Origin of the sequence: Cupriavidus pauculus (assembly GCF_008801835.1) — a bacterium.
Classification (GTDB): domain Bacteria; phylum Pseudomonadota; class Gammaproteobacteria; order Burkholderiales; family Burkholderiaceae; genus Cupriavidus; species Cupriavidus pauculus.
The window spans coordinates 1-47,844 of record NZ_VZOW01000041.1 but is presented as its reverse complement, the minus strand read 5'-3'; the positions used below and the strand labels follow the sequence as shown (position 1 = coordinate 47,844).

General features: G+C 63.8%; 39 protein-coding genes and 1 pseudogene. 34 read left to right on the top strand and 6 right to left on the bottom strand.

Annotated elements, in window-relative coordinates; translation table 11 throughout:
- The 18 genes and pseudogenes from F7R19_RS26205 to cheZ form a co-directional block, all read left to right on the top strand.
- A pseudogene (locus F7R19_RS26205) lies at positions 1-228 on the top strand (methyl-accepting chemotaxis protein); the annotation flags it as partial.
- Between the two features lie 145 nt (positions 229-373).
- Complete coding sequence (locus tag F7R19_RS26200; RefSeq protein WP_150982512.1) at positions 374-2,353, top strand: putative bifunctional diguanylate cyclase/phosphodiesterase; 1,980 nt, start codon at positions 374-376, stop codon at positions 2,351-2,353.
- Positions 2,354-2,556: 203 nt separating this feature from the next.
- Positions 2,557-2,940, top strand: coding sequence for a response regulator (locus F7R19_RS26195; RefSeq protein ID WP_150982511.1), 384 nt, complete (start codon positions 2,557-2,559; stop codon positions 2,938-2,940).
- Between the two features lie 186 nt (positions 2,941-3,126).
- The gene (locus tag F7R19_RS26190) at positions 3,127-3,615 is read left to right on the top strand and encodes a chemotaxis protein CheW (protein ID WP_061960076.1); all 489 of its coding nucleotides are present in this window, start codon (positions 3,127-3,129) and stop codon (positions 3,613-3,615) included.
- A gap of 74 nt (positions 3,616-3,689) precedes the next feature.
- Positions 3,690-5,327 (top strand): methyl-accepting chemotaxis protein, encoded by a 1,638-nt coding sequence (locus tag F7R19_RS26185; RefSeq protein WP_150982510.1) that lies wholly within the window; start codon positions 3,690-3,692, stop codon positions 5,325-5,327.
- Positions 5,328-5,499: 172 nt separating this feature from the next.
- Positions 5,500-7,350 carry a methyl-accepting chemotaxis protein gene (locus F7R19_RS26180; protein WP_150982509.1) on the top strand — a complete coding sequence of 617 codons (1,851 nt, stop codon included), beginning with the start codon at positions 5,500-5,502 and terminating at the stop codon, positions 7,348-7,350.
- Between the two features lie 125 nt (positions 7,351-7,475).
- The gene (locus F7R19_RS26175; protein ID WP_061960079.1) at positions 7,476-8,228 is read left to right on the top strand and encodes a DUF4088 domain-containing protein; all 753 of its coding nucleotides are present in this window, start codon (positions 7,476-7,478) and stop codon (positions 8,226-8,228) included.
- Positions 8,229-8,624: 396 nt separating this feature from the next.
- Entirely contained in the window at positions 8,625-8,942 is a 318-nt protein-coding gene (flhD, locus tag F7R19_RS26170) for a flagellar transcriptional regulator FlhD (RefSeq protein ID WP_008647543.1), read from the top strand.
- Positions 8,939-9,544, top strand: coding sequence for a flagellar transcriptional regulator FlhC (flhC, locus tag F7R19_RS26165; RefSeq protein ID WP_150982508.1), 606 nt, complete (start codon positions 8,939-8,941; stop codon positions 9,542-9,544). Before flhD ends, flhC begins: the two co-directional genes overlap by 4 nt.
- Positions 9,545-9,669: 125 nt before the next feature.
- Positions 9,670-10,533 (top strand): flagellar motor stator protein MotA, encoded by an 864-nt coding sequence (motA, locus tag F7R19_RS26160; protein ID WP_049815961.1) that lies wholly within the window; start codon positions 9,670-9,672, stop codon positions 10,531-10,533.
- Between the two features lie 15 nt (positions 10,534-10,548).
- On the top strand, positions 10,549-11,526 hold the full coding sequence (gene motB, locus F7R19_RS26155; protein ID WP_150982507.1) for a flagellar motor protein MotB: 978 nt from the start codon (positions 10,549-10,551) through the stop codon (positions 11,524-11,526).
- A 60-nt stretch (positions 11,527-11,586) separates the two neighbouring features.
- Positions 11,587-13,623, top strand: coding sequence for a chemotaxis protein CheA (gene cheA, locus F7R19_RS26150; RefSeq protein ID WP_150982506.1), 2,037 nt, complete (start codon positions 11,587-11,589; stop codon positions 13,621-13,623).
- Positions 13,624-13,644: 21 nt separating this feature from the next.
- Complete coding sequence (locus tag F7R19_RS26145) at positions 13,645-14,139, top strand: chemotaxis protein CheW (RefSeq protein ID WP_061958680.1); 495 nt, start codon at positions 13,645-13,647, stop codon at positions 14,137-14,139.
- A 63-nt stretch (positions 14,140-14,202) separates the two neighbouring features.
- Positions 14,203-15,111 (top strand): CheR family methyltransferase, encoded by a 909-nt coding sequence (locus F7R19_RS26140; RefSeq protein WP_061958681.1) that lies wholly within the window; start codon positions 14,203-14,205, stop codon positions 15,109-15,111.
- Complete coding sequence (gene cheD, locus F7R19_RS26135) at positions 15,111-15,770, top strand: chemoreceptor glutamine deamidase CheD (RefSeq protein ID WP_061958682.1); 660 nt, start codon at positions 15,111-15,113, stop codon at positions 15,768-15,770. Before F7R19_RS26140 ends, cheD begins: the two co-directional genes overlap by 1 nt.
- Positions 15,771-15,794: 24 nt before the next feature.
- On the top strand, positions 15,795-16,868 hold the full coding sequence (locus F7R19_RS26130) for a protein-glutamate methylesterase/protein-glutamine glutaminase (protein WP_150982505.1): 1,074 nt from the start codon (positions 15,795-15,797) through the stop codon (positions 16,866-16,868).
- 81 nt (positions 16,869-16,949) lie between these two features.
- On the top strand, positions 16,950-17,336 hold the full coding sequence (cheY, locus tag F7R19_RS26125; RefSeq protein ID WP_200899064.1) for a chemotaxis response regulator CheY: 387 nt from the start codon (positions 16,950-16,952) through the stop codon (positions 17,334-17,336).
- A gap of 15 nt (positions 17,337-17,351) precedes the next feature.
- Positions 17,352-17,990, top strand: coding sequence for a protein phosphatase CheZ (cheZ, locus tag F7R19_RS26120; protein ID WP_150982504.1), 639 nt, complete (start codon positions 17,352-17,354; stop codon positions 17,988-17,990).
- A 176-nt stretch (positions 17,991-18,166) separates the two neighbouring features.
- Here the strand turns inward: cheZ and tssA are convergent, their stop codons facing one another.
- The 5 genes from tssA to F7R19_RS26095 are packed head-to-tail and all read right to left on the bottom strand — an operon-like array spanning position 18,167 to position 23,425.
- Positions 18,167-19,249, bottom strand: coding sequence for a type VI secretion system protein TssA (gene tssA, locus F7R19_RS26115; protein WP_150982503.1), 1,083 nt, complete (start codon positions 19,247-19,249; stop codon positions 18,167-18,169).
- 28 nt (positions 19,250-19,277) lie between these two features.
- A complete protein-coding gene (tssG, locus tag F7R19_RS26110; RefSeq protein WP_084004144.1) occupies positions 19,278-20,273 on the bottom strand; it encodes a type VI secretion system baseplate subunit TssG in 996 nt (331 codons plus the stop codon).
- A 2-nt stretch (positions 20,274-20,275) separates the two neighbouring features.
- Complete coding sequence (gene tssF, locus F7R19_RS26105; RefSeq protein ID WP_150982502.1) at positions 20,276-22,156, bottom strand: type VI secretion system baseplate subunit TssF; 1,881 nt, start codon at positions 22,154-22,156, stop codon at positions 20,276-20,278.
- Positions 22,157-22,160: 4 nt separating this feature from the next.
- Positions 22,161-22,682 (bottom strand): type VI secretion system baseplate subunit TssE, encoded by a 522-nt coding sequence (gene tssE / locus F7R19_RS26100; protein WP_150982501.1) that lies wholly within the window; start codon positions 22,680-22,682, stop codon positions 22,161-22,163.
- Entirely contained in the window at positions 22,679-23,425 is a 747-nt protein-coding gene (locus F7R19_RS26095) for a TagK domain-containing protein (RefSeq protein ID WP_150982500.1), read from the bottom strand. Before F7R19_RS26095 ends, tssE begins: the two co-directional genes overlap by 4 nt.
- Before the next feature lie 293 nt (positions 23,426-23,718).
- On the opposite strand from F7R19_RS26095, the gene tssH reads away from it, so the two are divergent.
- From tssH to F7R19_RS26045, 10 genes are all read left to right on the top strand, one after another.
- Positions 23,719-26,436 (top strand): type VI secretion system ATPase TssH, encoded by a 2,718-nt coding sequence (gene tssH / locus F7R19_RS26090; protein WP_150982499.1) that lies wholly within the window; start codon positions 23,719-23,721, stop codon positions 26,434-26,436.
- A gap of 39 nt (positions 26,437-26,475) precedes the next feature.
- Positions 26,476-27,030, top strand: coding sequence for a type VI secretion system contractile sheath small subunit (gene tssB / locus F7R19_RS26085; RefSeq protein WP_061958691.1), 555 nt, complete (start codon positions 26,476-26,478; stop codon positions 27,028-27,030).
- A 43-nt stretch (positions 27,031-27,073) separates the two neighbouring features.
- Complete coding sequence (tssC, locus tag F7R19_RS26080; protein ID WP_061958692.1) at positions 27,074-28,564, top strand: type VI secretion system contractile sheath large subunit; 1,491 nt, start codon at positions 27,074-27,076, stop codon at positions 28,562-28,564.
- Between the two features lie 211 nt (positions 28,565-28,775).
- Positions 28,776-29,258, top strand: a complete 483-nt coding sequence (locus tag F7R19_RS26075; RefSeq protein WP_061958693.1) for an Hcp family type VI secretion system effector — start codon at positions 28,776-28,778, stop codon at positions 29,256-29,258.
- A 228-nt stretch (positions 29,259-29,486) separates the two neighbouring features.
- On the top strand, positions 29,487-29,768 hold the full coding sequence (locus F7R19_RS26070) for a PAAR domain-containing protein (protein ID WP_061958694.1): 282 nt from the start codon (positions 29,487-29,489) through the stop codon (positions 29,766-29,768).
- A 4-nt stretch (positions 29,769-29,772) separates the two neighbouring features.
- Entirely contained in the window at positions 29,773-30,294 is a 522-nt protein-coding gene (gene tssJ / locus F7R19_RS26065) for a type VI secretion system lipoprotein TssJ (protein WP_150982498.1), read from the top strand.
- Between the two features lie 4 nt (positions 30,295-30,298).
- Entirely contained in the window at positions 30,299-31,642 is a 1,344-nt protein-coding gene (gene tssK, locus F7R19_RS26060) for a type VI secretion system baseplate subunit TssK (RefSeq protein ID WP_061958695.1), read from the top strand.
- Positions 31,642-33,015, top strand: coding sequence for a type VI secretion system protein TssL, long form (gene tssL / locus F7R19_RS26055; RefSeq protein WP_150982497.1), 1,374 nt, complete (start codon positions 31,642-31,644; stop codon positions 33,013-33,015). The genes tssK and tssL overlap by 1 nt, the downstream gene beginning before the upstream one ends.
- A gap of 10 nt (positions 33,016-33,025) precedes the next feature.
- Positions 33,026-36,889, top strand: coding sequence for a type VI secretion system membrane subunit TssM (gene tssM / locus F7R19_RS26050; protein WP_150982496.1), 3,864 nt, complete (start codon positions 33,026-33,028; stop codon positions 36,887-36,889).
- A 137-nt stretch (positions 36,890-37,026) separates the two neighbouring features.
- Positions 37,027-38,397: a M20/M25/M40 family metallo-hydrolase gene (locus F7R19_RS26045; protein WP_084004146.1), complete on the top strand. Its 1,371-nt coding sequence runs from the start codon at positions 37,027-37,029 to the stop codon at positions 38,395-38,397.
- On the opposite strand, the gene F7R19_RS26040 is transcribed toward F7R19_RS26045, so the two are convergent.
- Positions 38,387-39,334 (bottom strand): ABC transporter substrate-binding protein, encoded by a 948-nt coding sequence (locus F7R19_RS26040; RefSeq protein WP_150982495.1) that lies wholly within the window; start codon positions 39,332-39,334, stop codon positions 38,387-38,389. The genes F7R19_RS26045 and F7R19_RS26040 overlap by 11 nt on opposite strands.
- A gap of 259 nt (positions 39,335-39,593) precedes the next feature.
- On the opposite strand from F7R19_RS26040, the gene F7R19_RS26035 reads away from it, so the two are divergent.
- The 6 genes from F7R19_RS26035 to F7R19_RS26010 form a co-directional block, all read left to right on the top strand.
- Entirely contained in the window at positions 39,594-40,403 is an 810-nt protein-coding gene (locus F7R19_RS26035; protein WP_061958699.1) for a CsgG/HfaB family protein, read from the top strand.
- Positions 40,404-40,601: 198 nt separating this feature from the next.
- The gene (locus F7R19_RS26030; protein ID WP_061958720.1) at positions 40,602-41,324 is read left to right on the top strand and encodes a YceH family protein; all 723 of its coding nucleotides are present in this window, start codon (positions 40,602-40,604) and stop codon (positions 41,322-41,324) included.
- A 383-nt stretch (positions 41,325-41,707) separates the two neighbouring features.
- Positions 41,708-42,853 carry a flagellar biosynthesis protein FlhB gene (flhB, locus tag F7R19_RS26025; protein WP_061958700.1) on the top strand — a complete coding sequence of 382 codons (1,146 nt, stop codon included), beginning with the start codon at positions 41,708-41,710 and terminating at the stop codon, positions 42,851-42,853.
- Positions 42,850-44,937 (top strand): flagellar biosynthesis protein FlhA, encoded by a 2,088-nt coding sequence (gene flhA, locus F7R19_RS26020; protein ID WP_061958701.1) that lies wholly within the window; start codon positions 42,850-42,852, stop codon positions 44,935-44,937. Before flhB ends, flhA begins: the two co-directional genes overlap by 4 nt.
- Before the next feature lie 10 nt (positions 44,938-44,947).
- Positions 44,948-47,512 (top strand): flagellar biosynthesis protein FlhF, encoded by a 2,565-nt coding sequence (gene flhF / locus F7R19_RS26015; protein ID WP_150982494.1) that lies wholly within the window; start codon positions 44,948-44,950, stop codon positions 47,510-47,512.
- Positions 47,513-47,524: 12 nt separating this feature from the next.
- On the top strand, positions 47,525-47,844 hold a 320-nt coding region (locus F7R19_RS26010; protein WP_150982513.1), incomplete at its 3' end, for an AAA family ATPase.

Sequence of the window (47,844 nt, the reverse complement as noted above, 5' to 3'; positions counted from 1 at the left end):
CGTCACGCCGGCACGCCGACGCGCCCGGCGCATACGCTGCCCGCGGCGCCGGCCAACACCGCGACGTCGGGCGCAGTCGCCGCCCCGGCGCTGGCGCGCACGGCGCAGCCCACCGCCAAGCGTCCGCCGATCGTGCGCAAGGTACGCGATACGCAGTTGCTGCGTCCGGCCCCGAAACAAGCGGCTGTGGCTGCTGCCGCATCGGACGACAACTGGGCCGCCTTCTGAGACCGCGGGCCCGATACCCGTTAGGAACGAGAGTCACGAAGTCACGAGGTTCACACGGCGACCGCAAGATGCCATGATGCGGGCTTTTGTCTGCCACGCATTACGGTATTCGCGCGCTATCGCCGTCTTCCTACGCGCAGCCCCAATGATTGCCACGAATTTCAGCCTATTGCTGCTTGCGGCCTTGCTCGGCTTTGTTGCCGCGGGCGGGCTGCGCACAGCCAGACGGGGCGGCGACCAGGGGCGCAAGACTGTCCGGTCGCTGACCTGGAAGACAGCTCTGATGTCCCAGGTCATGCTGGGCATGCCGGTCTGGGTGGCGCTGGCGTCCGGCACCCTGACCGCCGCCAACGACGGCTTGCAGATGGCCACGGCTTTCGCCGCGTCGCTGGCCGCCGGCGTTGCCGCGTCCCATTTGTTTGCACCGGTCTGGCAGTGGTTGCGTCAAGGCGGGCGGGGCTGGCATCTGCTGATGGCTACGGCGATGCTGGCTGGCGCCGGGCTTGTCGCCATGGCCGGCGCGCGCCTCGGCCGCGTCTGCGGCGGCACGTCGATGTCGCCGCGCGACTGCATCGATGCCGCCGGCATGCATGGTCCCGCCTGGCTGGCCGGCGGCCTTGCGCTGCTGTGCTCCGCGCTGTACGCGATGCATCGGCTGCAATCGCGTAAGTGGGCGATCGCGCCAGCCGACGCGCTGCTTGCCGAAGACGTGGTCGATGAGCCTGCGGTCGGCGCACCCGCGCGCGTGTCGCGCCTGATCCGTCGTGCCAACGGGCGTGTGGCCAGGCTGACCGTGCGCACCGCGGCGGGGCGCGAGCCGTCGACGGTGGGGGAATACAGCGTCAGCACCGACCTGCCCGATCGCACGGGATTTGCGCGCTGGCTGGACCAGACCATTGCGCATGCGCGCCTGGCGGAAACCAGCTGCGCGGTGCTGCTGATCCATATCGCCGATTTCCGCGAGGTCGACGAAGTCTTCGAGGTGCGTGCCGACGACATTCTGGCGCAGGACGCCGGCGCGCTCGCGCAGGCCGCGCTGGAGCCGCATCATTTCCTGGCGCGGCTGGCGCGCGACGAATTCGCGGTGGGCGTGCCGGAGCTGGTCCAGCACGGGCGCGCCAACGAACTCGGATCGCGCGTGCTGGGATCGCTGGCGGAGTTCGTGTCGGCGCGCGGGCTGCAGATGCAGATCGGCGTGAACATCGGCATCGCGATCTATCCGCGCGACGCCACCACGTCCGAGGCGCTGATGCAGGCCGCCCGCGTCAGCCTGAGCGAGGCGCGCCAAAGCGGCTCGAACCAGATGCGCGTGTTCAATTCCGCCGCCGGCGAACGCGCGCGCCGCGTGCGCGTGATTCGCCGCGATCTGTGGCCCGCCATCCAGGACGATGCGCTGTCGCTGGTGTACCAGCCCAAGTACGACGTCAGGACGCGCAGCGTGGTGGGCGCCGAGGCGCTGTGCCGCTGGCGGCATCCGGCGCTGGGCCAGGTCAATCCGGCCGAGTTCATCACGGTGGCCGAGCAGTCCGGCCAGATCGACAAGCTCGACGACTGGGTCATCTCGCAGGTTTGCGCGCAGGTGCGCGCGTGGCAGGATGCCGGGCTGCGGACCGTGCCGGTGGCGATCAACGTGTCGGGTCTGCGTTTTGCCAGCCGCAATTTTCCGCAATACCTGCTCGAACAGGTCCACCTGCACGATATTCCGCCCTCCGCCATCACGCTGGAAATCACCGAAACCGCCGCGATGAAGGACATCGGCAAGTCGCTGGAGACGCTCACGGAGCTGCAGTCGCTGGGCATCCAGGCGGCGCTTGACGACTTCGGCAGCGGCTATTCCAGCCTGGGCTACCTGAAGCGGCTGCGTGTGGGTACGCTCAAGATCGACCGCACGCTGATCGGCGGACTCGATGCCGATCCGCAAGGCCGCGCGATCGTGGGATCGATGGTGGCGCTGGCGCACGAGCTGCGCATGAAGGTGGTGGCCGAGGGTGTGGAATCGACCTCGCAGCTGGACATCCTGGACGCCATGGGCTGCGACGAGGTGCAGGGCTACCTGATGTCGGTACCGCTGGACGCGCCGACCTTCGCCGAGCTCTTGCCCGGTCCGCAGGCGCTGCGCGCGTAAGCCCGCGCGCCCGCGCGGGGTTTGCCGCACCGCACCGCATCGCGCAATTTTGTGCGCGGCAACGCTAAAGGGCGGGCGTTCCGTGTCGATATGACCAAGGCAGGGCGGTGGCTTCGGCCGCATCGGCCCCTGCGTGCCGCTGGCCTGTCCGTCGCCGGCTGGCTGCCTTGCCGCTGGCGGACGCAACCCATCCGGAGTCCCCGATGTCCCTTCCGCACATCCTCGTCGTCGACGATTCTCCTTCCCTGCGCCGCATGACGGTCGCGTGCCTGCGCGCGGGCGGCTATACGGTGACGGAAGCCGCCGACGGCAAGGAGGCGCACGAAGTTGCGCTGGAGGGGCAATTCGGCATGCTGGTGACCGACCAGGTCATGCCGGGCATGGACGGCCTGTCGCTGATCCGGGCGCTGCGCGCCACGGCGCCGTATGCGTCGATCCCGATCCTGATGCTGTCGACCGAGCACGACGACCATATCGTCGACCAGGCGCGCGAGGCCGGTGCGTCGGGCTTCCTGGCCAAGCCGTTCGACCCGGAGGCGCTGCTGGCGTCGGTGCAGGCGCTGTTGCCCCCTCCCACGGTGGGGTAAATCCGGGCCCAAGTCGCCCTTAATTCACCCCGCGCAATGCCGTAATCACTGGAGGGCCATAGCAGGTGGTCCGGCCGATTGGCGCGGCATCGCCGCGTCGGTCATTGCGCCGGCCGCCGCTTCGGGTCGCCAGCAGCCAGGGGCACGCTACCCCGGCCACGACCAACCATGCCAGCGGGGGCAACCATGAACACCAGCAACAGTCGCGCGGACGGCGCCGGGGAAGAATTCCTGGCCTTCCGGCTCGGCCGCGAAGAGTACGGCATCGACATTCTCAAGGTCCAGGAGATCCGCGGCTACGAGTCGGTCACGCAGATCGCCAATGCGCCCGACTACCTGAAGGGTGTGATCAACCTGCGCGGCATCATCGTCCCGATCATCGACCTGCGCATCAAGTTCAGGCAGGCCCAGATCAGCTACGACCAGTACACGGTGGTGATCATCGTCGACATCAACGACCGTACCACCGGCCTCGTGGTCGACGGCGTGTCGGACGTGCTGACGCTGGCGCCCGCACAGATCAAGCCGGCGCCGACGCTTTCGGGCGGCGTGGAGACCGACTACATCCGCGGGCTCGGATCGCTCGAGGGACGCATGCTGATTCTGGCCGATATCGAGAAGCTGATGAATGTCGACGATCTCGCGGCGCTCGACGCCGCGGCCGGCGCCACCTGAAGTCCTTCACAAGCGGCTCGCGGCGCCGGACACATGCGGCGCGCGGGCCGACGCATTCAACGCAGTCAACGTCCATGCGCAACAACCAGCCTGTCACACAGCGCGAGCACATGCTCTCGCCGAACGATTACCTGATATCGCGAACCGACCTCAAGGGCCGGATCACGTTCGCGAACCGGGCGTTCATCGAGATCAGCGGGTTTTCCGCGCAAGAGCTGCTCGGCGCGCCCCATAACCTCGTGCGGCATCCCGACATGCCGCCGGAGGCGTTCGCCGATCTCTGGACGTCGATCCAGGCCGGCAAGTCGTGGGTGGGCATCGTGAAGAACCGCCGCAAGGACGGCGACCACTACTGGGTGCAGGCCACCGTCACGCCGACGCGTGTCGATGGGCGCATCGCCGGCTTCACGTCGGTGCGCTCGATGGCCACGCGCGAGCAGATCGAGGCCGCACAGGCCGCCTACCAGCGCTTTCAGGAGAATCGCGCGGCCGGGCTGGCGATCCGCGAGGGCGCGGTGGTGCGCACCGGCATCGCCGGATTCATCGGACGGCTGGCGCGCGTCAACCTGAAACGGCGCATCCAGTGGGCGCAGATGGCGGGCCTGTCGTGGTTCCTGCTGGCGCTGATCGGTGTGCACTGGATGGCGCCCGAGGCGGCCGCGCAACTGTGGCCGTGGCTGTGGGGCGCATTCGCGCTGGCCGTGGTGTCGTCGTTTGCGGCAGGGGCGATGCTGGTGGCGCGCGTGGAGCGCCCGATCGCCGAAATGCTCGACTTCGCGCTGCGCATGGGCGCTGGCGACCTGAGCACCACCTTCGACCACAAGGCTGCCGACGAGGTAGGCGCGCTGGCGCGCGCGATGCGCACCATGCAGCGCAGCCTGCTTTCCGTGGTGCACGACATCCAGCAAGGCATGGTCAGCATTTCCACGGCCACGCATGAAGTGGCCGCGGGCAACAACGATCTGTCGCAACGCACCGAGCAGCAGGCCGCGTCGCTCGAGGAAACCGCTTCGAGCATGGAACAGTTGACCGGCACCGTGCGCCAGAACGCCGATAACGCGCGTCAGGCCAGCGGGCTGGCCGCCAATGCGTCCGAAACCGCGCTGCGCGGCGGCGAATCGGTGGGCCGTGTGGTGCAGACGATGAACGACATCAACGACGCCTCGCGCAAGATCGTCGACATCATCGGCGTGATCGAGGGCATCGCGTTCCAGACCAATATCCTGGCGCTCAACGCGGCCGTGGAAGCGGCACGCGCGGGCGAGCAGGGCCGTGGGTTCGCGGTGGTGGCGGGCGAGGTGCGCAGCCTGGCGCAGCGCAGCGCCAATGCCGCCAAGGAAATCAAGGGTTTGATCGGCAATACCGTGGCGCGCGTGGAAAACGGCACGGCACAGGTCAGCGAGGCCGGCGCGACGATGGACGAGATCGTGCAGGCCGTGAAGCGCGTGACGGACATCATGGGCGAGATCAGTTCCGCCTCGGCCGAGCAGAGCGCCGGCATCGAACAGGTCAACGAGGCGGTTGCGCAGATGGATGAAGTGACGCAGCAGAACGCTGCGCTGGTGGAGCAGGCTGCTGCCGCGGCCGGTTCACTGGAAGAACAGGCCGACCGCTTGCGCGAGTCGATTTCCACGTTCCGCGTCAGCGCGCAGGCCGAAGTGCGGCCCACGCGCGTGCGCGACGGGATGGCGGACGCGCGGGCGGCGGCTTGAAGTGGGGAGCGGGCGGCATCCGCATGGGCGCCGCTGCAGACGCGCCGCGCCAAATGGCGCGGCATCAGGAACGGGGTACAGCCGCCGCTCATGCAAGCGGCAGCGACATCAACCCGGGGCGTTGCCTTGCTGGCCGTCCCGGACTTTCTGACAGAAGAAGGGGGTAGTTCTTATGCAGTGGTTCAACCAACTACGCGTTACGACCAGGCTGATTGCCGGCTTTCTGGTGGTATCCGTGATCGGCGCCATCATTGGCCTGCTGGGCGTCGTCAACATGGGGCGCATGGCCGAATGGACCGGCAAGATCTACAACTCGGACCTGCAGGCGCTCAAGGCCGTGCAGGACGGCAACATCAACCTCGTGTACGCCAGCCGCGCGCAGATCGCGCTGCTGTCGGCGTCGACCATGGGCGAGCGCGCCACCGAGAAGGATGAGATCCAGAAGTCGCTGGCCGCGATGGAGGCGCGTGTGAAGACCGCGAAGGATTCATTCAGCCAGCCCGAAGGCCAGGCGCTGTTCAAGCAATATGAGGCGCTGGTGCCGCCGTTCCGCGATCGCATGCTCAAGTATGTGGAACTGGTAAGCAAGCAGCCGCTGGATACGTCGCAATTCGAAAGCACGGTCTTCACGGAAAGCGCCGACCTGCTCAAGGAAAGCCGCGCGCTCGAGGAAGTGCTGTTCAAGATGGTGAAGCGCCGCGACGACCGCGCGCGCGCCAACATGGACGAGTCCACCAGCGTCTACAACAGCTCGCGCGTGCTGATGCTGGTGCTGGTGCTGGGCGGGCTTGCGGTATCGGTGCTGCTGGGATGGTTCCTGGCCCGACAACTGTCGCGCCAGCTCGGTGGCGAACCCGGTTATGCCGCATCGATCGCCGCACGCATCGCCGACGGCGATTTCTCGGGCAAGGTGACGCTGCGCCGTGGCGACCAGAGCAGCCTGCTGCACGCAATGAGCCAGATGCAGCAGCAGTTGTCGCACATGGTGCGCGACTTCAAGGAATCGGCGGAATCGATCGGCACCGCGTCGCGCGAGATCGCGGCGGGCAACAACGACCTGTCGCAACGCACGGAGCAACAGGCGGCGTCGCTCGAGGAAACCGCTTCCAGCATGGAAGAGCTGACCAGCACGGTGCGCCAGAACGCCGACAACGCGCGCCAGGCCAGCGGGCTGGCCGCCAATGCGTCGGACACCGCGGTACGCGGCGGCGAAGTGGTGGGTCGCGTGGTGCTGACGATGGGCGAGATCAACGACGCATCGCGCAAGATCGTCGACATCATCGGCGTGATCGAGGGCATCGCGTTCCAGACCAACATCCTGGCGCTCAACGCTGCCGTGGAAGCGGCGCGCGCCGGCGAGCAGGGCCGCGGTTTCGCGGTGGTGGCCGGCGAGGTGCGCAGCCTGGCGCAACGCAGCGCCAACGCCGCCAAGGAAATCAAGACGCTGATCGACAACTCGGTGGCGCAGGTTGACACCGGTGCGGCACTGGTCAGCCAGGCCGGCACCACGATGGACGAAATCGTGCAGGCCGTGAAGCGCGTGACCGACATCATGGGCGAAATCAGCGCGGCGTCCGCCGAGCAGAGTTCGGGCATCGAACAGGTCAATCAGGCCGTCGCGCAGATGGACGAGGTGACGCAGCAGAACGCCGCGCTGGTCGAGCAGGCCGCTGCAGCCGCCGGATCGTTGCAGGATCAGGCGGCGCGCCTGATGGAGTCGGTGTCGGGCTTCCGCCTGTCGCAGGAAGACGCCGCGGTGCCGGCGCTGGCTGCGCCTGCTGCTTCCGCTGCGCGTTCGGTGGTGCGGCCGACGGCCACGGCAGCGGGCGCCCGCGCAGCCAAGACACGCAAGACGGCGCGTGCCGCGGGCACGGCGCTGGTTGCCGCGGCCACGGCCGCGCCGGTCATGGCTGAAGTTGGCGACGACGATGCCGATAGTGATGGTCAGTACAAGCGTCCCGCGCTTGCCGCTTCGTCGGCAAGTCACGGTGCTTCCGACAACGGTGACTGGAGCGCGTTCTGAGCGCGTACGCGCGTATCCGAACGTGGCTTGAATGCACCGTGATCGCCATCGCTTGACGATGGCACGCGCCCCGGCAGCGGTCTTGTAAAAGATTCGCCGGGGCGCTTACCCGTTTCAAGAACATCATGAACACCGACATCAGCCTGTCCCTGTCGGCCGAAGCCACGGCAAGGCTGCGCGCGGACTTCGATGCCTTTGTAAAAGTTTCCACCGGGCTGGATGCGCAGTTCATCCCACCCGCGTTCGACGACTTCCTGCGTGCGCGCCTGATGCAGCAGGACGGCCCGCTGACTGAGCGTGCGGTGATGCGGCTCTTGGCCAGCGGCGAGTACGGCTGGGCCAGGAAGGTCTTCGACAAGCAGTTGCCGAACGCGCTGGCCGCGCTGATGCGCGACGCCGAACGCTTTGGCTTTGGGCTGGCGGTACAGCCCGAATGGACCACGCAGCAACGTGTGGAACACGCGCGCGAATGGGCCAGCAACATCCTTTCCGAAGCGGGCGCAGATGCCGCGTTCACCGAGGCGCTGGCTGCGCAGATTGCCTCGTCCGCCGTCGATATCCGCACGCTGGAAGAGCGCATGCGCACGCCGGCATGGCGCATCGCCGATAGCCTGCGCCAGCGCGCTTATGACGTCATGTACGCGCTGCAGACCGAACAGAGCGAAGCGCTGGGACGCAGCAAGGTGGGCGAGTTGCGCGCGCTGCTGGGACTGGCGCTTGAGTACGGCTCAGTGAGCGCCGAAGAGGCCGCGCGCGTGCTCGAACAGGTGGAGCGCGCGCGTCCGCATCTGTTCCGCGAAGCCCCCGACGACGTCTTCGCACGGCTTGCCGCATGGCTGCGGCGCGTCTTTAGCCAAGGCGCGCTCGTTCGTCAATAGTGGAAAGCGGCAACCCTCTTTCGTAGGTGACGTGTGCACCGCGGCGGTCCCGTGTCCGTTCAGTACAAAATCGTTACGGTCTTGATGTAAATCACAAGCTGACGGCCGAGGCTGTTACAAAATTCGCGGCCCATGTCTTTTCCGTACGACATTTGCTTCCCCCCAACGTAAGTAGGGATTGGCATTTCGGGCCGATTGCCGATATAAACGTAACAGTTTCACTTACACTCTGTACCATCTGTAACGTTTCAGAGTTAAGGTGTAACCGGGCGAAGTTCCTTTCGTAGTACGTCGTACCCACTCGAACACGCACCCAAACGATCTGGTCGCCGGCAAGCAGTTCTGCCGGTAAGCGCCGGACAAGCGGTCGAGGGGTTTTTTGGTAGCGGGGAAAAATTGGAAAGCAGTGAAGTTCTCCAGGAGATCAGGGAGGTCAATCTTGCCTATCTCCTACTGGCGCAACGACTGGTGCGCGAAAACCAGGTGGAAGCCATGTTCAGGCTTGGCGTCAGCAAGGAAATTGCTGAGATCCTTGCCAAGCTGACCTCGGCGCAACTCGTCAAGCTGGCAGCATCGAACATGGTGCTGTGCCGTTTCCGCTTCGACGATCACGCGCTGCTCTCCACGCTCACCCACACGGCCAAGAGCCATGATATGCAGCAGATCCACGCTGCTATCCTGCTGGCCCGGCAACCTGTGGAGTCGCTCAATTGACCGCGCTCCTCCAGGCCCAGCCGGCCCGCAGCTTCACGGCCACTCCCGTTCCCAACCGCAAGAGCGTCCTGCAGGATGCCAACCAGACCCAGCTCGCCATCGAGCTGATCGGCCTGGGTGCGCGCCTGCAGGTGCTTGAAGCCGAGACCACGCTCTCGCGCGACCGGTTGATCCGTCTCTACAAGGAGCTGCGGGGCGCGTCGCCGCCCAAGGGCATGCTCCCGTTCTCGACAGACTGGTTCACCACCTGGCTGCCGAATATCCATTCGTCGCTGTTCTTCTCCGCCTACCAGTTCATGGTGCAGGAAGGCGAGACGTCGGGTATTCGTGCCGTGGTAGCCGCTTATCGTCTGTACCTCGAGCACGTTTCGCTGCTTGGCGGCGAAATCGTCTTAAGTTTCACCCGTGCCTGGACGTTAGTACGGTTTTTCGAGAGCAACATGCTGCAGCTTTCCACGTGCACCTGTTGCGGCGGTAAGTTCGTGACGCATGCCTATGAGCCGCACACGAACTTCGTCTGCAGCCTGTGCCGTCCGCCGTCGCGGGCCGGAAAGGTGAAGAAGCTCTCGAAAGACGCCGCAGCCGCGCAGACCGACGCCTGATTCCATCCAGCCTGACGTCCGCGCGGCAGGCGGGCCCCGGCAGCGCCGGGCGGCGTTAAGCCGCTCGCGCAATGCCGCATGGCCTGTGCGTGCCTGACGCGTGTTTTTCAGACGGGGATCCGATCGTGCTAGTAGTTATTGGCTATGTCGTCGTAGTCGTGGCGGTGCTGGGTGGTTACGCCCTCACCGGCGGCCACATGGGCGCGCTTTATCAACCGGCGGAGCTCATCATCATCGGCGGGGCCGCGGTTGGCGCATTCATCAGCTCCAACAGCGGCAAGGCCATCAAGGCCACGATGAAAGCCATGCCCTCGTTGCTGCAGGGCTCCAAGTACAAGAAGGAACTGTACCTGGACGTGATGGCGTTGCTTTACGTCTTGCTCTCCAAGGCGCGCCGCGAGGGCATTCTGTTCCTCGAAAAGGAAATTGCCGATCCCGCATCGAGCAGCGTCTTCAGTCAGTACCCGCGCATCCTGGCCGACGCCAAGATGATGGAGTTCCTGACCGACTACCTGCGCATGATGGTCAACGGCAACATGAACGCCTTCGAGATCGAGGCGCTCATGGACCACGAAATCGAAACGTTCCGCCACGAAGCAGAGATTCCTGCCCATGCGCTGTCGCGCGTTGGCGATGGCCTGCCGGCGTTCGGCATCGTTGCCGCGGTGATGGGCGTGGTGCACGCGCTGGCCTCGGCCGATCTGCCGCCAGCCGAGCTGGGCGCGCTGATCGCCCACGCCATGGTCGGAACGTTCCTGGGCATTCTGCTGGCTTACGGATTCGTGTCGCCGCTGGCGTCGCGCGTCGAGCACCAGGTGTCCGAGAGCATCAAGATGTACGAGTGCATCAAGGTGACGCTGCTGGCATCGCTCAACGGTTACGCGCCCCTGGTGGCCGTGGAATTCGGTCGCAAGGTGCTGTACTCCACGGTACGTCCGTCGTTCCTCGAGCTCGACGATCACGTCCGTGAAGTCAAGAGCCTGACCTGACCGGGAGAGCAAGCCATGAGCAGTGCCCAGGATCTGCGCCCGATCGTCATCAAGAAGGCGAAGTCGCACGCCAAGCCGCACGGCAACCATAGCTGGAAGATCGCCTACGCCGACTTCATGACGGCCATGATGGCGCTGTTCCTGGTGCTGTGGCTGTTGAGCACGTCGTCGCCCAAGACGCTGGTCGGCGTGGCCGAGTATTTCAAGATGCCGCTCAAGGTGGCGGTGGTCGGTGGCGACAAGAGCAGCCTGTCGAAGAGCGTGATTCCGGGCGGCGGCAAGGACCCGATGGCCAAGGACGGCGAGGTGATGAAGGCCCTCACCAACGATCCGGCCGATGCGCAGCGCCGGCGCGACCAGCTCGACAGCGAACGCCTGCGCGCGCTGAAGGGCCGTCTGGAACAGATCATCGATAACAACCCGACGTTGCGGCAGTTCCGTCCGCAACTGCTGCTGGACATCACCAGCGAAGGGCTGCGCATCCAGATCCTGGATACCAAGAATCGTCCGATGTTCCGCACCGGCAGCGCGGCGGTGGAGCCCTACATGCGCACCATCCTGCGCGAAATCGGCCCGGTGCTCAACGAAATGCCCAACAAGGTGAGCCTGTCCGGTCATACCGATTCGGCCACGTACATGATGGGCGAGCGCGCCTACAGCAACTGGGAGCTGTCGGCCGACCGCGCCAACGCGTCGCGCCAGGAACTGATCGCCGGCGGCATGCAGGAAGGCAAGGTGCTGCGCGTGCTGGGACTGGCCGACACCATGCCGCTCGAGAAAGGCGATCCGCTGGCGCCAGTGAACCGGCGTATCAGCATCGTGGTGCTCAACAAGCGCGCGCAGGCCCAGTTCGAAACGGAAAACGCCAGCGCGGCGGAGGTCTCCGTGCAGGCGCAGAAGGGAGCAATGGCGCAGGAGTTGCAGGAGCAGATGGGCGCGGCATCGGCGCCAGCGGCCAGACCGGCAACCGCGCCCAAGGGCAGGATCGAGTGAGGCGCGCCGCCTGGGGAGGGCGGCGCATCTTCCAGTGCAATCTAGCGAGTCAGGACGATCATGTCTGTCGATATCGATATCACGCAGTTTTATCAGACCTTCTTCGAGGAGGCAGAGGAACTGCTCGTAGAAATGGAGCAGCTGCTGCTCGAGGTGGACATCGAGTCCCCCGACGCGGAAGCGCTCAACGCGATTTTTCGTGCCGCGCATTCGATCAAGGGCGGAGCCGCGACGTTCGGCTTCACGGCCCTGACCGAGACCACGCACATCTTTGAGAACCTGCTCGATCGCACCCGTCGGCGGGAACTGGCCCTTACGCGGGTCATCATCGACACCTTTCTGGAAACCAAGGACGTGTTGCAAGACCAGCTCAACGCCTATCGCAACGGCACCGAACCCGATCCGGAAACGTTTGCGCGCATCTGCGCCGTGCTGCAGCAGCTGGCGCAGGAAGCCGGCGGCGCAACCGCGCACGCTCCCGCGCCGGCCCCCGCACCTGTGGCGGCGCCTGCGCCGGCTCCCGTGGCGGCATCCGCGGGCGGCAACCTGAAAGTTCGCCTGATCAAGGTGTCCGCGGGCGACCAGGCGCTGCTGCGCGAAGAGCTGGCCAATCTGGGCGAAATCACAGGCCAGGAAGAAGCCGACGGCGACCTGACCATCTGGCTGAACAGCCAGTGCAGCACCGACGACATCATTGCGGTCTGCTGTTTCGTCATCGACGAGAAACAGATTGCGGTGGAAGCCGTTGCAGCGGGCCAGGCGCCTGCCGCACCGCAGGCGGCACCGGCTCCGGTGGCCGCGCCGGCTCCGGCACCGGCACCGGTTGCCGCCGCCCCGGCGGCGACGCCGGCTGCCAAGGAAAAGGCGGCTGCCAAGCCCGCCGCCGCGGCCGCCGCGCAGGCGCCCGATTCCGGATCGATCCGCGTGCCGACCGAAAAGGTGGACCAGATCATCAACCTGGTGGGCGAACTCGTAATCACCCAGTCGATGCTGGCGCAGACCGCGTCGTCGCTCGATCCGGTGCTGTTCGACCGCCTGTTCTCGGGCATGGGCCAGCTTGAACGCAATGCGCGCGATCTGCAGGAAGCGGTGATGTCGATCCGCATGATGCCGATGGACTACGTGTTCTCGCGCTTTCCGCGCCTGGTGCGCGATCTGGCCAGCAAGCTCAACAAGCAGATCGACCTGGTCACCTTCGGCAAGGCCACCGAGCTGGACAAGAGCCTGATCGAACGCATCATCGATCCGCTGACGCACCTGGTGCGCAACAGCCTGGACCACGGTATCGAAACGCCCGAGAAACGCGTGGCGGCCGGCAAGGAGCCGACCGGCCAGCTGATCCTGTCGGCGCAGCATGCGGGCGGCAACATCGTCATCGAAGTCAGCGACGACGGCGGCGGCCTGAACCGCGAGCGCATCCTGGCCAAGGCCATGCAGAACGGCCTGCCCGGTGCGTCCGAGAGCATGACCGATGACGAAGTCTGGCAACTGATTTTCGCGCCGGGCTTCTCCACTGCGGAAGTGGTGACCGATGTGTCGGGCCGTGGCGTGGGCATGGACGTGGTCAAGCGGAACATCCAGGAAATGGGCGGTCACGTCGAGATCAGCTCGCGGCCGGGCCTGGGCACCACCACGCGCATCGTGCTGCCGCTGACGCTGGCCATTCTCGATGGCATGTCGGTGCGCACCGGCGAGGAAACCTTCATCCTGCCGCTGAATTGCGTGATGGAATCGCTGCAGCCGAAATCGGAGGACGTGCATACGGCCGCCAACGGCGAGCGCGTGATGAACGTGCGCGGCGAATACCTGCCGCTGCTGGAACTGCACAAGGTCTTCAATGTGGCCAACGCGGTGCAGGAGCCCACGCAGGGCATCGCCGTGATCCTGGCCGCCGAAGGCAAGCGCTTCGCGCTGCTGGTGGACCAACTGATCGGCCAGCACCAGGTGGTGCTGAAGAATCTCGAAACCAACTATCGCAAGGTGCCATGCATCTCGGCCGCGACGATCCTGGGCGACGGCAGCGTCGCGCTGATCGTGGACGTGGGCGCGCTGCAGCGCACCGGCGTGCGCCGCCAGGACCCGGTGGCCGTACAGTAATTGACAGCAAGGAGAACGGACATGGCCGGCATCGGACACATCGATACCCAGGGCAGCGAAGCCTCTGGCCAGGAATACCTGGTCTTCACGCTGGGCACCGAGGAATATGGCATCGACATCCTCAAGGTGCAGGAGATCCGCAGCTACGAAACGGTGACACGCATCGCCAACGCGCCCAACTTCATCAAGGGCGTGACGAACCTGCGCGGCGTGATCGTGCCGATCGTCGACCTGCGGCTGAAATTCGATCTTGGCAACGTGCGCTATGACCACCAGACCGTGGTGATCATCCTGAACGTGGCCGGCCGCGTGGTCGGTATCGTGGTGGACGGCGTGTCGGACGTGCTGACGCTGACTGGCGACGATATCAAGCCGGCGCCCGAGTTTGGCGTGTCGGTCTCGAACGAGCACCTGACCGGTCTGGGCTCGGTGGAAGGCCGGATGCTGATCCTGATCGACATCGAACGCATGATGACCAGCCCCGAAATGGCGCTGATCGAAACCGAGTTCGCCTGATCCCGCGTGCGGACCGCCCCAACGCCTTATCGCCGCTTGCCGGCACACTGACGAAACACACTCATGACGCCGCTCCGTTCTTCCTCCAGCGCGATCGGGAAGCCAGGCGCGGCCGCCAACCAGGCCGCGCCCGTGTTGGCGCCGCTGCGCGACGACATGCGTGACTTCCTGCTGACCGAGCGCGATTTCGAGAAGGTCCGCGCGCTGATTCACAAGCGCGCGGGGATTTCGCTGGGCAGTCACAAGCGCGAGATGGTTTACAGCCGTCTTGCGCGACGCCTGCGCGCGCTTGGAATCAGCGATTTCGGCACGTATCTGTCGCTGCTCGAGGCCGACGACCACTCCGACGAGTGGGAGTACTTCACCAATGCGCTGACCACCAATCTCACCTCGTTCTTCCGTGAGGCGCATCACTTTCCGTTGCTGGCCGAGCACGCCAAGAAGGTGGGGCGTCCGTACAGCGTCTGGTGCGCGGCGGCGTCGACCGGCGAGGAGCCGTATTCGATTGCCATCACCCTGGCCGAGGCCCTGGGCGAGCGCGCGGCAACGGTGCTGGCCACCGATATCGACACGCAGGTGCTGGCCAAGGCCCGCGCCGGCGTCTACAGCGCCGAACAGGTGTCGCGGCTGTCGCAGGAACGGCTCAAGCGCTTCTTCCTGAAAGGGACCGGGGCGCGCGCGGGGTCGGTCAAGGTCAAGCCGGAACTGGCCGCGACGATCAGCTTCGAGACCCTGAACCTGTTGGCGCCCGACTGGGGCATCCGCGAGAAGTTCGACGCGATCTTCTGCCGCAACGTGATGATCTATTTCGACAAGCCGACCCAGGGACGCATCCTGGAGCGGTTTGCGCCGTTGCTCAAGCCGAACGGGCTGTTGTTCGCGGGCCATTCCGAGAATTTCTCGTATGTCACGCGCGCCTTCCAGCTGCGCGGACAGACTGTGTACGAGCTGGCCGGCAAGGGAGGTGCGTGATGCGCGGCACACCCCACTTGCCCGAAGCGATCGCCACGCGCAAGTACTTCGATCGCGAGTTCGACAAGCAGGCCATCAAGCTGCTTCCCAACGAGTATTTCGTTACCGGCGACGACGTGGTGCTGACCACGGTGCTCGGTTCTTGCGTGGCGGCATGCATTCGCGATGAGGTGGCCGGTGTCGGCGGCATGAATCATTTCATGCTGCCCGACGACGAGAATGCGGGCGCCGACCGCATGCTGTCCGCTTCGATGCGCTACGGGTGCTATGCGCTGGAAGTGCTCATCAATGAACTGCTGAAGATGGGTGCGCGTCGCGAGCGTCTGGAAGCGAAGGTTTTTGGCGGCGGCGCAGTGCTGGCAAACATGACGACCCTCAATATTGGGGACCGAAATGCCGATTTTGTACTGAAGTATCTGGGCACCGAAGAGATCCGCGTGGCCGCACAGGATCTGCGTGGTCCGCATGCGCGACGTGTCAGCTATTTCCCGCGTACCGGTCTGGCGCTGGTGCGCCGGCTGACACGCCAGGACGATACGGTAGGCGTGGAACGGGACGAACGCGCGCTGGCGCGTGCCCTTTCCACTTCCACGAAAGCGCCCGCACGTGGCGCCGTGGCATTGTTCACGCGGCAGGCAGCGGCCAAGGTGCCGACCTGAAAACTTGAAGACGTAAAGACAAACATGACCGCCGCGAAGATCAAGGTGTTGTGCGTGGACGATTCCGCACTGATCCGCAGCCTGATGACTGAGATCATCAACAGCCAGCCCGACATGGAGGTGGTAGGCACCGCCCCCGATCCGCTGGTGGCGCGCGACATGATCAAGCGCCTGAATCCCGATGTGCTGACGCTCGACGTGGAAATGCCCCGCATGGACGGGCTCGATTTCCTGGAGCGCCTGATGCGGCTGCGGCCGATGCCGGTGCTGATGGTGTCGTCCCTGACCGAGCGGGGATCCGAAATCACGATGCGCGCGCTGGAACTGGGCGCGGTGGACTTCGTGACCAAGCCGAAGCTCGGCATTCGCGAAGGACTGATCGAATACACCGATACGATCGCCGACAAGCTGCGCGCCGCATCGCGTGCACGCGTGCGGGCGCGCGATGCGGCGCCGGCCGGCACGGTGTCCTCCGTGCCGATCCTGCGCGCGCCATTGCTGTCGACGGAAAAGCTGATCATCGTCGGGGCATCGACGGGCGGCACCGAGGCGATCAAGGAATTCCTGATGCCGCTGCCGCCGGATTCGCCGGCCGTCATGATCGTGCAGCACATGCCGGCCGGTTTCACCAAATCGTTCGCGCAACGCCTGAACGGACTTTGCCGCATCACGGTGAAGGAAGCGGAACACGGCGAGCGGGTGCTGCCCGGCTACGCATACATCGCGCCGGGCGATTCGCATCTGCTGCTGGCGCGCAGTGGCGCGAACTACGTGGCGCACCTGTCGCAGGAAGCGCCCGTCAATCGTCATCGGCCTTCGGTCGACGTGCTGTTCGATTCGGCCGCGATTCACGGCGGGAAGAACGTGACGGGCGTCATCCTGACCGGCATGGGCAAGGACGGCGCGCGCGGCATGCTGCGCATGCGTGAGGCCGGGGCGTACAACCTGGCGCAGGACGAACAGTCCTGCATCGTGTTTGGCATGCCGAAGGAGGCGATCGCCACCGGCGGCGTGCATGAAGTGGTGCCCCTGCACCAGATGAGCCAGCGCGTCATGACGCATCTGGCGACGTTCGGTGCGCGGGCGCAGCGCGTGTAACGCCGAAGTGCGCGCGCGAGAGGTCAGATCAGCAACAACCTGGATGGCCAGCGTCATCCACAACCGTATTGGAGCCGTATAGTGGACAAGAACATCAAGATCCTCGTGGTCGACGACTTCCCGACCATGCGTCGGATCATTCGTAACCTGCTCAAGGAGCTGGGCTTCACCAACGTCGAGGAAGCCGAGGACGGCGCCGCCGGTCTGGAGAAGGTCAAGGATGGCAGCTTCCAGTTCGTCGTATCCGACTGGAACATGCCGAACATGGATGGCCTGACCATGCTGCAGTCGATCCGCGCCATTCCGGAACTGGCCAAGACGCCGGTGCTGATGGTGACCGCCGAGGCCAAGAAGGAGAACATCATTGCCGCGGCGCAGGCCGGCGCCAATGGTTACGTGGTCAAGCCATTCACCGCCGCGACGCTGGACGAGAAGATCACCAAGATCTTCGAGAAGCTGGGTCAATAAGAAGAGGTACGCGAGATGTCGACGACTCCGACTTTCAGCCAAGAATCGGCCGAGCAGATCATTCATCGCATCGGCAACCTGACGCGGATGCTGCGCGATAACATGCGGGAGCTGGGGCTCGACAAGGAAATCGAGAAGGCCGCGCAGGCCATTCCCGATGCGCGCGACCGGCTCAATTACATCGCCGCCATGACCGAGCAGGCCGCCGAACGCACGCTTACCGCGGTCGAACTGGCACAGCCGCTCCAGGAGGATCTGGAACGCAAGGCAACGGCGCTGGACCAGCGGTGGGATGAGTGGTTCGCCCAACCGGTGGAACTGGGCGACGCCCGCACGCTCGTGCTCGATACGCGCGAGTTCCTGACGGAAGTCCCGCAAAAGGCCAAGGCGACTGGCAGCCATCTGCTGGAAATCATGATGGCGCAGGACTTCCAGGATCTCACCGGGCAGGTCATCAAGAAGATGATGGATATGATCCGCACGCTGGAGCAGGAACTGCTGCAGGTGCTGATCGACAACGTGCCCGCAGACCGCCGTGTGGAAACGCCGCAGCATACGCTGCTCAACGGTCCGCAGATCAACCCGGAAGGCAAGGCGGACGTGGTGTCCGACCAGTCGCAGGTGGATGACCTGCTGGCAAGCCTGGGTTTCTGAAGACAGGCGTCTTCACGCCTGAAAAGTTCTGCGCCCCCGGATCCTCTCCCGCCCGCGCGGGAGAGGATCCGGATTGCTTCACGCCGGGCTCGTCAGCCGCACGTTTGTCCGGCATCCAGCGCACATTCAACGCATTTTGCTGGCGCGGTCCCGCTGCGCTTTGGCATCTGTCGCGTCTATTCCTCCGTGCCTTCCTCCTCGCTTGCCTCGCGCGACCAGCTTTCGACCAGATCGCTCGGAATTGCCTGAAACAACTCAGCGAATGGCTTGCCGGTCAAACGTTCGGCCTGGCGCAGCAGCAGCGCAACCGGACTGCTCGGCTCGTTTTCCTCGAACCACTTTCGCGCGGCACGAATGTCGCCCAACACGGTCTGTCGGGTGACCGGCGCCAATGTTACGGCCGCCCGCGTCGCACCGCAAACAGCCGCAGCGTTGGCATCGGTTGCCGACGCTTCCGTTCCGGCATTCTCCATGGCCGCATCTGTGGTTGGTCCCGCATCATCCGCGAACTCCCCCGCTTGCAAGGGCGCCGCCGGCCTTGCTGCCAGTTGCAGCAGCCGGATCAACGGACCAAGGTCAACCGCGTCGCGCGGAAGGGTCTGCTCACACCATCGCTGAAGCACGGTCGCTTGCGCCCATGCGCCGTCGATGGCCGCCATCTGTGCCGGCGTGATTTGGCGCAGGGTGTCGAGCCGCTGCTGGACGACCTCGGGCGTGGCGGCATCGTCGGGGCGCGGCACTGTCAGCGCTCGCTCGATTTCGCGAATCTGGAGCCGCAGTATCTTGTCCCCCAACGTAAGCTCGCGAATATCGGACAACAGGCAGGTGCGATCGGTCAGCGTCGCCATCGCGTTGGCCCGCATGACCGGGTCGTGCTCGCCTTCGATCTGGAGCTGCGGATGGATGTCGTCCGGAAATGTCGTCAACATGCCGTGCAGCATCCGCAGGCCGTCGAAAAGGCCTTGCGCTCCGGCTGCGCGGCACCGGCACCGAATCAGTACGATCAGCAGACGGATATCGCGCGTGCGCGTCAACAGGCTGCGGCAGTCGCGTTCGATTTCGGTCCAGCCCAGCGGCTCCGGCGTTGACGTGAAATCGCCGTACTGCACCGCATCGCGCGGTTGCAGCCGCGCCAGCAACAAAAGAAACGCCGGGTCGTATTCCAGATCGCTGCCGCACGGCAGATCGGTCGATATTGGCGAGAAAAGTTCGGCGAACGGCGAAGGTGCCGGAGCGTCGGGCTTCAGCTTGTCGGTCATGAAGAATCGGTGGTGAGAAGGTTGCGGGTCAGCCGGTTGCGTATTGATCCGGCTCGAACACCATGCCGGTGGTGGCGGTATCGGTATCGGGTGTGCCCAGCCATGTCGACCAGCCAAGCTGCTCGGCCGCACCGAGCGCGGCCGCGGGCGCCGCCTGGGGTAAAAGCAGCAGCGCGACTTCCCACGAGAATTCGTAGCCGAAGAAGGCGCGGACCCATTCGACCAGAACCGGCAGATTGCGGCCGTTTGGCGTGAAGTCCAGATACTGCTGCAGCGTGAGCGGGCCGATTTCCAGACGGAACCTGTGCTGTCGGTCCGGCACCATTTCGCCGAGCATGGCGCCATGCCCCATCACGCTGGCCGAGCCCGGGCTGGCCAGCCGCGTGTACTCGCCGGGGTCGACGACGATCCAGTGCATCACAAATTCTTCCAGACGCACGCGCACGCCGAAAAAGTGCGATAGCGTCGCCACGACGCCATCGGGATTCCGCGATTCACGAACATGATGAGCGCTGGCGGCCAGAATGGCGTGCGCGGGCAATCTCCCATGCCGGATCTCTGCGGGATCATTGCCGGATAGCCAGCAGATATAGCGGGAGAACACTTCTTCATCGGCGCGATCGAGCCCCGCCGCGGCCTGGGCGGTGGCCCACGCCTGGTAGAACTGCGTAAGCGCTCGATGGTGAAAGATGTTCAGGAAATCCGAGACAGTGGCGTCTCGATGGCCTTCCAGCCTATCCCGGACCCATTCGGTCATGTGAATCGGCAGCGGACCATTCGGCCCCAGCATGCCAAGTCCGAAAAGTTCGATATGAAGGCCCTTTTCGGTGCGATCGATGGCGGCGATTTCGCGCGGGGCGAATATCAGCGAGGCGCGCTGACCAATCCGGAACGGTTCCTCGCGGGGCCGGGATGCATGGCCGATTTGCGGCAAATGAGGATGCCTGGCGCCCAATTGACGCAGCAGGCCGAGGAAATTCATCTTCCAAGGCGCGTTGCTGGCGATTTCCCCCGCGTTATCCATGGCTACACCACGCTACGGCGTCCGGTGCGGGCCGGCCATCGATGGATCAGCCCGCGTTGCATCGAGACCATCTCAGTTTCGGTGAAGGAATTGACCGACACCTGTCGCGCCAGAAAATGTTCGAGTACGACGCCGAACAGGAAAGGACTGACGCCGGAAAATCCTGTTTCGTCGATGGTGAGCTGGCATTGGATACCGCGACCGTGGATGATCGGACCGTTTCCAGGCAAACGCCGGATAACCGGCCGCACGCTGGACCCGATCAGGCCCTGGATTTGTCGCTGATGCACCATATCGTCGACCGGCATCAGCAGGTTCAGGATGTTGCGCAGTCCTTGGCCGCCTTCGCGATGATCGAGATCGGTCAGCGAGAGGTAGTTGAAGCTGAGCTGACGGATCAGTCTCCATGCGAGTTCGCCTTCGGCAAAGGGAGGGCGCGGCGTCGAAGGCGGCCGGATCAACCCGACGCCGGCCACCGGCACGGAATCGGGCGCACGCAAATCGTTCACGCCGTTGCGCGGCACCAGCGTTGCGAGATCGCGATTGGTCACCATCGCATCGACGGAAAGATGACGCAGTGCGTCTGGATAGGGCGCCTCGTTTTGATCGACCAGGGACAGGAACACTTCCGTGCCGATGTATTCCGTGCGGCTTCCGTACTTGCGCAATTGCGTCGATACCAGCCGCTTTTCGCGCCGGACCGAAAAATACCGGCCGCTCCCGCCCGTGTCGCCGTTAAGGGCGGAAAACAGCGGACGGAATTCGATCATGTCGCTGCGCTCGGCTTGTTGCCCGCCAAGCTTCTGCACCGAGTGGACTTCGTAATCCAGCGGATGCGCGCGCTCCACAACCAGATGGAATTCCGTGTGCCGATGATTGACTTCGATGCGGTCGGAACGTTTGGGGAACAGGTTGATAACGGGCGTGCAGAACAACGCGAACTGTCCCGCATCGACATGGGCGGCGAGGTGAGTGGTGCTCTTGGAAAGCAATACGACGATCTCGGCTTCGCGCCCATCGATCGCGGCCAGACCCGGCGCCAGTCCATTCAACCGGAAGAAGTAGAAGCGCTGCGGACAGGCGAAGTATTCCTGGACGAGGTTGTGGCCGTGGAACTTGTTCCACGCAAGCGGTAGCGCGGCCTCGGACGGATCGAATCCGGCCAGCGATACGGGCTCGCCATCCGTCACCGTGGCGGCATTCGCCATGGCATTGGGCCGGCCCACCAGCGCCCCCACGCCCGCGCTATGGACAAGCTCGAACAGATGGCTGGCGATCTGTTCTTCGCCACTCAGGTAAAAGGTGAGGTGCTCGATAGGCGGTAGCTGCGCGAAGGTGACGTCTCGCGTGATGCGCAGGCGGATCCGCAGCGCGCCCTGCACCGACACATGCGCGGGCACGCGGCGTTCCAGTCCGGGAATATCGGGCGGGACTGCCGTAAGACGCGCCTCCACGATGTCAAACGGCCAGAGCATCACTGGCTGCGTCGTGCGGAACTCACAGGCTGTCGTCTCGCCCGGCGGGATCGCGGCTTTCAAAGCGGTGTCACGCGGCACGCATACGCCGCGCACGAAATCGCCTTGCAGCTCGCTGGGATGGAAGCGCACGACGCTGATCGAAGGCGTGGGCGAAACGTAATTGGGATAAATGACTTCCAGCAGGCGCTGAGTGAAGCGCGGAAACTCGGCATCGAGCTTGATTTGCGTGCGCGCCGACAGATAGCAGAACGCCTCGATCAGGCGTTCCACGTAGGGATCGGCCACTTCGATGCCGTGCATGCCAAGCCGCCGCGCAATCTTCGGATGCTTGGCGGCAAATTCCCCGCCCAGTTCACGAAGATAGGCAAGTTCCCGGTTGTAGTACTCAAGGAGCTTCGGGTCCACGGCGTCAGCTTGCCTGGAACGACTTGATGCTGATCGACCGGGTTTCCAGATCGAGCGAGCTCTGCGCCGTAAACGCCATCGGATACGGATTCATGTGCACTCTGCCTCGTATCTCGAATCGCAGCACGTTGTATTCGTGCTCAGTAGGTTTTTTGTCCAGCAATCGGACGACGAGATCGCCGGGAATCAGCCTTGGCTCGAAGTCCTCGATTGCGCGGCGGATCATCCCGAGAATTTCCGGCCAGTCGCGATCGGCGGCATGGGTGCCCGCCAGCGGCGGCACGCCATAGTTCACAGTGGACCTGGCGGCATAGGCGTGTCGTTCCCGATCGATTTCGTCTTCTCGGTTAGTCGTATTGAGCAGATGTGCCAAATCGCGGCGAACGATCTCGCTCATCTGGGAGCGCGTGACGGTGTAAGCGTCGGCATTTTCGGCTTGCTGATGCGGCGCATCGTCGCGCAGCCGATCGAACAAGGTAGGTAGCAGCTGACTGTTGGGTCGCCGCGGCGGATCTTTGCGCTTCATGTCACGACGGAGATTTGCGCGGGAATGTATGCGCTGTCCATCGCAACGAGATGATGCTCGCGTCGTGTCAGGGCAGACATTATCTGGCGCTTCGGTGGTTCCGCGCGATGCGTGGTGAACAGTGCCAGCACATCTGTCGGCGGGAGAGTTGCGGCAAGCGGCGCGAGCTCCTGGTCGTCGAGCGGACCGAAAAGTTTTGCAACCGAGGCCGCGCGTTCAATCGAGACAACGACCTCGCCGTGCGGTGCCGGGTGCCATGTGTCGACTTCGTGGGAGCCCGGGTCTGCTGCATCCAGGTGCGGCCGGCAAGACCCTGCCCCCGACGCCTCCGCGTCCCGCTGGATAGGCGGCGGACTGCACACATCTCTTTCCACAGTTGGCGCAGTGACTGCAGGCGCAGGAGCTTCGATCACAAATGCGCTCTCGTATGTCAGCGTGCGAATCAGATCGTCCTGTGTCTCCCTTTCGTCATGGCCCGCCGAACCAGCCAGCGTCTGCTGCCCAATCTGGGGCGGCAGGACTGAAAACAGATCGGGCCTCACTTCCTGCATGACAGCGGCGGATGGCGTGGCGCGCCAATCGTCGTTGCCGAAGATGTCCAATTCGGATGGGATAGCGGCCCTGTCGTTCATGGAGTGTCCGTAGCGGGGGTTGATTCCGTTGCGATGATATTCCATTGCAGTCGGGCTACAAAATAAAAAAAAATTTAAAAAATTAAGTGTAATGAAAATTCTGTAATCCAAATTTAGCTGGAATGTGAGTTACAGAAAATAAAACATATGTTTCTATCCGGTGCGCGGTGCCAGCCTGGTAGGAATCCGATCTTTCCGATTCCGTTTCCAGATCCTCGTGCGATGAGAATGAAGGTGGGTTGTTGTCGAATTTTGCATATCCTTGTGACGCGGTTAAGAGGTTAGTGATCTTGATCAGTGCTTGGTTGCTCCACTTCAAATAGTCTAAAAAAATAGGCGGATGGACTTTTATTTTAGGAAGAAATTCATATAAAGGTTCATTTACTGATTTATATGGGACTGAAATGGATATCTCGCGTCAAACACTGTTTGGCAGGCTAAATCCGACGCTGTTCAAGGCGATCGAGAGCGCCACCGCATTTTGCAAGCTGCGTGGCAATCCCTATGTCGAGCTTGCGCATTGGCTGCATCAACTGATGCAGACGCCCGATGGCGACATCCAGCGGGTGCTGCACCACACCGGCGTCGATGCGCAGCACATCGAGGCTGATTTGGCGCGCGCGCTGGCCGCGCTGCCCACTGGCGCCACCTCCATCAGCGATTTCTCATTTCAGATCGAGTTAGCCATCGAGCGCGCTTGGGTGTACGCCACCCTTGCTTTTGCCGATGACCGGATACGCGGTGCATACCTGTTGACAGCAATGTTGAAAACGCCCGAACTGCGTCGCACATTGCTGGCCATCTCGAACCACTTCGGAAAAATCGACACTGAACAGATTGTCGCCAATGTCCCGGCATGGGTTGCGCAGTCTCCGGAACGGCATGAGGCCGCCTTCGATGGCAGCGGCCTGGCTGCGTCGATACCAGGAGAGGCAAGTCAGGCGCTATCGGCCGGGCCCTCGCGCAAGGGCGCGCTCGGCCAGTACTGCCGGGATCTGACCGAGGCGGCGCGTGCTGGACAGCTCGATCCCGTTATCGGGCGCGAGCACGAGGTCCGGACGATGACCGATATCCTGCTGCGGCGCCGCCAGAACAATCCGCTGCTGACCGGCGAAGCCGGCGTCGGCAAAACCGCCGTCATCGAAGGACTGGCGCAGGCGATCGCGGCCCGACAGGTGCCGGAGAGTCTGGAAAATGTGCGTCTGCTGAGCCTGGACGTCGGTGCGCTACTGGCCGGTGCGAGCATGAAGGGCGAATTCGAAGCGCGTCTCAAGGGCGTGCTCGAGGAAGCGACGTCGTCGAGCACGCCGGTCATCCTGTTTGTCGATGAAGTACACACGCTGGTGGGCGCCGGTGGACAAGCCGGCACCGGCGATGCCGCCAACCTGCTCAAGCCTGCGCTGGCGCGCGGTGCGTTGCGCACCATCGGCGCCACCACCTGGAGCGAATACAAGCGTCATATCGAAAAAGATCCGGCGCTGACCCGGCGCTTCCAGGTCCTTCAGGTGATGGAGCCTGAGGAAGCCAACGCTACGGCGATGGTTCGCGGGCTGGTCCCGACGTTCGAAGCGCATCACAAGATCCAAATACGCGACGAAGCCGTTCGTGCCGCCGTCCGACTCTCGCACCGCTACATCCCTTCGCGGCAATTGCCGGACAAAGCCATCAGTTTGCTCGATACCGCGTGCGCGCGAGTTGCGCTGTCGCTGCATGCTACGCCTGCCTGTGTGGCGAGTCTGCGCCAGCGTCTGGATGCCGCGCAGGCAGAGGCCGGGTTACTGACGAAGGAAGCGACGTTCGGAAAGGTACACGGGCCGCGACTGGCGGAGATTGAACACGCGGTCGACGAAATCAAGGCCGAGCTTTCGGTGGCCGAGGCGCGCTGGCAACAGGAACGCGAGTTCGCAAAGCGGATCGTCGAACTGCGCGCGGCGATTGCCGCTACAGACGATAGCGATCGCAGGCAGTCGCTCACGTACGAGCTCGTGCAACTGGAAGACCAGTTAAGCGGAGTGCAGGGCGACGCGCCGCTGGTGCACACGGAAGTCGGAGAACCGGTGGTCGCCGCGATCGTCGCCGACTGGACCGGAATTCCGGTCACGCGCATGGTGGCGGACGAAGTGGCGACGGTCATGGCGCTGCCGCTGATTCTTGGCGAGCGCGTGATCGGACAGACCACCGCGCTGACCGCACTGGCCGAGCGTATCCAGACATCACGCGCGCAGTTGGCGGACCCTGGCAAGCCGGTCGGCGTGTTCCTGCTCGTGGGGCCGTCCGGCGTGGGCAAGACCGAAACCGCGCTTGCGCTGGCCGATGCGCTTTACGGCGGCGAGCAAAACGTCATCACCATCAATCTTTCCGAATTCCAGGAACCGCATACGGTGTCGACGCTCAAGGGCGCGCCGCCCGGGTATGTCGGTTATGGCGAAGGCGGCGTGCTGACCGAGGCGGTCCGCAGGCGTCCTTACAGCGTCGTGCTGCTGGACGAGGTCGAGAAGGCGCATCCCGATGTGCATGAGGTCTTCTATCAGGTATTCGACAAGGGATACATGGAGGACGGAGAAGGGCGCCGCATCGATTTCAGGAACACCATTCTGCTGCTGACAAGCAACGTCGGATCTGCCTTGCTGGAGCGCTGTGTTGACGACGCTGGCGGGGACCCTGCGGGTTATCCCACGCCTGACGCATTGCGCGAGGCACTGACGCCCGCGCTGCGCGAAGTGTTTCCGGCCGCGTTTCTCGGCAGGCTGGTGGTGGTGCCGTACCTCCCGCTCGGCGCCGACCATCTGGGCCGCATCGTCAGGCTGCACCTGGACCGCGTGGTGGCGCGTATGCGCGAGCGCCACGACATCTCGCTGACCTACGACGATGCCGTCGTCGCCGACATCGCGCGCCGGTGCACGCTGGGAGACACCGGCGTCCGGCAACTGATCAGTTTCATCGAACAAAGGATCCAGCCCCAATTGGCCAGGCTCTGGCTTGCCGCGCTGGCTGAAAAGCGCGGCCTCACTGCGATTGCCATCCGTCGCGGCGATGGCGACACAACCGATTTCACTTACGACGCCGAGTACCGGACAGCGCAGTCTGCCGGGCAGGCTATTCCAGCTGCCGAGCAGGCCTGACGCCGAGCGGCAAATTCTTCAATCTCAAAGGATATATCCATGTCTGGTCAAAACAGTTCCCAAAAATTTATCGCACGTAATCGATCGCCGCGTGTGCAGATCGAATATGACGTCGAGTTGTACGGCTCGGAAAAGCGTGTCGAATTGCCCTTTGTGATGGGCGTGATGGCCGACCTTTCCGGCAAGCCGACTGAACCACTGCCGCCGGTGGCCGATCGCAAGTTCCTTCCCTTCGACATCGACAACTTCGATGACCGCATGAAGGCGATGAAGCCGCGCGTTGCGATGTCCGTGGCGAACACGCTGTCCGGTGAAGGCCAACTGATGGTCGATATGACGTTCGAAAGCATGGAGGATTTTTCTCCCGCCGCCATCGCCAAGAAGATCGATGCACTGAAGCAATTGCTCGAGGCCCGGACGCAGCTTGCCAACCTGCAGACGTATATGGATGGCAAGACCGGGGCGGAGTCGTTGATCAATCAGTTGTTGAAAGACCCGGCATTGATGAAGGCGCTGGCCAGTTCGGCGAAACCCGAATCGCCCAGCGAGCCCGCAAGCGAGCCGGCCACCGAGACCAAGGACGCCGAAGCCTGATCCGGTGCCAACTTCCTGACGCCATATTTCTCACGAGATTTCTATGTCTTCCGTATCCAATCAAGAACAATCTGCTGCCCCCACGCTCGAGCAATCGGACTTTGCAGCACTGATCAATCGCGAGTTTTCCCCGAAAACCGACCAGGCGCGCGACGCGGTCGATCTCGCAGTCAAGACGCTCGCCGAGCAGGCGTTGGCTTCGTCATTGACGATCGGAGACGATGCGTACCGAAGCATCGAAGCATTTATCGCGGCGATTGATGCGAAGCTCTCCCAGCAGATCAATCTGATCCTGCATCACCCCGACTTCCAGAAACTTGAATCGGCGTGGCGCGGTCTGCACCATCTCGTATCGAACACGGAGACTGACGAACAGCTGCAAATCCGTGTCATGGATATCTCCAAAGACGAACTGCGCCGCACGTTGCGGCGGTTCAAAGGCACGGCATGGGATCAGAGTCCGCTCTTCAAACGCATTTATGAAGAGGAATATGGTCAGATGGGTGGTGAACCCTACGGCTGCCTGGTCGCGGACTATCACTTCGACCACACGCCGCCGGACGTCGAAATGCTGGGTTCGATCGCCAAGATCGCAGCGGCAGCCCACGCGCCGTTTATCTCCGGCGCCGCGCCTTCGGTGCTGCAGATGGGGTCGTGGCAAGAACTATCCAATCCGCGTGACATCACCAAGATCTTCAGCAACGTCGAATACGCACCGTGGAACGGCCTGCGGGATTCCGAGGATGCGCGGTACATCGGTCTGGTAATGCCGCGCATGCTTGCCAGAGCTCCTTACGGTATTCGCTCCAATCCCGTTGACGAATTCAATTTCGAAGAGGAGACGGATGGCACGGATCACGGCAAGTATGTTTGGGGTAACGCGGCCTACGCGATGGCGGTCAATATCAACCGCTCATTCAAGAACTACGGCTGGTGCTCTCTGATCCGCGGCGTGGAAAGCGGCGGCGTGGTGGAGAACCTGCCGTCCCACACGTTCCCGACCGATGATGGCGGCGTGGACATGAAGTGCCCGACGGAAATCGCCATTTCGGACCGGCGCGAAGCCGAGCTGTCAAAGAACGGCTTTATTCCTCTTATTCATCGCAAGAACACTGACTACGCCGCATTCATCGGCGCCCAGTCGCTGCAGCGGCCAGCCGAATACGCGGATGCGAACGCAACGGCCAACGCCAACCTGTCGGCGCGCTTGCCCTACATGTTTGCGTGCTCGCGCTTTGCGCATTACCTGAAATGCATCGTGCGGGACAAGATCGGTTCGTTCAAGGAGCGCGAAGACATGGAGCGCTGGCTGAACAACTGGATCATGGATTACGTGGACGGCGATCCGCGCAATTCGTCGCAGTCGACCAAGGCACGTCGCCCATTGTCTGCGGCGGAGGTCATTGTCGAGGACGTGGAAGGTAATCCTGGCTATTACAACGCGCGCTTCTTCCTGCGTCCGCATTTCCAGCTGGAAGGCCTGACCGTGTCGTTGCGGCTGGTGGCGCAATTGCCAGCGGTGCAGGCGGCTTGATCAAGCCATGAAGGTTAACGGACACCAGCCGTGCCGCGGCTGGTGTTCCGGAAGAATCTTTCGACGCGGTGGACCTAAAACGGTGTCCTACTCGTTGAATGAAAGACTTCCCTAGCCGCGTGGTGACGATCAACTGTTGTGAATCTCGTTGCCACGTTCGGGATGTTTAACCGGGTCTATCCCAACTTACTAATATTAAGGATTTTGTCAAATGTCTAATCAAGACTTCTTCTTGAAAATCGATGGCGTCAAGGGTGAATCCCAGGACAAGGAATTCAAGGACTATATTCAGGTGGACGGTTGGGGCTGGAGCATCAGTCAGCCCGTCAACATTCATGAAGGCACCGGTGGCGGCGCAGGTAAGGCGTCGGCTTCGGATCTTTACATTGTGCACCGTATCGACAGCGCGTCCGCCACGCTGATGAATCTGTGTACGAAAGGCGATGCCATCGGCAGTGCGGAGCTGGTATGCCGGAAGGCCGGCGGCGGCGGTATTGCATACCTGAAGCTTACGATGTCGGAAGTGATCATCTCCCATGTGAGTCAGCAAGGTGGCGGATCCGACTTTCCGACGGAATCGTTCAATCTGGCCTTTGCATCGATCAAGCAGGAATACACCCCGCAGACTGACAAGGGTGCCAAGGGCGCAACAATCACTGCGGAATACGATTTCAAGAAAAACGCAGAGAAATAATTCGACGATGCAGTGAGTCGATAGACTCCGAAGTGTTGGTCGTCGGTGCTGCCAAAAATGACTTAGTCAAACACCGGAATTTCACCGGCGACCCATTTTATTCTGTTTTCACCATGTTGTATTTACCGCGCAGAACTTCGTTGCAAACGTTTAATAAATATATCTGGATGCAAGGAATATGAATCTCTCGCGATAGGGAAGCTTCTCGGATCGAGGATACCGCTGAATATGTCCAAAAAAATGATCACTGTCGGTGACAGCACCACCCACGGCGGCAAGGTTATTTCGGGATCGGACAAACATTTATTGAACGGCCGGCCGATAGCGCGCAAGGGCGACCGCGTGGCCTGCCCAATGGTCGATCCGGGCGGCAAGCCGCACGGCGTCAACGCCATCAGCGAAGGCGACGACACCTGTCTTGTCGACGGCAAGCCGGTAGCACTGGAGGGCCATCGCACCGAATGCGGATGTCAGCTCATCGGTAGCCAGCCCGCTACGGTGGGGGGCTGATTCCGTGGGCGTCGAACCTTTGCGGCGGCGGACGGCGGTTGTGGCAGGGCTTTGGGGTATTGCGCTGCTGGCCGGCTGCGCCAGCTCATCCGCGCAGACGGAACGCATGAAGCTCGATCTTTCCATTTCCGCGAAGGCGAATGTCAATCCCGATGAAAAGGGGCGTGCATCCCCGGTGCTGGTACGTGTCTACGAACTCAAGACCGAGGCCGCCTTTGTCAACGCCGATTATTTCCTTCTCGACAAATCGGACACAACGGCATTGGCGCAGGACCTGTTGGCGCGCGACGAATTCGTGCTGCGCCCGGGCGAGACGCGCAATGTCGAGCGCAAATTGCAAGAGGGCGCTCACATACTGGGATTTCTCGTCGGCTATCGGGACCTCGGCAAAGCGCAATGGCGCGCGGTGCACGTGCTGCCCAGCGCCCCAAGATCTGCCTGGTATCGATCGGTAATCCCGGCAAGCGAAGTCGAACTGCAGGTGACCCTGGACCAGCAGGCCATATCCATTTCAAAACCCGACTGACGTCATGAGCTGGTACAACAAGGTTGTCTGGAGCGAAGGTCTGTTCCTGCGCCCGCAGCTGTTTCAACAGCAGGAGCGCTATCTCGAACACTACGCGCACAAGCGTGCCGCGTCGTTGAGCCCATTTTTCTGGGGATTTCACAAGTACAGCATCGACACCGAAGCGCTGTCGCTGGGAAAGCTGGTGCTTTCCGAGGCGGCGGGGGTATTCCAGGATGGCACGCCGTTCGATGTGCCAGGGCAGACCACGCCGCCAGCGCCATTGGCGATTGGGCCGACGCATCTGAATCAGATCATTCACTTTGCCGTGCCGATTCGCATGCCGAATGCCGATGAAACCAGCTTTGGCGAGCGACGCGATTCCCTGGCTCGCTACCACGCGTTCGAGCGGGAGCTTGTCGATGCCAATTCGATCGCGCAAGGGCCGAAGCTGGTGCAGTTATCGGATCTCCGTGTGCGCCTTGTTCCTGAAAACGAACTCACTGAATCATGGATTGGGCTGCCGTTGGCACGTATTACGGAAATCCGGGCCGATGGCAGTGTGCGGCTCGACACCGCCCTGATCCCACCGGTCAACGTCTTTCCGGCAAGTCATCAACTGCTGAACTGGCTCGTCGAAGTTCACGGCCTGCTGCATCTAAGGGCCGATGCGCTGGCCGAAGGTGTCCTCGCTGGCGGCACGCGCGGGGCCGATGCCGCGGAGATTTCCGAGTATCTGATCCTGCAGTTGCTCAATCGCCATGAGCCGGTGCTCAAGCACCTGCTCGAAGCCAGGTCAGCGTCGCCGGAAACGCTTTACACGACTTTCGCGGCGCTGGCTGGCGAGCTTTCCACTTTCGTGCGCACGGATACGCGGCGCCCCGCCGCCTATCCGCCGTATCGTCACGCGGAGCCACACACATGCATTCGGCCACTTGTCGATGATTTGCGCTATTTGCTGAATGTGGTGCTTGAACGTGGCGCGCAACGCATCGAACTGCGCGACGAACGACACGGCTTGTACCTCGCCGTGCTCGATCCCGCCGAGATCCCGCGTTTCTCCACATTTGTGCTGGCGGTCCATGCGCAAATCCCTGCGGATGTGCTGACGCAGCAGTTTCCCGCGCAAACCAAGGTTGGGCCGTCGGGCCGCCTTGCCGAACTGATTCGCTCGCATTTGCCTGGCGTGCCGCTTCAAGTGCTGCCGGTGCCGCCGCGACAGATTCCGTTCAATGCGGGACACATCTACTTCGAAATCTCCCAGTCGCATCCGCTGTGGGAACAGGTGACAAAGTTCGGTGGTCTCGCACTTCACGTGGCTGGTAGCTTTCCTGAACTCCGCATCGATCTATGGGGAGTGCGCAGCTGATGAGCGAATCGACCAACCGCGCCAACAGCGGCCAAAGCATCGCGGGAATAGAAACGAGTTCAGGCGCACAGCCGTCTCAGTCATCCGCGCGGGACGGCGCGGGCGCGCGAGAAGCGGACGCGACAGGCCCGCAGCGCGGCCCATGGGACTGGCGTCCAGCGGAGTCGCGCGAACAGACCCTGGCGCGCATTCTGGCCGCGCCAAATCCGCTGCTCGAGGCAGCGCAGCCGCTATTGCGCGCGTTGGCCGAGATGCCGGACCACCTGCCGGGTGCGCAGCGGATGACGTCCGAAACCGGCAGCGCCGCGGGAGCCTCGCAGTTCTCCGGCATGGCGATGGAACTGCGCCATTTGCTGATTCTGGAACTTGAGCAATTTCAGCAATTGTGCGAGCGCGCGGCAATTCGCCGTCAACACATCATTGCCACGAGCTATCTGCTGTGCACCGCGCTCGACGAAGCCGCGCATACCAGGGCTTGGGGCCTGAGCGGCTGGCCGCAACACGGCCTGTTGGTCAGCATTCATCAGGACACGGCCGGCGGCACACGTTGCTTCCAGCTGCTTGCCAAGCTGCTTAGCGAGTCTGACGAACACCTCGACCTGATCGAGGTGTTTTATCAGGTTCTGTCGCTGGGTTTCGTGGGGCGTTACGCCGGTGTTCCCGATGGACATCGGCAGATCGACGCCATTCGCCAGCGTCTGCTAGGGCTGGTCTCCGCCAAGCGCGGCGAGCTTCCACGCGAGCTGTCGCCACATTGGCGCGGCGTGCCGGCCAAGCCGTTGGGCGTGTTCCGTACGGTGCCGATCTGGTTGACCGCGTCGTTGCTCGGCATCGTCGTGCTTGGCATGCTGTCCTGGTACAAATACCACCTGCTGCTGCAAACCGAGGCGGCGGAGCAGCAGATCCTGGCCATCGGCAAGCTGCGGCCGCCGGAGCCGTCGAAGGTGTTCGGACTCAAGGAGCGGCTCAAAGGCGATATCGAGCGCGGCGCTGTCAGCGTGCAGGAAGACGCCACGCGCAGCGTCGTCACCTTTCGCGGCGATGACATGTTTGGAGGTGGCCGCAGTGATGTGCAGGCATCCATCCTGCCGCTGCTCGACAAGGTATCCGCGGAACTGGCCCAGATTCCCGGCAACGTGACCGTGGTTGGCCACAGTGACAACCTCCCCATCCGTACCGCACGTTTCCCTTCCAATCAGGCACTGTCGGAAGCGCGGGCGCTCACCGTGAGCGAATACCTTGTCAGCAAAGGCGTTGCCACGGGGCGGATCAAATCCGTTGGCAAAGGCGACACCGAACCGGTTGCCGACAACAAGACTGCGACCGGGCGCGCAAAGAATCGCCGCGTTGAAATCATCGTGACGCAGCCATAAGGACCATCGCATGTTTTTTCGGAAAATTAGTGCGCCACGCGCCTTCTGGCCTTGTGTGATCGCGCTGGGCACGGCGGTGCTGATTGCGGTCGCAGTATGGTTCATCGGCCCGTTGCTGGCGTTCGATGACTGGCAGCCCTTGGCAGGAGTCGGCATACGTCTGACACTGGTCGCCCTGCTGGCAGCGCTCGTGATGCTGTGGTGGTTCAGGCTGCCACTATGGCCGATCGCGAGCGTCGCGTTTTGCTTGCTGATCTGGCACGCGGGACCGATGCTGGCGCTGGGGCAATTCAGACCGCTGGTGCCGCAGTCCACTCGCATCGTGACGATCGTCATCGTCGTCGTCGTATCGTTCGCATTGATGTTTTACGGCCTGTGGAAGCGGCTCGTGGCGGACAAGGCATTTGCCAGAAAAATACTGAAGCTCGATGACGATGTGGAATCCGCGGACGCCGCGTCGACGCACAACGCCGTGGCGTTGCTGACGAATCTCATGCAGACGGCATTGCGCCAGTTGAAGGGGATGCGCAAGACCGGCGGCATCCGGCGCCTGGTCGAAGGCAAAGGTTATCTGTACAGGTTGCCCTGGTATCTGTTGATAGGACCGGCGCACGCCGGCAAAACTGCGGCGCTGCTCAACGCCGGTCTGGAATTTCCGATCGCCGAGCAAATGGCAGGCATTGCGAAAGCACAGGTCGCCACCGAAAACGTGCAATGGTGGATGACCAACGAAGCGGTGCTGATCGACACCGCTGGGCGCTATACGGATCAGGAACAGAATGCACAGGCGGACCGTGCGGAGTGGAAGACCCTGCTGGGCCTGCTGCGAAAAGCGCGGCCGCGTACGCCGGTCAATGGCGCGATGCTGTTTATCAGTTGTCCCGATCTGCTGACCAAGTCACCCGATGCGCTTCGCGTGCTGGCGGCCTCACTACGCGCCAGGCTGATCGAATTGCGCCAGGATCTGGGCGTGCAGTTTCCGATCTATGTGGTGGTCACGAAGATCGATCAGATCGCGGGCTTTGCCGAGTATTTCCAGACGTTGTCCAGCGAGGGTCGTGCGCAACCGTGGGGCTTCACGTTGCCACTGAAGGAGGGTCGCGGACAGCGCGCCGCGCAGGCTGCGAGCCTGATCGAACAATGCGGCGCGGAACTGGACGTCCTCATCAACCGGCTGCGCGATGGGCTCAACCTGAGGCAGTACGAGGTCTTCGACAAGACCGCCTGCAGTCATATGCAGGGCATGCGCGAGGACATGCAAAGCCTGACAGTGCCGTTGCTGAACGTGCTGGAGCATGTCTTTCTCGATTCGCGCTACGACAATACCGAGCATCGTCCGATGCTGCGCGGCGTCTATTTCACCAGCGCGCTGCAGACTGGCGAGACGGTCATCGGCAATCCGCATACGGTCATGCGCGCGCTGGAGCGATCGCGCGGCGCCCACATGGCATCGGCCGCGGACGAGCCCGGCGGTCGCAACCTCGTGCGCGTCGAAAAAACCCATGCAAGCGGGTATCGCAGCTTCTTCCTGCAAGAGGTGATTCAGCGCATCATCGTGCCGGAGGCGTATCTGGTCCGCCCAAACCTGCGCTGGGCATTTCGCTTCCGCCTGTTTCGTGTGCTCTGCCACACGGTCTGCCTGGCGCTGTTCGTATGGATGATGTTCGGCCTGCGTGAAAGCCACCAGAACAATGGCCAGTACCTGAATCAGGTGACGGCGAAAGCCCAGGAAGTCTCGCAGAGGGTTGTCGCTTTCTACAAGCAATCGCAGACTGCGGCCGTGCCGGAACTGCTGGACGGTGCCAACGATATTGCCGCATATCCGGGACTCGACTCCGCGTCGCCGGCGCTGGCGTGGCGCTACGGACTCTACACGGCGCCGCGCATCCTGAGCGCGACAACCAAGACCCATGCGGCGCTACAGGACAACCTGCTGGTCCCGTATCTGGTGCATCGCGTGGAAGCGGCCCTGACCGCAGCCATCGCCGCGCAGGACAGTCGCGCGACATACGAGACGTTGCGCATCTACCTGATGCTGCATGAGGCGGAAAAGTTCAACGCCGCGGAGGTGCGCGAGTGGGTCCAGGCCGACTGGAGCACCGGGAACGCCGCCGACGATTTCGGCGGCCGCATCGCGGCGCTCGAACATCTGAACCGCTTGCTCGATGGCAGTCGCGTGGTGCAATCGCCGTATGCGCGCAATGAAACACTGGTGCAGTCAGCGCGCGATTTTCTGGACGACAGCACATCGGTGGAGCGGCTCTACGAGCAGGCCAAGACCGCCATGGCCCAGGACGCGCCGCAGGACTTCACATTGCTGCGCGCGGTCGGTCCGCAGGCAGGCACGGTGTTTACACGCGCTGGTGGCGAGCCGGTGGAGCGGGGCGTTCCAGGTCTCTTCACCTATGACGGATACCACGACGTATTCAACGCGCGGCTGGCCGAGTTCGTCAGCAAGGCCCAGGTGGCCGACTCGTGGGTGATGGGCGACCGCCAGCGCAAATCCCTGTCCGGGACCGTGGCGGGCGCGGTGGGCAAGGTGAGCGGCGTGGATCCGTTCACGCGCGAAATCCGCCGGCTTTACCTGGCGGAATACGCCCGGCGCTGGACGGTCTTTCTTGCCGATATCCGTACCCTGACAGGCAACAATCTAGCGTTCGATCTGGACGTCCTGCGCCAGTTTGCCGCGCCCGATTCGCCGTTGGCGCGGCTGGGGCGGGCCGCGGTGCGCGAGACGACGCTCAGCCGGCCGATGGAGATGCAGGACAAGCTGCTGTCGGACGCCGCTGGGCAGGCGGAGAAGAAACTCGGTATCAAAGATGGGGTGTTGAAGGCGCGTGCCGAATCGCGTCAGGAATGGGATCTGGTGGACAGTCGTTTCGCGGCGCTGCGCGAAGTGGTGTCCGGGCAGGCCGATCCACGCGCCGGCAATACGTCGTCCACGTCGGGCAAACCGCGTCTCGATGCCATCTCCGGCTTGGTCAACGCCTACTACACCACGCTGGTGGTGGCCAACAATGCGCTGAACACGCGCAATATGCCGCCGCCGGCCGATGCGGGAGATCAATTGCGCATGGAAGCCGCAAAGCTGCCGGCGCCGTTCAATGCCGTGCTGGCCGATCTGGTGGTTCAAGGCACGCGCGATGTCAATCAGGGCGTGGGCGAAATCCTCGTCGCCAAGATGGACGCCGTGATCGGCGAGCAATGCCGGCGCGCGATCGAAGGCAAGTATCCGTTCATGCCCACCGCCGCCGAGGATGTCGACGCAGACGATTTCGTGCGCATCTTCGCCAGCGGTGGCGTGCTGGACGACTTTTTCCAGCAGGTGCTTGCTCCCCATGTCGACACGACGACCTCGCCCTGGCGCTACAAGCTCACCGCACCCGACGTGCCGCCCGTCGCTGGCCCCAGCCTGGTGCCGTTTCAGCACGCCAAGGAGATTCGCAATGTGTTCTTTCGCGATCCGAGCGGCAAGAAGCTGGCGTGGAAGGTCGACATGAAGATCATGGAAGTCGATCCCGAAATCGTCTCGCTGCAACTCGATATCGACGGACAGGTCCAGCGCTATGTGCATGGCCCGGTAGTGCCGATGAACGTCACCTGGCCTGGATCGCGCGGCGGGCAGCGCGCAGAGATCACGGCCAATCCGCGTGTGCGGCCCGATACCTCGACAAAGGTCGCCAATGGCCCATGGGCGCTGATGCGGCTGATCGATCAGGCCAAATTATCGGTCGCGTCTGGCACAAGCCAGATTACCGCAGAGTTTGATTTCGACGGGCGCAAGGCCCGTTTCGACATTGGTATGGGCGGTTTGCCCAATCCGTGGACCACAACCCTGCTGCAGGGCTTTCATTGCCCCGGGCGATCCGGCTGAGCCTGCCGCGCCACACGAAACGCCAATCGCTGGCACAATGCGCCGACATCCCGATGTCGACCTATAGCGATGGCGGACATCCCAGCACGTTGCTCGACATTGGGCCTTCCCGTTCGTTGCCGGAGGATTCTGCCCCCATGTCACACGTGTCATGCCTTCGCCGTACCGCGTTCTCGCTTGCCACGGCCACCGCCATTGCCGCGGCGATCGGCCCCGCCCACGCACAGACGCTCGATGTTCCGCAGGTTTCGCCTGCTGTCGACAGTGCCTACGCAAAACTCGAAGCATCGCCGCTGTATCGCAAGCTGATGGCCGATGTGCGTGCCGACGATGCGCGTGCGCTTGCCGAACTGAAGACGATGACCGAAATCCCCGCGCCGCCGTTCAAGGAAAAGGCGCGCGCCGAGTATTTCGTTTCCCGGCTGAAGGCGCTGGGCTTGAACGATGCGCACATCGACGCCGAAGGCAATGCGATCGGCATCCGCAAGGGCACCGGCAACGGGCCCAAGCTCTTGGTTTCCGCGCATCTGGATACGGTGTTTCCGGAGGGCACCGACGTCACGGTGAAATCGCGCGACGGCAAGCTCTATGCGCCCGGCATCGGCGATGACACGCGTGGCCTGGCCGTTCTGCTGTCATGGCTCAAGGTGCTCAACGAGAACAACGTGCGCACGGTTGGCGATCTGGTCTTTGTGGGCAACGTCGGCGAAGAAGAGCTTGGCAATCTGCGCGGAATGCGCGCCGTGTTCAGGGATCATCCCGATATCGATGGCATGGTCGGGATCGAGCCGGGCACCGGCGAGCGCGTGCTGACACAAGGCACCGGCAGCCATCGCTATGAGGTCACGTTCCGCGGTCCGGGTGGCCACAGCTTCGGCGCGTTTGGCTTGCCAAGCGCCATCCACGCAATGGGGCGCGCAATCGGCAAGATCGGCGACGTGCGCACCCCGGCCGATCCAAAGACCACCTTCACTGTGGGCACGGTTGGCGGCGGCACCTCGGTGAACGCAATTGCCGGAGACGCACGCATGGCCATCGATATCCGCTCCAATGCCACGCCGTCGCTGCTGGAGACCGAAAAGCAGATCATGGACGCGATTGCGGCGGGTGTGGCCGAAGAAAACCGCCGATGGTCGGCCGCAAAGGGGCAGGAAATCACGTTTCAGGCGCGCCAGATCGGCGATCGTCCGGCAGGCATGACGCCCGGCAACGCGGTGATCGTGCAGTCGGCGGTGCGCGTGATCAAGGCCAACAGCAAGGAAGCGCCTTCGCTGCGCGGCGGCAGCACTGACGCAAACGTGCCGATGGCACTCGGTATCCCGGCCATCATCATCGGCAGCGGCGGCAAATCGGGCGGATCGCATTCGCGCGACGAGTGGTTCGACCCCACCCATGCCTATGAAGGCGCGCAATGGGGCCTCACCACGGTACTTGGTCTGGTGGGCGTGCAGGGCATCGATGCGCCGCTGCTCGAGCGCCGTCCCGGCAAGCCGCCCATCACGCGCTGATCGGGAAGCCCTTGTCGAACGTGGCGGCGACGTCGAGCCGTTGCTTCAGCAGCCCCGACTTGAGGTAAAAGTCGGCGGTCTGCTGCTGTACGGCGATCAATTCCGCATCGATCGGCTGCCACTGCGTGCGGCGCCTTTCGAACTGCAGGCGCGCGGCTTCCGGAGCAATGCCGATGATGCGCGCCAGCGTGGCGGAAAACTCGGGAACGTGCTGATACGACCACGCCTGCGCCCGCACGATGCGCTGCAGAAAATCGCCGAGCACGGCACGTTTGGCCGCCAGCGCCGCGTCGGTCGCCGCCAGATAGCTCAAGCCCGACCAAAGCCCGCGCCCGCTGACCAGCACGCGCGCATGCCCGCTGGTCTCCGCCATGGCCGTATAGGGTTCCCACGTCGCCCAGGCGTCGACCGATCCATTGGTCAATGCGAGCTTGGCGTCGGCGGGCGGCAGAAACCGGATGTCGACGTCTTCGGGCCGCAACCCTGCCGATGACAATGCCTTCAGCGCAACGAAATGGCCGATCGAACCACGGTTGGTGCCGATGCGCTTGCCCTTCAGGTCCGCGGCGGTCTTCAGCGGCGAATCGGGCCGCACCAGCACCGCCGTGCCATACGGGTCGGACCGGTTGGCGCCGATCAGCTTGATGCGCGTGCCGGCGGCCAGGGCGAAGATCGCGGGCGCATCGCCGATCGGCCCGCTGTCGACGGCGCCTGCGTTCAGCGCTTCGGCAAGCGGCGCCGCGGCGGGGAATTCGGTCCACTGGATGTCATAGCTCAGGTCTTTCAGCGCGTCGGCGGCTTCCAGCAGCGCGCGCAGGCCGCCCTTCTGATCCCCCGCCTTCAATAGCGGTCGCGTCTGTGCGCGCAGGGCGGGAACGGCGGCAAGCATGGCGCCAGCGCTGGCGGCATGAAGAAACTGGCGGCGGGAGGCGGTCATCGTCTGATTTCTGATGGGAAAACGCAGACCGTAAGCGTTGACGATGCGCCGGCCAACGAATCATTTCGCCGATCCTTATGCCGTGAGTGCCGCGACTATCACATCTGAATTGTGCTGTAAATAACACTCAAGTGTGGTTATCGTCACGGGAACTTTCCGCCATAACGGCGGTTGCGCGCGATCGGGTGAACGGGGCCTTTTTGTCGTTTTTGACGACTCGCGCGTATTTAGACAAAGAATCCAATAAAAGAGGGTCGCAATGGGTTTCAAGACAACGGGAGTCGCCGTAGCCGCCGTGCTGCTGCTGGGTGCGTGCGCCGACATGCAAATGGGCGCCAAGGATGCGAAGACGGTGGCAACCGGCTCCGTCGGCGGCACCGAATCGCAAAACGCACAGACTACCTTGCAGCGCTGCGATGCGCCGCTGGGTACGGTATCGATCATCGAGGACACTTCTGCGCCGTGGTACGGCATCCTGACCGGCCAGTATCAGCTGGGCAGCACGGTTCCGGTACTGAAGCTGCTGGTGCAGCAGTCCAATTGTTTCGTCGTGGTGGATCGCGGCCGTGGCCTCGACGCCGCGATGGGCGAACGCGCCCTGAACGCAACGGGCGAATTGCGCAAGAAGTCGAAGTTGCAGAAGGGCCAGATGGTGGCGGCCGACTACACGGTCAGCCCCAGCATCACCTTCAGCAGCAATAACACCGGCGGTGGGTCGGGTCAGTTGCTGGCGTGGGTGCCGCACGTGGGCGGCGTGCTGTCCAGCGTGGCCGGCAGCATGAAGAGCGCCGAGGCGTCGACGCTGCTGACGCTGGTCGACAACCGTTCGAGCGTGCAGCTGGCCGCCGCCGAAGGATCGGCCAAGAATATCGACTACGGCATGCTCGGCGCCCTGATGGGCAACAGCGCGCGCGGCAGCGCAGGTGCGTACTCGAACACACCGCAAGGCAAGGTGGTGGTCGCCGCGTTTACCGATTCGCTGAACAACCTCGTCACCGCCGTCAAACAGTACAAGGCGCAGAACGTCAAGGGCGGCCTGGGCACGGGCGGCCAGTTGAAGGTCAACTAAGGCGTAACGCCGGGCAACGCGGATCGAACGCGGTCAAAGACCGCGAACCTCGCTGCGTCGCTTGATATGACGAAAGGCTGCGGTCGTCGGGATCGCGGCCTTTTTTGCATGGTGGCGCGTGCCGGGGCATCCAATCCGGTTGCGTCGCCGCGGGCGTTGCGCTTCAATGTCTGCCTCGCAAACGCTCGCTTCTTATCGATGGATGCCATTCCCGACAGACCCGCCCGACCTCCCATGCGCGCCCTGACCGCGCTGGAGGGCCGCGTCGTCGCCGTGCTGCTTGAAAAGCAGCTTACGGTGCCGGACACCTATCCGCTGTCGCTGAACGCGCTGGTGGCCGGATGCAACCAGAAGACCGCACGCTCGCCGGTGATGAGCGCCAGCGAGGCCGAAATCCTTACGGCCATCGATGGCCTGAAGTCCCTGAGCCTGGTGTTCGAAGGCAGCAGCAGCCGTGTGCCGCGCTTCGAGCAGAATCTGGCAAAAGTGCTCGGTGTGCCAAGCCAGTCGGCGGCGCTGCTTTCCACGCTGCTGTTGCGCGGCCCGCAAACCGCGGCGGAACTGCGGCTCAATTCAGCGCGCCTGCATGCGTTTGCCGATATTTCGTCGGTCGAGGGATTCCTGGACGAACTTGCAGAGCGCACGCCGGCGCTGGTCGTCAAGCTGCCGCGCGCGCCGGGCGAACGCGAGCATCGATGGATGCACCTGATGTGCGGAGAGGTCAGCGCGGCCGAATGGGGCGCATCGCCGCGCGGCGCCAGCGCGGACGAAGACGTATCGCCGTCGGAATTCGAAGCGCTGCGCATCAGCCATCGCGCCCTGGAAGATAAGGTGGCGCGCCTGCAGGCGCTGGTCGAAGACATGGCCGGCCAGCTTGGCATCAAGATCGACACGGCGCCTTCCGAGGACGGCTCGGCCTGAAACGTCGTCCACTGAGCCGATATGCGCGTGGGAGTGATCGCGCGCATTGCATGCTTTTTATACGAAGATCGCAGATTTTGCGAATTGTCCGGCAGCCCGCCGCCGTATGGGCGCCGGTGCCGCCGAAGGCCTCTTCCGGTAGCACGATGCGCGGCGGCGGCGGCCATATCTTCGTCGCCGCGCGCGCTTCCAATGGGCGGAATCGGCACATTTTCGGCGCGTCGCGCTAAAGATTGCCACCCCGGGGCCGTTATTTCCGCTGGCCCGCTCATTCCTGAAACAGGCACCTGTTTCCCCGCCTTTTCCCCCCAATGCTTTCCAGTCCGGGATTTGATAATCCTCGGTGACGAAGTGCCGTCCGTGCGCGTCGTATTGGAGCATTCATGTCCGAGGAAAGCGATCTCGAAAAAACCGAACCCGCCTCACCCCGGCGCCTCGAAAAGGCGCGCGAGGAGGGGCAGGTGGTGCGTTCGCGCGAACTCGGCACGTTCGTCATGCTGATGACGGGCGTGTTGGGCCTGTGGGTCATGGGCGGCATGCTCGGCCGCAAGCTCAATGCCGTGATGCACGCCAGCCTGGCGTTCGAGCCCGCCACGGCGTTCGACACGCACCGCATGCTGTCGCAGTTCGGTGTGGCGATCTGGGAAAGCCTGCTGGCTTTCATGCCGCTGCTGCTGATGTTTGGCGTGGCGGCGCTGGTGGCGCCTCTGGCGCTGGGCGGCTGGGTTTTCTCGACGAAATCGTTCGCGCCCGACTTCAAGCGCATGTCGCCGCTGGCCGGCATCGGCAGGATGTTCTCGTCGAACTCGCTCGTGGAACTGGCCAAGGCCATCGCCAAGTCCTTGCTGGTGGGCGGCGTGGGCGCGTGGCTGCTGTGGCGCGAGATTCCCGAAGCCGTCGCGTTGATGAACGCGCCGATCGAGGAAGCGCTGCTGCACATGACCGACATGGTGCTGTACGTGTGCGCGATGGTGGCCGGATCGCTGTTGCTGGTGGCGGCGCTGGACGTGCCGTGGCAGCTGTGGACGTTCTACAAGAAGCTGCGCATGACCAAGGAAGAGGTCAAGCAGGAGATGAAGGAAACCGATGGCGATCCGCATATCAAGGCCCGCATCCGCCAGCAGCAGCGGGCCATGGCGCGTCGCCGGATGATGTCCGAAGTGCCCAAGGCGGACGTGGTGGTGACCAACCCCACGCACTTCGCCGTGGCGCTGCGCTACGACGAGACGGCGCGCTGGAACGCGCCGCGCGTGGTGGCCAAGGGTACCGACGAAGTGGCCGCGCGCATCCGCGAACTGGCCGCCGAGCATCGCGTGCCGGTGTTGTCGGCGCCGCCGCTGGCGCGCGCGCTGCACCGTCACGTCGAACTGGGGCAGGAAATCCCGGCGGGTTTGTACACCGCAGTGGCCGAGGTCCTGGCCTGGGTCTTTCAATTGAAACACTGGCACTACAGCCAAGGCCCGCAGCCCAATGCGCCGGCCGAGCTGCTGGTGCCGGATGAACTAGCCGTACCGGAAAGCCGCGCATGAACGCTCTGACCAACCTTTTCAACTCGCCCGCACTGCGTGGCGGCGCCCAGATGAAGGCGCTGGCTGGCCCGCTGCTGGTCGTGATGATCCTCGGCATGATGATTCTGCCGTTGCCGGCGTTCATCCTGGATCTGTTGTTCACGTTCAATATCGCATTGTCGATCATGGTGCTGCTGGTCGGCATGTACACGCAGCGCCCGCTCGATTTCGCCGCGTTTCCCGCCGTGCTGCTGTTCTCCACGCTGCTGCGTCTGTCGCTGAACGTGGCTTCCACGCGCGTGGTGCTGCTCGAGGGCCATACCGGCCCAGACGCCGCGGGCAAGGTGATCGAGGCGTTTGGCCACTTCCTGGTGGGCGGCAACTTCGCCGTCGGTATCGTGGTGTTCGCGATCCTGGTGGTGATCAACTTCATGGTGATCACCAAGGGCGCAGGCCGTATCGCCGAAGTCGGCGCGCGCTTCATGCTCGATGCGATGCCCGGCAAGCAGATGGCCATCGACGCCGACCTCAACGCGGGCCTGGTCAACGAAGAAGGCGCACGCAAGCGCCGCGCCGAAGTGGCGCAGGAATCCGATTTCTACGGCGCGATGGACGGTGCGTCGAAGTTCGTGCGCGGCGACGCCGTCGCCGGCCTGCTGATCATGTTCATCAACGTGTCCGCAGGCATGGTGGTCGGCATGGTCCAGCACGATCTGGATTTCGCTACCGCCGTGCACAACTACACGCTGCTGACGATCGGCGACGGCCTGGTGGCGCAGATCCCGGCGCTGGTGATCTCCACCGCAGCCGGTGTGATCGTGTCGCGCGTGTCCAACGAGCAGGACGTCGGCCAGCAGCTGACTGGCCAGCTGTTTTCGAATCCGCGCGTGATGTTCATCACCGCGGCCATTATCGGCATGATGGGCATCATCCCCGGCATGCCGCACTTTGCCTTCCTGCTGCTGGCTGGCGGACTGGTCTGGTTTGGCCGCTACATGATGCAGCGCGAAGCAAAGGTTGCCGAGAGCAAGACGCGCGACGAACGCACGCCCGCCGTGCCGGCGGAAACCGCCGAAGCCACATGGGAAGACGTCACGATGGTCGACCCGCTCGGCATGGAGGTGGGCTACCGCCTGATCACACTGGTGGATCGCGGACAGAACGGCGAATTGCTGGGCCGCATCAAGAGCATCCGCAAGAAGATCGCGCAGGACATCGGCTTCCTGGTGCCGGTGGTCCATATCCGCGACAACCTCGAACTGAAGCCGACCGCCTACCGCATCACGCTCAAGGGCGTGGAAATCGGCAGCGGCGAAGCCAGCCCGGGCCAGTGGATGGCGATCAATCCGGGCCAGGTCACGGGCACGCTGCCTGGCGCGGCGACGCGCGATCCGGCCTTCGGCCTGCCGGCCGTCTGGATCGACGCCAGCCTCAAGGAACAGGCGCAGGCGTATGGCTACACCGTGGTCGACGCGAGCACCGTGGTGGCTACCCACCTGAACCATCTGATCCAGATGCACGCGTCCGAACTGCTGGGCCGCCAGGAAGTGCAGGCGCTGCTCGACCGCATCGCCAAGGAAGCGCCGAAGCTGACCGAGGATCTGGTGCCGAAGACGATCTCCCTGACGGGACTGCAGAAGATCCTGCAGAACCTGCTCGACGAAGGCGTGGCGATCCGCGACATGCGCACCATTCTGGACGTCGTGGCGGAAAACGCGCCGAAGATCAACGATCCGGCCGAACTGACCACGCTGGTGCGCGTGGCGCTGGGCCGCGCCATCACTCAACAGCTGTTCCCCAACAACGCCGACATGCAGGTGATCGGCATCGACGCCGGCCTGGAGCGCGTGCTGACGCAAGCGATGGCCAACGGCGGCGGCATCGAGCCGGGGCTGGCCGATGCGCTGCTGCAGCAGGCGCAAGGCGCCGTCATGCGCCAGGAACAGCTCGGACTCGACCCCGTGCTGCTGGTGCCGGCGCCGCTGCGGCCGCTGATGGCGCGCTTCCTGCGCCGCACGCTGCCGCAACTGAAAGTGCTGTCTCACGCAGAAGTACCGGACAACCGCAACATCCGCATCACCGCCATGATCGGCGGCGCGGCGTAAGGACAGAATCATGAGCGTGGCAAAGTTTGTGGCGGCCAACGGCCGTGAAGCGATGCGCAAGGTGCGCGAGGCCATGGGCCCCGATGCCGTGGTGCTCTCCAACCGCTCCATCGAAGGCGGCGTGGAAATCGTGGCGATGCGCGATACCGATCTTGGTGCGGTCAAGGCCAACGCGCAGCTCTACGATCCGCCCGCATCCGCCATGGCGATGCCTTCGCCGTCGCCCATGCTCCAGGCGCTCAACGGCATCAACCCGCCGGCGGCCGACGGCATGCCGTTCGCCGCGCCCGCCAACACGCTCGCCGCCACCGCGCCCGATGCCGTCGCCAAAGACGATGGCGCGATGCACGATCTGCGCGGCGAACTGGCTTCGATGCGCTCGATGCTCGAACGCCAGTTCGCCGGGCTGTCCAACGGCGCGCCATCGGTGGCCGCGGGCGACCCGCTGCGCGAATCGCTGTTCGAGTGGCTCGTCAACGCGGGCTTCTCGGGTCAGTTGTCGCGCACGCTGCTGTCGCGCCTGCCGCTCGGCACCGATCGCCCCGCGGCCATGGCGTGGATCCGCCAGGAACTGGCAAGCAAGGTGCCGGTGTTGACCGACGAGGACGCGCTGTTTGCGCAGGGCGGCGTGCTCGCGCTGATCGGCCCGACCGGCGTGGGCAAGACCACCACCACCGCCAAGCTGGCCGCGCGCTTCGTGTTGCGCCACGGCCCGCAAAGCCTGGCGCTGCTGACCACCGACCGATTCCGGATCGGCGCGCACGAGCAACTGCGCATCTATGGCGACATCCTCGGCGTCCCGGTCCATGCCGTGAAAGACGCCGCCGATCTGCGCTTTGCGCTGTCGGCCATGCAGGACAAGCATCTGGTGATCATCGACACCGTCGGCATGAGCCAGCGCGACCGCAGCCTGTCGGACCAGATCGCGATGCTTGCCGGTGTGCAGGCGCCGATGCAGCGCGTGCTGCTGCTCAACGGCGCCGCGCACGGCGACACGCTCAACGAAGTCGTGCACGCCTATCGCAATGACGCCGCAGGCGCCGCTGGCGGCATCGACGGCTGCATCATCAGCAAGCTCGACGAAGCCACGCATCTGGGATCGGTGCTCGATGTGGTGATCCGTCACCGTCTGCCGGTGTTCTATGCATCGACCGGCCAGCGCGTGCCGGAACATCTCGAACTGGCGCAGGCCAGTGCACTGGTCGAACGCGCATTCCTCACGCCGCGTCGCGGGTCGCTTTTTAATGACGCCGATGTGGCGCGCCGCCAGGCCGGCGCCGTCGACGCTGTGGCGCCGCGCGCGGCCGAGCGCAATGGCGCCGACGACATGCTGCGGTCGCTCACCGATAGCGCCAACGCCGTCGGCGTCTGCGTCGAAGAACTCAACGCCGCGCCGTACGGCTTCGATCTGGCCCGGCAGCTGTGGCAGCAGCGCACTGCCGGTGCGGCGGCGCTGCGACCGATGGTCCAGCAGGTGCGCCTGGCAATGTGCCGCGAGGCCAGCCGCGTTTGCGATCGCCACGTGCTGGCGGTGACGCAGAGCGTAGCCCAGCCGGTGCAGGGCCGCCGCGCGCCGCAGATGATGCAGCAGACGTTGTGGTTGTCCGATCGCGACGGCATGCCGCTGGCCAGCACCGTGGTGCCCGCCAGCCGTACGCGCCAGTCGCTGGCCGAAGCCGATGCCGAAGCGGAAGCCGCCACGGTGCGTACCACGCTGGCTGCCGCACGCACGGTGGTCAACCTCAACACGTCGCTGCCCAGCCCCGCCACGCTTGCGCGCTGGCAGCAAAGCGGCGAACGCTGGGTGGCAGGCACGCGCAAGACCACGCGCGTGATTGCCAACGGTCTGGCCAACAAGGTCGACACGATTGCCGACACGCTCACGTTCCACGCCATCGGCGACGTGCGCTGCAGCGACCGCGACGCAGTGCACTGGCTCGCGCATTGCCTGGTGCGCGTGCCGGACGGCCAGGTGCGCGCCGCGGCGCGCGGACGTGCCAATGCCGCCAACGCGGGCGAAGCTGCCGAAACCGGCACCGAGGCGTGCCTGGTGGTGTCGCGCATGATCGCGCGCGACACCGGCGACACGCTGTCCGTCGAGTACACGCTGTGTGATCCGGCACTGGCCAACGATGCCGCGCAGGTCGCGCGCTGGGCGCAATGGACGCTCGACGCGGAGGATCAGTTCCGCACGTTGCGCCACGCAATGGACCATTTCGCGCAGGACGCCGATGAAGAGACCATGCCCTGCGCCGGCATGGTGGCGCTGCAACTGGGTCTGACCGCGCTGCGCCTGCAACACACGCCGACGCCGACGGCGCCGGCATTCCTGTCGCGACTGGCCGGTCGCGCCTCGGCGCGCGTCAATGCGCCGGTTGCCGGGCCGGTGCTCAACGAAGGCATGGGCCGGCTGCTGGCGCTGTTGGACGTGCTGGAAAACTATCCGGGCCGCAGCGCATCGCCCGCGATGATGGCCGTCGAACCAGCGGCCGACGCGCCCGAATCCGCTGCGTCCGCGATGCGGGCGATGGCCGCCATGGATGCCATGCCGCAGTTCGCGGCGGCCGGGGAGTAAGCCTTGAATCCGATGGCTTCCGATCAGGCAGAAAGCCTGCGCCGCCTGTTGGCGCCACGCGTGACGCGACGCATCGCGGTGGTCGCCGCCGAACCCGGGGCCGGCGCCACCACGGTGGCGCTGGGCCTGGCCAATGCGCTGTCGATGCAGGGCGAACGCGTGCTGCTGGTGGACGAGGACGTCCACGGCGCGCGCGCCATGCGGCTTGCCGGCGCCACGCCCAGCGCTACGCTGGCCGATGTGCTGGCCGCACGCGTGCCGCTTGCCGCCGCGCTCGGCTCGCGCCCGGCCAGCGGCGTCGGCGTGCTGCCCGCCGGCCAGCTCGCGGCGGG

Coding starts and splice junctions, on each gene's coding strand:
- F7R19_RS26200 (WP_150982512.1), top strand. CDS start 374: ATGATTGCCACGAATTTCAGCCTATTGCTGCTTGCGGCCTTGCTCGGC.
- F7R19_RS26195 (WP_150982511.1), top strand. CDS start 2,557: ATGTCCCTTCCGCACATCCTCGTCGTCGACGATTCTCCTTCCCTGCGC.
- F7R19_RS26190 (WP_061960076.1), top strand. CDS start 3,127: ATGAACACCAGCAACAGTCGCGCGGACGGCGCCGGGGAAGAATTCCTG.
- F7R19_RS26185 (WP_150982510.1), top strand. CDS start 3,690: ATGCGCAACAACCAGCCTGTCACACAGCGCGAGCACATGCTCTCGCCG.
- F7R19_RS26180 (WP_150982509.1), top strand. CDS start 5,500: ATGCAGTGGTTCAACCAACTACGCGTTACGACCAGGCTGATTGCCGGC.
- F7R19_RS26175 (WP_061960079.1), top strand. CDS start 7,476: ATGAACACCGACATCAGCCTGTCCCTGTCGGCCGAAGCCACGGCAAGG.
- motB (WP_150982507.1), top strand. CDS start 10,549: ATGAGCAGTGCCCAGGATCTGCGCCCGATCGTCATCAAGAAGGCGAAG.
- cheA (WP_150982506.1), top strand. CDS start 11,587: ATGTCTGTCGATATCGATATCACGCAGTTTTATCAGACCTTCTTCGAG.
- F7R19_RS26145 (WP_061958680.1), top strand. CDS start 13,645: ATGGCCGGCATCGGACACATCGATACCCAGGGCAGCGAAGCCTCTGGC.
- F7R19_RS26140 (WP_061958681.1), top strand. CDS start 14,203: ATGACGCCGCTCCGTTCTTCCTCCAGCGCGATCGGGAAGCCAGGCGCG.
- cheD (WP_061958682.1), top strand. CDS start 15,111: ATGCGCGGCACACCCCACTTGCCCGAAGCGATCGCCACGCGCAAGTAC.
- F7R19_RS26130 (WP_150982505.1), top strand. CDS start 15,795: ATGACCGCCGCGAAGATCAAGGTGTTGTGCGTGGACGATTCCGCACTG.
- cheZ (WP_150982504.1), top strand. CDS start 17,352: ATGTCGACGACTCCGACTTTCAGCCAAGAATCGGCCGAGCAGATCATT.
- tssA (WP_150982503.1), bottom strand. CDS start 19,249: ATGACCGACAAGCTGAAGCCCGACGCTCCGGCACCTTCGCCGTTCGCC.
- tssG (WP_084004144.1), bottom strand. CDS start 20,273: ATGGATAACGCGGGGGAAATCGCCAGCAACGCGCCTTGGAAGATGAAT.
- tssE (WP_150982501.1), bottom strand. CDS start 22,682: ATGAAGCGCAAAGATCCGCCGCGGCGACCCAACAGTCAGCTGCTACCT.
- tssH (WP_150982499.1), top strand. CDS start 23,719: ATGGATATCTCGCGTCAAACACTGTTTGGCAGGCTAAATCCGACGCTG.
- tssB (WP_061958691.1), top strand. CDS start 26,476: ATGTCTGGTCAAAACAGTTCCCAAAAATTTATCGCACGTAATCGATCG.
- tssC (WP_061958692.1), top strand. CDS start 27,074: ATGTCTTCCGTATCCAATCAAGAACAATCTGCTGCCCCCACGCTCGAG.
- F7R19_RS26075 (WP_061958693.1), top strand. CDS start 28,776: ATGTCTAATCAAGACTTCTTCTTGAAAATCGATGGCGTCAAGGGTGAA.
- F7R19_RS26070 (WP_061958694.1), top strand. CDS start 29,487: ATGTCCAAAAAAATGATCACTGTCGGTGACAGCACCACCCACGGCGGC.
- tssK (WP_061958695.1), top strand. CDS start 30,299: ATGAGCTGGTACAACAAGGTTGTCTGGAGCGAAGGTCTGTTCCTGCGC.
- tssL (WP_150982497.1), top strand. CDS start 31,642: ATGAGCGAATCGACCAACCGCGCCAACAGCGGCCAAAGCATCGCGGGA.
- tssM (WP_150982496.1), top strand. CDS start 33,026: ATGTTTTTTCGGAAAATTAGTGCGCCACGCGCCTTCTGGCCTTGTGTG.
- F7R19_RS26045 (WP_084004146.1), top strand. CDS start 37,027: ATGTCACACGTGTCATGCCTTCGCCGTACCGCGTTCTCGCTTGCCACG.
- F7R19_RS26040 (WP_150982495.1), bottom strand. CDS start 39,334: ATGACCGCCTCCCGCCGCCAGTTTCTTCATGCCGCCAGCGCTGGCGCC.
- F7R19_RS26035 (WP_061958699.1), top strand. CDS start 39,594: ATGGGTTTCAAGACAACGGGAGTCGCCGTAGCCGCCGTGCTGCTGCTG.
- F7R19_RS26030 (WP_061958720.1), top strand. CDS start 40,602: ATGGATGCCATTCCCGACAGACCCGCCCGACCTCCCATGCGCGCCCTG.
- flhB (WP_061958700.1), top strand. CDS start 41,708: ATGTCCGAGGAAAGCGATCTCGAAAAAACCGAACCCGCCTCACCCCGG.
- flhA (WP_061958701.1), top strand. CDS start 42,850: ATGAACGCTCTGACCAACCTTTTCAACTCGCCCGCACTGCGTGGCGGC.
- flhF (WP_150982494.1), top strand. CDS start 44,948: ATGAGCGTGGCAAAGTTTGTGGCGGCCAACGGCCGTGAAGCGATGCGC.